At 37.9% G+C, this 57,671-nt stretch carries 52 protein-coding genes and 1 tRNA gene (2 of these 53 cut by a window edge); 30 read left to right on the top strand and 23 right to left on the bottom strand.

Features of this window, described 5'->3' with window-relative positions; all coding sequences use genetic code 11:
* From SOP96_RS05475 to rsmG, 4 genes are all read right to left on the bottom strand, one after another.
* Nucleotides 1-2,562 carry the 5' portion of a PD-(D/E)XK nuclease family protein gene (locus SOP96_RS05475; RefSeq protein WP_326320038.1) on the bottom strand. It extends 132 nt beyond the left edge of the window, so 2,562 of the gene's 2,694 nt are visible here — the first part of the coding sequence; it begins with the start codon at nucleotides 2,560-2,562; its stop codon lies beyond the left edge, outside the window.
* Nucleotides 2,559-3,095 carry a DUF922 domain-containing protein gene (locus tag SOP96_RS05470; RefSeq protein WP_326320037.1) on the bottom strand — a complete coding sequence of 179 codons (537 nt, stop codon included), beginning with the start codon at nucleotides 3,093-3,095 and terminating at the stop codon, nucleotides 2,559-2,561. Before SOP96_RS05470 ends, SOP96_RS05475 begins: the two co-directional genes overlap by 4 nt.
* 4 nt (nucleotides 3,096-3,099) lie before the next feature.
* Nucleotides 3,100-3,498, bottom strand: a complete 399-nt coding sequence (locus SOP96_RS05465; RefSeq protein ID WP_326320036.1) for a hypothetical protein — start codon at nucleotides 3,496-3,498, stop codon at nucleotides 3,100-3,102.
* Nucleotides 3,499-3,563: 65 nt separating this feature from the next.
* Nucleotides 3,564-4,199: a 16S rRNA (guanine(527)-N(7))-methyltransferase RsmG gene (gene rsmG / locus SOP96_RS05460; protein WP_326320035.1), complete on the bottom strand. Its 636-nt coding sequence runs from the start codon at nucleotides 4,197-4,199 to the stop codon at nucleotides 3,564-3,566.
* A gap of 315 nt (nucleotides 4,200-4,514) precedes the next feature.
* On the opposite strand from rsmG, the gene SOP96_RS05455 reads away from it, so the two are divergent.
* The 5 genes from SOP96_RS05455 (at nucleotide 4,515) to SOP96_RS05435 (ending at nucleotide 10,145) form a co-directional block, all read left to right on the top strand.
* Nucleotides 4,515-5,708, top strand: a complete 1,194-nt coding sequence (locus tag SOP96_RS05455; protein WP_326320034.1) for a pyridoxal phosphate-dependent aminotransferase — start codon at nucleotides 4,515-4,517, stop codon at nucleotides 5,706-5,708.
* Between the two features lie 26 nt (nucleotides 5,709-5,734).
* A complete protein-coding gene (locus tag SOP96_RS05450; protein ID WP_326320033.1) occupies nucleotides 5,735-8,674 on the top strand; it encodes a M16 family metallopeptidase in 2,940 nt (979 codons plus the stop codon).
* A 159-nt stretch (nucleotides 8,675-8,833) separates the two neighbouring features.
* Nucleotides 8,834-9,466: a peroxiredoxin gene (locus SOP96_RS05445; RefSeq protein WP_326320032.1), complete on the top strand. Its 633-nt coding sequence runs from the start codon at nucleotides 8,834-8,836 to the stop codon at nucleotides 9,464-9,466.
* Between the two features lie 125 nt (nucleotides 9,467-9,591).
* Nucleotides 9,592-9,897 carry a thioredoxin family protein gene (locus tag SOP96_RS05440; RefSeq protein WP_283423461.1) on the top strand — a complete coding sequence of 102 codons (306 nt, stop codon included), beginning with the start codon at nucleotides 9,592-9,594 and terminating at the stop codon, nucleotides 9,895-9,897.
* Nucleotides 9,897-10,145, top strand: coding sequence for a DUF6952 family protein (locus SOP96_RS05435; RefSeq protein ID WP_326320031.1), 249 nt, complete (start codon nucleotides 9,897-9,899; stop codon nucleotides 10,143-10,145). Before SOP96_RS05440 ends, SOP96_RS05435 begins: the two co-directional genes overlap by 1 nt.
* Before the next feature lie 157 nt (nucleotides 10,146-10,302).
* Here the strand turns inward: SOP96_RS05435 and SOP96_RS05430 are convergent, their stop codons facing one another.
* The 3 genes from SOP96_RS05430 to SOP96_RS05420 are packed head-to-tail and all read right to left on the bottom strand — an operon-like array spanning nucleotide 10,303 to nucleotide 12,570.
* Complete coding sequence (locus tag SOP96_RS05430; RefSeq protein ID WP_326320030.1) at nucleotides 10,303-10,989, bottom strand: Bax inhibitor-1/YccA family protein; 687 nt, start codon at nucleotides 10,987-10,989, stop codon at nucleotides 10,303-10,305.
* 59 nt (nucleotides 10,990-11,048) lie between these two features.
* Nucleotides 11,049-11,498 carry a peptidylprolyl isomerase gene (locus SOP96_RS05425; protein ID WP_326320029.1) on the bottom strand — a complete coding sequence of 150 codons (450 nt, stop codon included), beginning with the start codon at nucleotides 11,496-11,498 and terminating at the stop codon, nucleotides 11,049-11,051.
* A 37-nt stretch (nucleotides 11,499-11,535) separates the two neighbouring features.
* Nucleotides 11,536-12,570 (bottom strand): acyl-CoA reductase, encoded by a 1,035-nt coding sequence (locus SOP96_RS05420; protein ID WP_326320028.1) that lies wholly within the window; start codon nucleotides 12,568-12,570, stop codon nucleotides 11,536-11,538.
* Between the two features lie 59 nt (nucleotides 12,571-12,629).
* On the opposite strand from SOP96_RS05420, the gene SOP96_RS05415 reads away from it, so the two are divergent.
* The 6 genes from SOP96_RS05415 (at nucleotide 12,630) to SOP96_RS05390 (ending at nucleotide 18,836) form a co-directional block, all read left to right on the top strand.
* Nucleotides 12,630-12,980, top strand: a complete 351-nt coding sequence (locus tag SOP96_RS05415; RefSeq protein ID WP_294218593.1) for a 4Fe-4S binding protein — start codon at nucleotides 12,630-12,632, stop codon at nucleotides 12,978-12,980.
* Between the two features lie 119 nt (nucleotides 12,981-13,099).
* On the top strand, nucleotides 13,100-14,164 hold the full coding sequence (serC, locus tag SOP96_RS05410; protein WP_326320027.1) for a 3-phosphoserine/phosphohydroxythreonine transaminase: 1,065 nt from the start codon (nucleotides 13,100-13,102) through the stop codon (nucleotides 14,162-14,164).
* A gap of 123 nt (nucleotides 14,165-14,287) precedes the next feature.
* The gene (locus SOP96_RS05405; RefSeq protein WP_326320026.1) at nucleotides 14,288-15,250 is read left to right on the top strand and encodes a D-2-hydroxyacid dehydrogenase; all 963 of its coding nucleotides are present in this window, start codon (nucleotides 14,288-14,290) and stop codon (nucleotides 15,248-15,250) included.
* Nucleotides 15,251-15,253: 3 nt separating this feature from the next.
* Complete coding sequence (locus SOP96_RS05400) at nucleotides 15,254-16,498, top strand: DUF1015 domain-containing protein (protein WP_326320025.1); 1,245 nt, start codon at nucleotides 15,254-15,256, stop codon at nucleotides 16,496-16,498.
* Between the two features lie 54 nt (nucleotides 16,499-16,552).
* Nucleotides 16,553-17,959 (top strand): M28 family peptidase, encoded by a 1,407-nt coding sequence (locus SOP96_RS05395; protein ID WP_326320024.1) that lies wholly within the window; start codon nucleotides 16,553-16,555, stop codon nucleotides 17,957-17,959.
* Nucleotides 17,960-18,371: 412 nt separating this feature from the next.
* The gene (locus SOP96_RS05390; RefSeq protein ID WP_326320023.1) at nucleotides 18,372-18,836 is read left to right on the top strand and encodes a hypothetical protein; all 465 of its coding nucleotides are present in this window, start codon (nucleotides 18,372-18,374) and stop codon (nucleotides 18,834-18,836) included.
* Between the two features lie 391 nt (nucleotides 18,837-19,227).
* Here the strand turns inward: SOP96_RS05390 and SOP96_RS05385 are convergent, their stop codons facing one another.
* The 4 genes from SOP96_RS05385 to SOP96_RS05370 all read right to left on the bottom strand — a co-directional run bounded on the left by SOP96_RS05385 (nucleotide 19,228) and on the right by SOP96_RS05370 (nucleotide 23,270).
* Nucleotides 19,228-19,803: a hypothetical protein gene (locus tag SOP96_RS05385; RefSeq protein ID WP_326320022.1), complete on the bottom strand. Its 576-nt coding sequence runs from the start codon at nucleotides 19,801-19,803 to the stop codon at nucleotides 19,228-19,230.
* Nucleotides 19,804-20,101: 298 nt separating this feature from the next.
* Nucleotides 20,102-21,139, bottom strand: coding sequence for a peptidylprolyl isomerase (locus SOP96_RS05380; protein WP_326320021.1), 1,038 nt, complete (start codon nucleotides 21,137-21,139; stop codon nucleotides 20,102-20,104).
* 81 nt (nucleotides 21,140-21,220) lie between these two features.
* Nucleotides 21,221-21,730, bottom strand: a complete 510-nt coding sequence (locus tag SOP96_RS05375) for an FKBP-type peptidyl-prolyl cis-trans isomerase (protein ID WP_326320020.1) — start codon at nucleotides 21,728-21,730, stop codon at nucleotides 21,221-21,223.
* 469 nt (nucleotides 21,731-22,199) lie between these two features.
* Nucleotides 22,200-23,270: a branched-chain amino acid aminotransferase gene (locus tag SOP96_RS05370; RefSeq protein WP_283423445.1), complete on the bottom strand. Its 1,071-nt coding sequence runs from the start codon at nucleotides 23,268-23,270 to the stop codon at nucleotides 22,200-22,202.
* An 84-nt stretch (nucleotides 23,271-23,354) separates the two neighbouring features.
* On the opposite strand from SOP96_RS05370, the gene mnmD reads away from it, so the two are divergent.
* Entirely contained in the window at nucleotides 23,355-24,029 is a 675-nt protein-coding gene (gene mnmD / locus SOP96_RS05365; protein ID WP_326320019.1) for a tRNA (5-methylaminomethyl-2-thiouridine)(34)-methyltransferase MnmD, read from the top strand.
* A gap of 66 nt (nucleotides 24,030-24,095) precedes the next feature.
* On the opposite strand, the gene SOP96_RS05360 is transcribed toward mnmD, so the two are convergent.
* From SOP96_RS05360 to egtD, 3 genes are read right to left on the bottom strand one after another with little or no spacing between them, the layout of a single operon-like run.
* Nucleotides 24,096-24,581: a DUF4385 domain-containing protein gene (locus tag SOP96_RS05360; protein ID WP_326320018.1), complete on the bottom strand. Its 486-nt coding sequence runs from the start codon at nucleotides 24,579-24,581 to the stop codon at nucleotides 24,096-24,098.
* A 3-nt stretch (nucleotides 24,582-24,584) separates the two neighbouring features.
* Complete coding sequence (gene egtB, locus SOP96_RS05355; RefSeq protein ID WP_326320017.1) at nucleotides 24,585-25,757, bottom strand: ergothioneine biosynthesis protein EgtB; 1,173 nt, start codon at nucleotides 25,755-25,757, stop codon at nucleotides 24,585-24,587.
* Nucleotides 25,758-25,767: 10 nt separating this feature from the next.
* A complete protein-coding gene (gene egtD / locus SOP96_RS05350; RefSeq protein ID WP_326320016.1) occupies nucleotides 25,768-26,760 on the bottom strand; it encodes an L-histidine N(alpha)-methyltransferase in 993 nt (330 codons plus the stop codon).
* Between the two features lie 218 nt (nucleotides 26,761-26,978).
* Between egtD and SOP96_RS05345 the strand changes: the two genes are divergently transcribed.
* The 3 genes from SOP96_RS05345 (at nucleotide 26,979) to SOP96_RS05335 (ending at nucleotide 29,191) form a co-directional block, all read left to right on the top strand.
* Nucleotides 26,979-27,983 carry an SDR family oxidoreductase gene (locus SOP96_RS05345; protein ID WP_326320015.1) on the top strand — a complete coding sequence of 335 codons (1,005 nt, stop codon included), beginning with the start codon at nucleotides 26,979-26,981 and terminating at the stop codon, nucleotides 27,981-27,983.
* A gap of 39 nt (nucleotides 27,984-28,022) precedes the next feature.
* On the top strand, nucleotides 28,023-28,343 hold the full coding sequence (locus SOP96_RS05340) for a hypothetical protein (RefSeq protein WP_326320014.1): 321 nt from the start codon (nucleotides 28,023-28,025) through the stop codon (nucleotides 28,341-28,343).
* 341 nt (nucleotides 28,344-28,684) lie between these two features.
* On the top strand, nucleotides 28,685-29,191 hold the full coding sequence (locus SOP96_RS05335) for a hypothetical protein (RefSeq protein WP_326320013.1): 507 nt from the start codon (nucleotides 28,685-28,687) through the stop codon (nucleotides 29,189-29,191).
* Nucleotides 29,192-29,228: 37 nt separating this feature from the next.
* On the opposite strand, the gene SOP96_RS05330 is transcribed toward SOP96_RS05335, so the two are convergent.
* The 3 genes from SOP96_RS05330 to SOP96_RS05320 all read right to left on the bottom strand — a co-directional run bounded on the left by SOP96_RS05330 (nucleotide 29,229) and on the right by SOP96_RS05320 (nucleotide 32,487).
* Nucleotides 29,229-31,265, bottom strand: a complete 2,037-nt coding sequence (locus SOP96_RS05330) for a PAS domain-containing sensor histidine kinase (RefSeq protein WP_326320012.1) — start codon at nucleotides 31,263-31,265, stop codon at nucleotides 29,229-29,231.
* Between the two features lie 160 nt (nucleotides 31,266-31,425).
* Nucleotides 31,426-31,587 (bottom strand): hypothetical protein, encoded by a 162-nt coding sequence (locus SOP96_RS05325; protein WP_326320011.1) that lies wholly within the window; start codon nucleotides 31,585-31,587, stop codon nucleotides 31,426-31,428.
* A 117-nt stretch (nucleotides 31,588-31,704) separates the two neighbouring features.
* The gene (locus tag SOP96_RS05320) at nucleotides 31,705-32,487 is read right to left on the bottom strand and encodes a Rossmann-fold NAD(P)-binding domain-containing protein (protein ID WP_326320010.1); all 783 of its coding nucleotides are present in this window, start codon (nucleotides 32,485-32,487) and stop codon (nucleotides 31,705-31,707) included.
* Nucleotides 32,488-32,701: 214 nt separating this feature from the next.
* On the opposite strand from SOP96_RS05320, the gene SOP96_RS05315 reads away from it, so the two are divergent.
* Together SOP96_RS05315 and SOP96_RS05310 are read left to right on the top strand one after the other, a co-directional pair.
* Entirely contained in the window at nucleotides 32,702-34,201 is a 1,500-nt protein-coding gene (locus tag SOP96_RS05315; RefSeq protein WP_326320009.1) for a PAS domain-containing protein, read from the top strand.
* A gap of 2 nt (nucleotides 34,202-34,203) precedes the next feature.
* Complete coding sequence (locus tag SOP96_RS05310; protein WP_326320008.1) at nucleotides 34,204-34,572, top strand: response regulator transcription factor; 369 nt, start codon at nucleotides 34,204-34,206, stop codon at nucleotides 34,570-34,572.
* Between the two features lie 69 nt (nucleotides 34,573-34,641).
* Here SOP96_RS05310 and SOP96_RS05305 read toward each other — a convergent pair whose 3' ends face one another.
* Complete coding sequence (locus SOP96_RS05305) at nucleotides 34,642-35,496, bottom strand: cyanophycinase (protein WP_326320007.1); 855 nt, start codon at nucleotides 35,494-35,496, stop codon at nucleotides 34,642-34,644.
* 239 nt (nucleotides 35,497-35,735) lie between these two features.
* Here SOP96_RS05305 and SOP96_RS05300 point away from each other — a divergent pair, with 239 nt between their 5' ends.
* Nucleotides 35,736-36,332 carry a Crp/Fnr family transcriptional regulator gene (locus tag SOP96_RS05300; protein WP_326320006.1) on the top strand — a complete coding sequence of 199 codons (597 nt, stop codon included), beginning with the start codon at nucleotides 35,736-35,738 and terminating at the stop codon, nucleotides 36,330-36,332.
* A 41-nt stretch (nucleotides 36,333-36,373) separates the two neighbouring features.
* On the top strand, nucleotides 36,374-36,973 hold the full coding sequence (locus SOP96_RS05295) for a DNA-3-methyladenine glycosylase (protein WP_326320005.1): 600 nt from the start codon (nucleotides 36,374-36,376) through the stop codon (nucleotides 36,971-36,973).
* Between the two features lie 154 nt (nucleotides 36,974-37,127).
* Here SOP96_RS05295 and SOP96_RS05290 read toward each other — a convergent pair whose 3' ends face one another.
* Entirely contained in the window at nucleotides 37,128-37,745 is a 618-nt protein-coding gene (locus SOP96_RS05290) for a DUF4142 domain-containing protein (protein WP_326320004.1), read from the bottom strand.
* A gap of 193 nt (nucleotides 37,746-37,938) precedes the next feature.
* On the opposite strand from SOP96_RS05290, the gene xth reads away from it, so the two are divergent.
* From xth to SOP96_RS05240, 10 genes are all read left to right on the top strand, one after another.
* Nucleotides 37,939-38,709 carry an exodeoxyribonuclease III gene (gene xth / locus SOP96_RS05285; RefSeq protein WP_326320003.1) on the top strand — a complete coding sequence of 257 codons (771 nt, stop codon included), beginning with the start codon at nucleotides 37,939-37,941 and terminating at the stop codon, nucleotides 38,707-38,709.
* A 228-nt stretch (nucleotides 38,710-38,937) separates the two neighbouring features.
* Nucleotides 38,938-39,336 carry a Fur family transcriptional regulator gene (locus SOP96_RS05280; protein WP_326320002.1) on the top strand — a complete coding sequence of 133 codons (399 nt, stop codon included), beginning with the start codon at nucleotides 38,938-38,940 and terminating at the stop codon, nucleotides 39,334-39,336.
* Between the two features lie 83 nt (nucleotides 39,337-39,419).
* Nucleotides 39,420-39,785, top strand: coding sequence for a response regulator transcription factor (locus SOP96_RS05275; RefSeq protein ID WP_326320001.1), 366 nt, complete (start codon nucleotides 39,420-39,422; stop codon nucleotides 39,783-39,785).
* Nucleotides 39,786-39,925: 140 nt separating this feature from the next.
* Nucleotides 39,926-40,013 (top strand) — tRNA-Ser (locus tag SOP96_RS05270).
* A 231-nt stretch (nucleotides 40,014-40,244) separates the two neighbouring features.
* Nucleotides 40,245-40,820, top strand: coding sequence for a helix-turn-helix domain-containing protein (locus SOP96_RS05265; RefSeq protein ID WP_326320000.1), 576 nt, complete (start codon nucleotides 40,245-40,247; stop codon nucleotides 40,818-40,820).
* A gap of 330 nt (nucleotides 40,821-41,150) precedes the next feature.
* Complete coding sequence (locus SOP96_RS05260; protein WP_326319999.1) at nucleotides 41,151-43,976, top strand: TonB-dependent receptor; 2,826 nt, start codon at nucleotides 41,151-41,153, stop codon at nucleotides 43,974-43,976.
* 4 nt (nucleotides 43,977-43,980) lie between these two features.
* Entirely contained in the window at nucleotides 43,981-45,291 is a 1,311-nt protein-coding gene (locus SOP96_RS05255) for a DUF5690 family protein (RefSeq protein WP_326319998.1), read from the top strand.
* 9 nt (nucleotides 45,292-45,300) lie between these two features.
* Nucleotides 45,301-46,455, top strand: a complete 1,155-nt coding sequence (locus SOP96_RS05250) for a TIGR03364 family FAD-dependent oxidoreductase (RefSeq protein ID WP_326319997.1) — start codon at nucleotides 45,301-45,303, stop codon at nucleotides 46,453-46,455.
* Between the two features lie 4 nt (nucleotides 46,456-46,459).
* Entirely contained in the window at nucleotides 46,460-47,128 is a 669-nt protein-coding gene (locus SOP96_RS05245) for an HAD-IA family hydrolase (protein WP_326319996.1), read from the top strand.
* An 82-nt stretch (nucleotides 47,129-47,210) separates the two neighbouring features.
* A complete protein-coding gene (locus SOP96_RS05240; RefSeq protein WP_326319995.1) occupies nucleotides 47,211-49,064 on the top strand; it encodes an alkaline phosphatase family protein in 1,854 nt (617 codons plus the stop codon).
* Between the two features lie 131 nt (nucleotides 49,065-49,195).
* Here SOP96_RS05240 and SOP96_RS05235 read toward each other — a convergent pair whose 3' ends face one another.
* Both SOP96_RS05235 and SOP96_RS05230 read right to left on the bottom strand, forming a co-directional pair.
* Entirely contained in the window at nucleotides 49,196-50,056 is an 861-nt protein-coding gene (locus SOP96_RS05235; RefSeq protein WP_326319994.1) for an SDR family oxidoreductase, read from the bottom strand.
* A 77-nt stretch (nucleotides 50,057-50,133) separates the two neighbouring features.
* Complete coding sequence (locus SOP96_RS05230; protein ID WP_326319993.1) at nucleotides 50,134-50,703, bottom strand: Crp/Fnr family transcriptional regulator; 570 nt, start codon at nucleotides 50,701-50,703, stop codon at nucleotides 50,134-50,136.
* A 538-nt stretch (nucleotides 50,704-51,241) separates the two neighbouring features.
* Here SOP96_RS05230 and SOP96_RS05225 point away from each other — a divergent pair.
* The gene (locus tag SOP96_RS05225; RefSeq protein ID WP_326319992.1) at nucleotides 51,242-53,251 is read left to right on the top strand and encodes a PAS domain-containing sensor histidine kinase; all 2,010 of its coding nucleotides are present in this window, start codon (nucleotides 51,242-51,244) and stop codon (nucleotides 53,249-53,251) included.
* 12 nt (nucleotides 53,252-53,263) lie between these two features.
* On the opposite strand, the gene SOP96_RS05220 is transcribed toward SOP96_RS05225, so the two are convergent.
* Nucleotides 53,264-56,617 carry a response regulator gene (locus SOP96_RS05220; protein ID WP_326319991.1) on the bottom strand — a complete coding sequence of 1,118 codons (3,354 nt, stop codon included), beginning with the start codon at nucleotides 56,615-56,617 and terminating at the stop codon, nucleotides 53,264-53,266.
* A 192-nt stretch (nucleotides 56,618-56,809) separates the two neighbouring features.
* A protein-coding gene (locus SOP96_RS05215) for a hypothetical protein (protein WP_326319990.1) crosses the window boundary here: on the bottom strand, nucleotides 56,810-57,671 show its 3' end. Its footprint extends 938 nt past the window's final position; only the last 862 of its 1,800 coding nucleotides appear in the window; the start codon falls outside the window, past its right edge; the stop codon is at nucleotides 56,810-56,812.

Here is a 57,671-nt window from a genome sequence, read left to right as displayed (position 1 = left end):
TTTAGCTTCGGCAAAGCTCCAGATTCCCGTTTCTACGGGCATGCCCCAGAATTCCGGGAGATTTTCCACCACATACTGGTAAATGCAAAGCTGCAGGGCCTGTTTTCGGTCGCTGTTATGAAAATACTCATCAATTTTATCTTCATCAATTTTTACGACAAGATTTTTGATTTTTGCCGTTTTGTAATCTATAATTCTCAGCGTTCCGTTGAGCCTGTCGATTCTGTCAATAAACCCGAAGAATGAAATTTTGTCGGTTTCATTTAAATAAAAATCTACGCCTTCAAAACGCTTTTCGATATCAATAATTTCTAATGCATTTCCACTTTTCACCAATTCAAGATCATGGGTAAGAATTGTTTCAATTACTTTTTTAGCAATCGCCCGGTGGATAAAATTCATTCCTTTTTCATAAAATTCCGGCTGGTGTTTCAGCTTGTCAATAGCTACTTCTATATAATTATCTATTGCTTTAATTGAATTCTTTAAATCATTTTCTTTTAATACCTTACCTTTTAAGGCTTCATAAACTTCTTGAAGTGAATAATGAACAAGATTTCCATAATTTTTTACGGAAAGCTCCTCTTCAATTTCATCGGTTTCTGAAGTGTTCAGAATTTTCGAAAGATAAAAATCAATAGGATTATAAAGATAGCTGGTAAGATGCGATGCAGAAACTTTAGACTTCCATTTTTCCAGTCTTTCCAGAACGATATCCGTTTTCTTAATTTCGATGGGTTGGGTAATAATTGGTTCCGACGAGTTCTCAATGATCAGATGTTCAATATCATGATCACTTTCCATTTCAATCTGCGTAATAAACCTGCTTTTTTCTCCGGTATTGACTCCCGAACTTAATGCATTAAACAGCAGGTGAACATTCTTTGAATCCTGAATAAGGCGGTAAAAATGATAGGCATAAATGCTGTCGTTTTCCAGGAAAGTATGAAGATCGAAAAACTTCCTTACATCAAAAGGAATATAGGTATTCTGTGAATTTCCCAACGGGAGCTTTCCTTCATTCACGGAAAGCAGGATTACATTTTCAAAGTTAAGGAGACGGGTTTCCAAAAGTCCCATGATCTGAAGTCCGCGTAAAGGTTCTCCCTGAAAGTCAATGCTTTCAGAATTAATATGCTGATTAATAAGAATTTCCAGCGTTTCCATTTTTATCTCAAACTGATAGGGAGAAAGCTGGTTTTTAATAATCCGGAATGCATTTTCAAAATGGGAAACATTTTCATACTGAATGTCATCAATATCGAGCCACTTTATTTCTTGGCAGAATGCGATGAGCGCATCAAGGTAATCGTTGGTTGAACTCGCTTTTTGAAGCAGGTTAAAATAAGAAAGACCGTTCAACAGCTCGTTCATTAACTTTTTTGAAATATAGACGATATTTCTTTCCTCGATTTTAGCTTTAAAGTTATCGATAACCGCTTCATCTTCAACAGATTTCGGAAGCTCTTCAAGAATAGGGAAAATATCCCGGTAATAATAGGAAGATTTATTTTTTTCCAATTGTTTTTGAAGATAAAAAAGCTGCTTTACCGCATTGGAAAAAGAAAGGTTCTTCAACGGAAAACCCATTGTAATATTCAGGTTCTGAATTCCGTACATTACATCAAGGCTTGCAGGCAAAAGGTTTTCGTCCAGCAAAACTACAGCTGTATTCGAGTAGGTTTTATCTTCGATTTCATTAAAAATTTCCGGTAAAATTTTGGTTTGGGTAATATTTCCGGAAACCTCGTAGACTTTTATATTTTTTGGCTGGTTAAAATCATCCTCAATCCATTTGAAAATCCGGCTGTCATTGAATTCTTTCCATGTTTTATGATCCCTGAGGAATTTTCCGGCTTCCTGCCTTTCATCATCGAAATAATACCGGTCTGCCTGAAAGAAACACTGTCCCTTATTCCACTGCAAAAGGCTTCTTACGAGTTTTTCTTCTACTGGTGTAAACGCATTGAAGCCACAAAAGACAAATTCTTCTTTTGTATTTTTAGAAAACTCCTCAATGTGTTTTTTTGCCGTCTCATGAATCATTCCTGAAGTTGCCCAGTTTTTTTCCTGTAATCTTTTCTTTAGCACCGGAAGAAAAACATTCATATTTTTCCAGAAATTGAGGAATTTCTTTCTCGGAACATCCTCTTCATCACCGAGATTCTGTGCCCAGTCTTTAATTCTTTCTTCATCAAACATATAATGCAGCACTGCCTGGTCGTTTTCAGAAAATTTCATCATATCGTCCCAGTCTTTCTGCAAAGTAGGAAACCATTTCAAAAATTCTGAAAATTCGTCATTCGGGATAAGATTAAGACTTTTATAGACGTCAAAAGCAAAGAGCCAGAGTGAAATTCCCTGGATTTCCTGCGTATCAGCAATGCGGTGAATGAGTTCTTCAACGGTAAAAAAATTGGGAAGAAACCCTGAGTAATTTCTTTCTTTTAAAATTTGACGGATAAAAACAATAGGCCGTTTCCCGGGCAGAATGACATTGAAGCCGGAGAGATCACTGTTTTGACCAAGAAGTTCATCAATGATTTTATTCAGGAATTTCAAGACGATTTATAGCTTTTGTAATTTTCTAATCCTTCAGCAATAATACGATTATATTCCGATTGTTTGTCTTCCAGAATTCCGTTTTTTGTTTCGCTGTCGTATTTTCTCTGGAAATCTTGATATTCTTTAAGAATTCTATTATAAATAGATTTAAACTTCCTATGGAAATCTGAAGAAGTCTTTATATTTTCCGCTATTTCTTTACGCAGTTTTCTGGAAAATAATTCAGCAACATCAAAGTGCTTTTGCTCGTGAAGAAGAATATAATCGTTGATTCTTTTTACGTCTTTCCAGGATTTGTCTTCATTAAAAACCGTGCTGACCTCTATTTTTACAGGAGCTTTCGGGTTGGAAGATTTTACGTACGAGTAAATCCAGCCGCAGTTGGTATACGCCACAACATTGGTTCCGCTCTGGTTGTTTACTTTGCTCTTAAAGTTGCTCCAGTTTAATTTCACATTTTCGCTCCAATAGATTTTCTGACTGAACAACATATTGGAAATCAGAAAACACGCTAAAAAAATCCATTTCATTTATTTACTCAACTACTATTGTTTTGGTGATCCAGGTATTGCCTCCGTTCCAGAATTTGAAAGTGTATGTGCCTGTTCTGCGCGGACTGAAATTGATCTGATTGGCAGCAGTGTACGTAGCCTGTGTGCAGGGCCCATTGGTGATATATTTATAAGCGGTAACTGTTCTGGTCAAGTTGTCGTTATGAACATAATCGTATCCATAAAATCCTTCGCAGTGAGACGGATAGGTTGAATACGTTTTGATGCTCTGAATGCTGAAAACATCCATCGTGTCGTTCACTATTTTTACGCTGTCTATTTTGATTTTATCGATGGATTCGATGGTCTGATAATCGTCATCATCATCACAGGAAGTAATGGACAATCCTAAAATCAGCACAGAAAATACAAGCTTTTTCATAACAACAAAATTTTGATTATCAGTAATTTTTTACAGCAAATAGTATTCCTAAAATATGTTAAAATTTAAGAATTAAAATTGCCTTTTGACACGTAAACCACTTTTTTCGTATCAAAAAATTCTTCATCAAAATAGTTTTTAAGATTGAAAATTTCACATTTAATTCCGGCAAGCTCTTCAGCGAGTTCCCCGCCTTTTAAATATAAAATTCCGTTATGTTTAGGGTTAAACTGTTCCTTTTCAAACTTGCCTTTCAGCCATCTCAAAAATTCCGGCATTTGCGTTACGGCACGGCTTACCACAAAGTGGAACTTCTCCTTCAGCTTTTCGGCCCTTCCGTGGATGGCATTTACATTCTGCAATCCTACTCCTTCTGCAACTGCTTTTACAACCGTTATTTTTTTCCCAATAGAATCAATTAACGTAAATTCTGTTTCCGGAAATAAAATCGCTAATGGAATTCCAGGGAAACCGCCGCCGGTTCCGATATCTAAAACCCTGGTTCCGGGAGCGAACTCCATTACTTTCGCAATCCCCAAAGAATGCAGGATGTGCTTCTCATAAAGGGATTCCATATCTTTCCTGGAAATTACATTAATTTTTTCATTCCATTCGTGATAAAGATCTTCAAGTTTGCTAAACTGTTCAACCTGTTTTTCTGTAAGATCCGGAAAGTATTTTAGTAGTAACGTTGTAGACATGTGAAATATTATAAAAAAGCAAAAATAAGTTTTTTATACCCTTTATTCAAATATCATCACCTAAAGATTCTCAGATCTTTAGTTTGGACTATTTTTTCAGTCAATTTATACTTTTTGGGACTATAGGACTGAAAAAAATTCATTTACTTTTATATCTGAATTAAATTAAAGGGCGGTTATTTTGAGAACTTCTGTTTTAAAATACTTTGAGAAAGCTACAAAATATAAGTTTTAGGCCGCACAAAAAGTTTACTTCTATTTTAATTTTCCATAAAATACTTTTTATTATATATTTGTTAAAATAGAAATTATTAAATGGAGAAACTTTCAGACAGAGTACAACGACTTGGTTACTCACAGACTTTTGTTATGTCCAATAAGGCACGTGAAATGAAAGCCAATGGAATAGACGTTATCAGCCTTACTTTAGGCGAACCGGATTTTGATGTTCCGGATAATATCAAACAGGCAGCTTTCGATGCCATTAACGAGAACTACAGCCACTACTCTCCTGTTCCCGGATTTTTAGAACTTCGGGAAGCAATTGCTCACAAACTGAAAAGAGACAATGAATTAGAATATAAACCTACACAGATCTGCGTATCAAATGGTGCGAAACAGGCTATTTTAAATGTTTTGGCTGCTTTGCTCAATGATGGCGACGAAGTGATTCTTCCAAACCCTTACTGGGTAAGCTACGACGAAATGGTAAAAATGATGGGCGGAGTTTCCGTAATGCTTCCTACTTCTTATGTAACAGATTTTAAGATTACAGCAGAGCAGCTGGAAGAAGCCATTACAGAGAAAACCAAAGCCGTGCTTTTCAGCTCACCATGTAACCCGTCTGGTGGATATTACACCTATGATGAATTAAAATCAATTGCTAAGGTTATCTCAAAATATCCTCATGTGACCGTAATATCAGATGAGATCTACGAATATATCAACTATGAAACAAAAACCACTTCCATTGCTCAGTTTCCGGAAGTGTATGAGCAGACAGCCGTTATCAACGGGATGTCGAAAGCTTTCGCCATGACAGGATGGCGGATCGGGTATTCCGCATGCCCGGAATGGCTGGCCAAAGCCTGCGAAAAAATCCAGGGACAGATGACGAGCGGAGCCAATACGGTTGCGCAAAGAGCTTCCATCACCGCACTGAAAACAGATCCTTCGAAATATCAATACATGATTGATGCTTTCAGAAAAAGAAGAGATCTGGTGTACGATTTAATTAAAGAAATTCCGGGATTCAAAGTGGTGCTTCCAAAAGCTGCTTTTTATTTCTTTCCTGATGTATCATTTTATATAGGAAAAACGTTAAATGGAACAGAAATCAAAAATTCTGATGATTTTGCCATGTTCCTTCTTGAAAATGCCCATGTCGGTTGTGTAGGCGGAGTTTCTTTCGGAAGCCCGGAATGCATCAGGTTTTCCTATGCCGCTTCGGAAGAAGATCTTATGGAAGCCATGAAGAGAATTAAAAATATATTAGAACAATTCAATTAACATAAAAACTAAAAACTATTCTTACAATGAATTTTTTAAAGAAAATTACCATCGTTACAAGCATTGCAGCGGCAAGCTACTGCGGATATGCTTACGGACAGGATTTCCAGTGGAAAGAAGCCAAATCAAACGGCTACACGTATAAATATGTAACCAATGATCCTACTGCTGCAAGATATTATACGCTGAAAAACGGTCTTACTGTTATTTTAAGTCCTACAAAAAAAGATCCCAGAATACAGACTTATATTGCTACGAAGGCAGGAAGTAAAACAGACCCGGCAGATCACACTGGTTTAGCACACTACCTTGAACATATGCTTTTTAAAGGTACCGATCAGTTCGGTTCCAAAGACTGGGCAAAGGAAAAACCGTTGCTGGATCAGATCGATGCGCTTTATGAAAAGTATAACTCTACCAAAGACGAAGCAAAAAGAAAGGAAATCTATAAAGAGATTGATAAAGTTTCCGGGGAAGCTGCAAAATATGCTATCGCCAACGAGTACGACAAAATGATGTCGGGAATGGGTGCAGACGGAACCAATGCTTTCACATCTTATGAACAGACGGTGTATACAGAAGATATTCCTGCAAACGTAACGGATAAATTCCTTGCTGTTCAGGCAGAAAGATTCAGACAACCGATTCTGAGACTTTTCCATACCGAGCTGGAAGCAGTGTATGAAGAAAAAAACCGCGGTCTTGATAACGACGGAAGAAAAGTTCTGGAAGCGATGTTTGCAGCCATGTTCCCCAACAACAATTATGGAAAACAGACAACCATCGGAACGATTGAGCATTTGAAAAACCCTTCATTAAAAGCGATCAGAGAATACTACAATAATTATTACGTTCCTAATAACATGGGAATTATCATGTCGGGAGATTTTAATCCTGATGAAATGATTGCCAAAATTGATAAGGCATTTTCTTACATGAAAAACAAACCTGTTCCTGTATATAATCCGGGGCAGGAAAGTCCGATCACCGCACCGATCACCAGAGAAGTTTACGGTCCGAATCCTGAAAACATCATGATCGGATTCCGTTTTCCGGGAGCAACTACAAAGGATGCAAGAATGCTGAATTTTATCGGAAGCATGCTGACCAACGGACAGGCAGGATTAATTGACCTTGACCTTGTTAAAAAACAGAAACTTTTGAGTGCATACGCTTTCCCATACGTTCTGAAAGATTATTCGGCATTATTGTTACAGGGAAATCCAACGGAAGGACAATCTTTGGATGATGTTAAAAGTTTATTGCTTCAGGAAATTGACAAATTGAGAAAAGGAGAGTTTTCGGATGATCTGATGCAGTCCATTGTTAATAATGAAAAGAAAAATGTAATTCAGAAATATGAAAAATATACATCCAGAGCAGAGTCCCTGATGGATGAATTCACTTCCGAGGTAGATCATAAAACACAGCTGGAATACGTTGAGGAAATCTCTAAGATTACGAAAAAAGATATTATGGATTTTGCATCAAAATATCTTAAAGACAACAATTACGTAGCGGTTTATAAAAGAAAAGGGGAAGACAAAAACATTCTGAAAGTAGACAAACCGACCATTACCGCCGTTTCCGTAAACAGAGAAGACCAATCGCCGTTCCTGAAAAAAATTGACGAGATGCCGGAATCGCCGATTGCTCCGATGTGGCTGGATTTCAATAAAGATATTGATAAAGGCAAGCTGAAATCAGTGGATATCCTTTCTGTAAAAAATACGGATAACCAGCTTTTCAGATTGTATTATCATTTTGATTCCGGAAGATGGAACAATAAAATGCTTCCTTTGGCAGCAGAATACCTGCAATATTTAGGAACGAAAAATAAATCCTCAGAGCAAATCAGTAAAGAGTTTTACAAACTGGCATCAAGCTTTAACGTAAGTGCAGGAAATGAAGAAACATACGTTTCTTTGGAAGGTTTAAATGAAAACTTTGAAAAAACGGCCGCATTGTTTGAAGATTTGATTAAAAATTGCCAGCCGGATCAAAAAGCACTGGACTCTTATAAAGCAAGACTTAAAAAATCAAGAGCAAACGCTAAACAAAACAAAGGTGCCATTATGAGCGGGCTTAGAAGCTATGCGCAGTATGGCCCTCAGAATCCATTTAATAACGTTTTAACGGATGCTGAACTTGATGCATTAAAAGCAGAAGATCTCGTGAACATGCTTCATGATTTATTTAACTATAAACATAAAATTCTTCACTACGGACCGAAATCTGCAAACGAAGTATCATCTTCTTTAGCATCAGTCCATAACGTTCCGGCTTCGCTTAAAGACATGCCGAAATCTAAAACGTTCACACAGGTTTCGACGGATAAAAACCAGGTTTTATTTGCCCACTACGATATGGTTCAGGCAGAAATTTTCTGGGTGCGAAACAGTGATCCTTACAATGTAAGCATTACGCCAACGGTAAGTTTATTCAACAATTATTTCGGTGGCGGAATGGGTTCCGTAGTATTCCAGACAATCAGAGAATCAAAAGCGTTAGCATATTCTACCTATTCTTATTTTTCTCTTCCCGGAAAAAAGGAGGATAAAGATATGATTATGGCGTACGTAGGAACTCAGGCTGATAAATTCAACGAATCTACCACAGCGATGAATGAGTTGCTTACTACCCTTCCGAAATCTGATCAGCTTTTCGAAACGGCAAAAAGCGGACTTAAAAAATCTATTGCTGCAGAAAGGATAACTCAGGATGGAATCATTTTCACCTATTTGAGAGCACAGAAGCTTGGAAATAATTCAGACATCAGAAAGAACGTTTACGAACAGGCTCCTAAACTTACTTTTGCAGACATCAACAGCTTCCACAACAAAGAAATGAAAGGCAAAAACTACACCTATTGTGTAGTAGCTTCTCAGGACAAAGTGAACGAAGCAGATATGCAGAAACTGGGAGAAGTAAAAAAACTGAATCTTACTGAGATATTTGGTTATTAATTTTTTCCATCTTAAATAATTGTAAGCCCTGAATTCAGGGCTTTTTTTATTGCATTAAAGCTAATATCCTGATAGATTTTATTTATCAAAAACTATTTGTTCGATAGACGAAATGTTTCTATATTTGCACCAGAAAAATTTAAATAAAAACAAGAAATTATGTCTTTAGTAGGAAAAAAATTCCCGAATGTAACCATCGACGCAATGTCTGAAATGGGTGACGATTTAAGAATCAATATCTTTGAAGAAGCAACAAACAATCAGCAAAAAGTCCTTTTATTCTGGTATCCGAAAGATTTTACTTTTGTGTGCCCAACTGAACTCCACGCTTTCCAGGAAGCTTTAGGAGAATTTGAAAAAAGAAACACTAAAGTAATCGGTGCTTCTTGCGATACCAACGAAGTGCATTTTGCATGGTTAAATGTATCAAAAGATAACGGAGGTATCGAAGGTGTTACGTACCCGATTCTTGCTGACACACACAGACAGCTGGCGAACCTTTTAGGAATTGTTGATCAGGATTTTGAATACAATGATGAAGGTGAAGAAGTTTTCACAGGTTCAAACGTTACATACAGAGCAACATATCTTATCGACGAAACAGGAAAAATCTTCCATGAGTCTGTAAACGATATGCCTTTGGGAAGAAATGTAAAAGAATATTTAAGATTAATTGATGCTTATACACACGTTCAGAAGCATGGTGAAGTTTGCCCAGCCAACTGGGAGGAAGGAAAAGATGCCATGAGAGCAGACAGAACTTCTACTGCTGAGTATTTAGCTAAAAACTAATACAATGTGTTAATTTGAAAATGAGATAATTTGAAAATTAATCATATTGATTGTCTAAAATTATCTCATTTTCTGTTTATCATCATTTTCAAATTATTAAATTACCAAATTTTCAAATTAATAAAATGTATACAGAATTAACAGAAGATACGCTTCAGAATATTGTAAGCGAAAATGAAAAAGTAGTCGTACAGTACGGCGCAACATGGTGCGGAAACTGCAGAATTATGAAGCCGAAATTCAAAAAATTAGCTTCTGACAATGACAGTATTCCTTTCTTATATGTAGATGCCGAAAAATTGCCGGAAAGCCGAAAATTGGCTAAAGTAGACAATTTACCAACGTTTGCCATCTTCAGAAACGGTGAGCTGGTAAATCAGGTTCAGACCAATAAAGCAGAGAGTTTAACCGAATTATTTAACGAATTATAATGAAGTTACCTATCATAAGACAGTTCTATCAGAATCAGACGCCTGAAAACCTTGAAAAAACACTGGAAGTGCTGGAAAGTTTCTGTGAATTCAGAGGAACAAGCGAGGAAGACCTTAATGTTGCCGGAGAATTGATTACCAACATTTGCGGAGCATTGGAAGTTCACGCTGCCGTACAATCCGGAATGAGTGAAAAAGATGCTCTAAATTCTTTTGCTCAGAAGGTTTTAGGATCTATTGACAAATAAAAATCTGATTTAAAGTTGAAAGATTTTAAACTTAAATCTTATGAAGTTTATGCCTAAACTTCCAAACAAAAATCCCGATGAAAAAACATCAGGATTTTTTGGATTATAGAATATGTGTCTATTACATCTCACTTTTTACCTTTCACTTCTCACAACCTTAACTTCTTCTGCTCATCAGAATACTCAAGATATACCAGAATAAAAGCATGATCGAAGCAAAAAGCTGTAAAGAAGCTCCTACATATTGGTTAGTGCTGTAAGAATCTTTAAGCTTACTTGTCTGATACAGAATAGTTGCAGAAGCAAGGATCACCATTCCTACCGAGAACCAAAGTCCAAGATTAAATCCGAAAAGCATTCCGCCAACAATAAGTCCTAAAGAAATAAATCCTCCGATCACAATAATGTTTCTAAGGAAAGAAAAATCTCTTTTTGAAGTAAAGGCAACGAATGAAATCCCTGAAAACATCGCAATGGTAAGCATTGCTGCCTGGAAAATCACCTGTGGCCCCGTATAAAGAGTGGCGATTTTAATTAACGGAAGGAAGATAACGGCTTCCAGCAAAATATAAAATCCCAAACCGAAATATTGCGTCGATTTGCTTAGTGAAAGAGACCATTTCGTAGCAAGAACAGAAGCCAGCCAGAACACTCCGATCACTAAAAGCCAGATGTAGCGCTGGGCAAACATGGCAAAGATTACCTGATCCGGAACCATCTGCAATAAAACAGTTTCCACACCAATAAACGCAAGAATTGCCAATGCAACGTGAAGATAAGTTTTTTTGTAAAAGTCGGCTTTCTCAACATCTGAAGAATGCGCAACCAAAACGTCTGTCATCATAGTTTTTTTATTTTAAAGTTAATTATTTTTATTACATAATATTACTTATTGCTCATAAGCTACTCCGCATATTCAGGCTTTACTCCGAGAATTTTTCCGTCATTTTCGAAAATTACATTAATAATATCCCGTGGCGGATTCTGCTTATCATCAGAATATTTGTATTGAATAATGGAATACGTTTCATTCTCGTACAGTTTCTGGTAACCTGATTTGTACACCTCCATTTTACGGTCAAAACTGATCCCTCCGGATAATCTTGAGACCATATCATCAGACATATAATACTTGATCTTATCTGAAACCAGAGTTTTGACTTTTTCTTTATCCGAATCTTTCAGCGCAGCAACAAACTTCATAAAAGCCTGATTGTATAAATCAACCTTATCCTTACTTAATTCCGATGTAAGCTCTATTTTTTTACTCTCAACAATCTTTATACTGCTCTTTTGCTGGGAAAAAGCCCAGTGAAAAGCAAAAAATGTACCTATAAAAAATATTTTTTTCATGTGAATCGATGATTGGTTGCCAGCAAGATACGAAGAATTATATTACCGATAAAAATTTCATCGTATCAACATTGTCGGCATACGTATTAAGACCGGGATTTTGAGCTTCCCCCAATGCAACAGAATCCAATCCAAGCTCTTTTTTAGCCACAACACACTGGATATTTTTTTCGTTTTCAGCGATAAAATTTCTCACTTCATCCAGGGAAGAATACCTGCTGAAATTAATCACAGAAAGCGGACTGAAGAGTTTTTCATCTTCCTTCATCATCACAAAATTATTATCCCAGAATTTTTCCTGGTTCAGAAGATAAATCGCCCTGTTATAATCGTAATTATTGGCATACTTATTATGATTGATAATATCCTGAAAACCTATGAAGCTTTCAAAAAGCCTGTCGATTACAAAATCCTGAGGAATAAAAAGCCTTGTCACATTTCTGCAGCCCAATCCGAAGTACCTGAAAATATCTTCTGCCAAAAATTGAAGTTCCTCTTCAGTTTCATCACCTTTGATCACCGCAATTGAAGTTCTGTTCTTCCGGATGATATGAAGATGGTTCTTAAAGTAATACTCGAGATACCGTGCCGTATTGTTGCTTCCTGTAGCGATAATAGCATCAAAGTATTCCAGCTTTTCTACAAACTCAAACTGTACATTTCCGTCCGAAAATTCACTCCATTTTTTAAGTAAAAAAGGAATCATGTATCGGTCTTTGGAAGACAATTTTATAACCGGAATATGATTGCTCAGCACTACGGAAATTACATCATGCAACCCCACCAGAGGAATGTTGCCGGCCAGAATAAGCCCTACTCTTTTCGTTAATTTTGAAATGGAATATTCCGAAAGCCAGTTATTGATATTTTCTTCTGTCAAAAGATCAGCCCACTGCCTTAGAGCAAATTTCTGATTCTCCACCGTAAACCACGGGTTCTCAATTTCAGACTTCTTGATCAAAAGTTCAAAACCAACATCATTCTCATTATAATCTTCAGTATTTTTTAGTAAAAACGCTTTTATATAATCACTAAGCCTCGTAAGTCCTAAAACTTGATTTTCAATATTCATAAGTACTGCAAAATTGGGGAATATTTTGTAATTTTGTGCAAATTTAAAAAAAATTAGCGATGGCTATTAAAATAACTGATGAATGCATTAATTGCGGCGCATGCGAACCGGAATGCCCGAATAATGCAATCTATGAAGGCGCAGTAGACTGGAAAGCTTCAGAAGGTACCGCACTTAAAGGTACCGTAACACTACCGTCAGGTCTTACAGTAAATGCAGATGCACCACAGGAACCTGTAAGTGATGATGTATATTTCATTGTAACAGACAAATGTACCGAATGCAAAGGCTTTCACGAAGAGCCGCAGTGTGCCGCCGTATGCCCGGTAGACTGCTGTGTTCCGGATGAAGACCATGTAGAATCTGAAGAGGCACTGCTAAACAAAAAAGCATTCTTGCACGGAGAATAAAAACTGCCGTCTCATTCATCATGAGACGGTTTTTTATACATCATAACCTGTATTTTACCAAATAAATTATAAATGTTGCCGTAAAATAATCTGTTGCGGCAGCCAAAAAAATAAATAATATGAGCAAAAAACACAACTTTAGCGCCGGACCTTGCATTTTACCTCAGGAAGTTTTCGAAAAATCGGCACAGGCCATTTTAGATTTTAACGGAATTGGATTGTCCCTTCTCGAAATATCCCACAGAAGCAAAGATTTTGTGGCAATAATGGATGAAGCACGCGCCATTGTAAAAAGATTGATGAATCTGGGTGACGATTATGAAGTATTGTATCTTGGCGGCGGTGCAAGCCTTCAGTTTGCCATGGTTCCGTACAACCTGATGAAAGTTGGCGGAAAAGCTGCCTATCTCGATACCGGGACTTGGGCCGCAGGAGCCATTAAAGAAGCCAAAAAAGTAGGAACGGTTGATGTAGTAGGTTCTTCAAAAGAAGAAAACTACTCTTTTATTCCGAAAGATTATACCGTAGGTTCGGAATATGATTATTTTCACTGTACTTCCAACAATACCATTTACGGGACTCAGATGAAATCCTTCCCCGAAGTAGATACTTTGATGGTTTGTGATATGAGCTCAGATATTTTCTCAAGACAGCTGGATTTCTCAAAATTTGATTTAATCTACGCCGGAGCGCAGAAAAATATGGGACCTGCAGGAGTAACTTTGGTAGTGATCAAAAAAGAAATCTTAGGCAGAACAGGAAGAGAAAATATGTTCTCCATTCTGGATTATTCGCAGCATATTGCCAAAGAATCCATGTATAATACACCACCGGTTTTCCCGGTTTATGCGTCGCTGCTTACTTTACAGCATCTTGAGCAAAACGGTGGAATTGCAGGCGCCGAAGCCAGAAATGAAGCAAAAGCAAAATTATTATACGACGAAATAGACAGCAATCCTTTGTTTGAATCATTCTGTGTAAAAGAAGATCGTTCCCTGATGAATGTCTCTTTCAAAATTACCGATGAAAGCAAAAAAGAAGCATTCGACAATGCCTGGAAAGCAGCAGGAATCAGCGGGCTGAACGGCCACAGAAGCCTTGGAGGATACCGTGCGAGCCTCTACAATGCATTACCGATCGAAAGCGTTCAGATATTAGTTGATGTAATGAAATCGTTCAAATAATTTACAGATTATAAATTCAGAGATTAAAAGATGATTAACATTACTTTAAATTTTCTTAATTTGCGAGCCGATTTAGAATTTTTAAATATTGTAATTTTTTAAATCTTAAATCAAAATAAAAAAATGAAAGTTTTAGCGAACGACGGTATTTCCAAAGCAGGTGAACAGGCATTGAAAAATGCAGGAATTGAAATTCTGGACAACAGGGTTGCTCAGGATCATGTCATTAATTTCATCAACGAAAATAAGGTTGACGTCCTGCTGGTAAGAAGCGCTACCAAAGTAAGGCAGGATCTTATAGACGCCTGTCCCGGACTTAAAATCATTGGAAGAGGCGGCATCGGCATGGATAATATCGACGTTGAATATGCGATCGAAAAAGGGCTGCATGTCATCAATACGCCGACTGCTTCTTCGAAATCTGTTGCAGAATTGGTTTTCGGGCATTTTTTCTCCCTTGCAAGATTTCTTCATGAATCCAACAGGCTGATGCCGCTGGAAGGGGAAACGCATTTTGACGCCATGAAAAAATCGTTCAGCAAAGCCTGCGAACTTTCAGGAAAAACATTAGGAGTAATAGGCTTTGGAAGCATAGGCCAGGAAGTCGTTAAAATGGGAATTTCGCTGGGAATGAAAGTTATCGTTCTCACGAGAAAACCTAAAACCAAAATGCTTAACCTTGAGTTTTTCGATGGTCAGACGGTGAACTTTGAAATTACTTCCACCAATGATATGGATGCATTCCTTAAAGAAGCAGACTTTATCAGCATCAACACTCCAAAAACGAATGAATATATTATAGATACGCCCCAGTTTGAAAAAATGAAAGACGGTGTCTATATCGTAAATACGGCAAGAGGCGGTGTCATGAATGAAGTAGCCCTGATTGATTTTATTGAATCGGGTAAAGTGGCCGGCGCTGCGCTGGATGTTTTTGAAAAAGAACCCAATCCGGAAGTCCTTCTCCTGATGAACCCTGCCCTGTCGCTTTCGCCTCATGTAGGCGGAAATACGGTAGATGCCCAGGAAAAAATAGGGGTAGAGCTTGCAGAACAAATTATCAAGATAAAAGAAACCATACAATAAAATATGCCTGTTTTTAAACCTTTTCGCGGAATAAGACCACATAAAGACTATGAGAGCACCTTCCCTACTCATCCTCTCGACAACTTCACCCAGGAAGAGATAGCGGAAAAAGCTCAGGTGGAAGATACTTACATCAATATGATAAAACCCTATGTTGTAAGTAAATCCAAAGATATTGATAGGAATTTAAGAAAAATCCGTTCTACTTTTGAAGAACTGATGGACGAAAACAAGCTCGTTCAGGACAATTCGGCCTATTATCTTTATGAACAGATCTATCCGGATAAACAGGTTTTCAGAGGCCTTTTAGGATTGGCAAGTATTGAAGATTTCTGGAACGGGAAAATCAAAAGGCACGAAAGTACCATTCCGCAGAAAAAAGAAAAGCTTGCACACTACCTGGAGAAAGTAAATTTACAGGCAGAACCTGTGCTGCTTACTTATCCTGCCAATTCCAAGATTGAGCTTCTCATGAACCATGAGGAGAAGAATGTTCCGATTTTTAATCACGTCGATACCAAAGGCATCAGGCATAAAATATGGAGAATCGACAACCGTCTGAAATTGCAGCAGTTTAAAGAAGTAATCGATCAGATTGATTCTTTTTATATTGCAGACGGACACCACAGGATCGGATCTACAGCGCTGAACGCAAAACATCAAAAAGAAAAAAACAAAAGACATAACGGAACAGAACTTTACAACTTTGTTTACAGCTTTATCGTTTCCAACCAGTCGATTAAAATCCATGATTACAACAGGATTGTAACGGACCTTAACGGACTTTCAAATGAAGAATTTTTAAAGCAGCTGGAAACGTATTTCCTTATCCACGAAAAAGGAGAAACAGCCTATTTCCCTTCGCAGAAGTTCCACATCTCGATGTATATGGATGGTAAATTCTATTCGCTGCACGTAAAGCATGACCTGCGTTCACAGGAAATGTCTTTAGATAATCTCGATCATCATCTTCTGGACAAATATGTTTTTAAAAACATTTTAAAAATAGAAGATCCGGACAGCTCGGAAAAAATAGACTACATCAAAGGAACCTCCAATATTGAAGGAATTAATCATCTTAAAGAAAAAATTGACAGCGGAGCAGGCAAAGCAGGATTCGGGATATACCCGGTGAGCTTTAATGATATGATTAAAATTTCAGACTTAAAGCTGAGCATGCCCCCGAAATGCACATTCATTGAACCTAAATTGGTTACGGCACTCCTGATGTACGATATGAAACAATAAATAATAACCATTTTTTCCTTACTTTTAGCATGGAAAAAGAACGGTAAAAAATAAATGAAAAAAATATTCATTATCATTCCACTCTTTTTGGGTGGATTTTTATTTTCTCAGAAAAAGCCGGTAAAAAAACCGGTACGGAAAACGGCCATCACCCAAAAGCTCAACTATCATGATGAGTTTAAAAAAATTTCGGATGAAATTATGGTGAATGGCACTGCCTATGATAATCTGGGTGAACTTACCAAAGGAATCGGGCCGCGTTTCAGTGCTACAACAGGATACAAGAAAGCCGCAGATTGGGCCGAAAAAAAGCTGAAGGAAATAGGCGTAGAAACAATCTGGAGACAGGAAGCAAAAGTCCCGGTGTGGATAAGAGGAAGAGAGTCCCTTCAGATAAAAGCCGGAAATGGAGACTGGAAGAATATCAGAATGTTATCCTTCGGAAATTCTGAAGGTACCGGAGGAAAAGATCTCACAGGCGAAATTGTATTAATCAATAGTGTCACCGAGCTCAATGCTATATCAATAGGCCAGCTTAAGGATAAAATCGTTTTTGTAAATCTTCCCATGGATCCGAGGATTATTAATACCAGCGATTCCTATCTTCTGGCCGCTAAATCAAAGCTTATCTCCCCTTCCGTGATCGCTTTAACAGGAGCAAAAGCATTAATTATACGATCATTAACCACCGCTAATGACGATATACCGCATGCGAAGATGATTTATTATGAACCGGATGATAAAGTGAAAATCCCGGCCATAACCATTGGAGTGAGATCTGCAGATGAGCTTGAAAAGCTGCTGAAAAAAGAGAAAGTTACCGCTAAAATCAATATGACCGCAGAATCGAAAGGCGAAACCACAAACCCCAATATCATTGCTGAAATACCCGGAAAAAAAGATTCTAATGTAATTCTTCTTGGCGCACAGCTGGATTCTTGGGATTTCGGTGAAGGTGCTATTGACGACGGAACCGGCGTTGTTCAGTGCATAGAAGTCCTGAGAGCGTTCAAAGCACTCGGCATTGAAAACAGGCATACCATTCGGGTTGTTTTATACGCCAACAGTGAGAATGGCGGACAGGGCCGCGACATGTACGCAGCCTACGTGAAAAAGAAAGGGGAAAGACATATTTTTGCTTTAGGAACAGATGCCGGAGGATATTCCCCGAGAGGATTCTCCCTGGATATGTCACCCCAAAGAAGAAGATTGATTTTTGAATGGAAAAACTATTTTCTTCCGTACGGAGTGTATGATTTTGATCAGACCGAAGCCATTCAGGATATTTCTCCGTTAAAAAAGCTGGATATTCCTTTGGCTGAACTGGTGGTAGATACACAGCGATATTTCGATTATCACCATTCTGTGGAAGATACTTTCGATAAGGTGAATAAAAGAGAGCTTCTCCTCGGCACTGTAGCCATGACTCAGATGATCTTTATGATTGATAAAAACTGGTAAAGCTGAAATAAACTTGTATTTCATTGTTAAGTTTACGTCTTTGTTTACCTTAAGAAATATGCACTCTTATTAAAAAAAACTTTGTATAGCTTTGCGTTTTACAAAAATAACCACCATGAATATTGTGAGGAAAGACAAAGTTTAACACAAAAAACTTGTATTTCATTGTTAAGTTTACGCCTTTGTTTACCTTAAGAAGTATGCAATTTTATTTAAAAAAACTTTGTATAGCTTTGCGTTTTACAAAAATAATCACCATGAATATTGTGAGGAAAGACAAAGTTTAGCACAAAAAACTTGTATTTCATTGTTAAGTTTACGCCTTTGTTTACCTTAAGAAGTATGCAATTTTATTTAAGAAAACTTTGTATAGCTTTGCGTTTTACAAAAATAATCACCATAAAAACAGTATATGAAAATCATCAAACCTGATCTGAAACCCGAACTTCTCACCGACAGCAAAACCAAAGCACTCTATGATCAGCTGCAACAGCTGCTAAATGAACTCGAAAAAAAGAAAATCTCAGCAGAAACAGCAAATAGTATCAACAGTGATATAGAATCGATCAATTCCACCACTTTACGGGATAAAAATTTATACAAACTGCTGAAGCAAAAACAAAACGACCTCATTAAACTCCTTGAAAAAGAACATAAGATCGTTCCTAAAAATTACTACCGTAATTTGTGGTTGGCTTTAGGAATGGGCGCTTTCGGGCTTCCAATTGGGGTTGCGTTCGGGCTGCTCATCAATAATATTGCATTACTCAGCATCGGATTACCAATCGGAATGGCGATTGGTGTTGCCGTAGGCAGTTCTCTGGATAAAAAAGCGGAAGCAGAAGGCAGACAGCTGGATGTTGAAATCAAAGCTTAGAATGAAGTTAATTTTTACCCCAAAAGAAACAGAAGCTATCGTATCATTAATGGCTTTATAAAAATCAATCCTTGTAAAAAAGCTTTCCGGCTCAGCTTGCTTTTTATGTTGCAGAAACAACAAAACGTTGCTAAAACAATGTATTATTGTAACAGCATTATTGAAATTAATCTGATGAAACCAATTATCCAATCTGCGGAATCAGTGTACAATCCGCAGGATATTAATGGATGCTTTCGAGAACGGAATAGATTTTTTTCCCGTTGGATTTTACAGATTTTGCAGACTTATATTAGAATAATGTGGAAAACCGTCCTGCCAATAATTATAATTAGATTGCCCAACAAAAAAGCCGTCCCAACGGACAGCTTTCAATAAAACATTTAAAATTCTAAATTTTATCCAGTACCTTTTTCGGAAGTACCTTTGTTAATTGCGGTTTGTATTCCTTTTCGACAATGACAAACTTCCAATTTTTACGGTCTTTGGAAACAGCGCAGGCTTTCATGTTTGTGTTGATGGAATAAATGCCTTCCTTGGAAAGATATTTCACGTTGTTTTTGCCGTATTTCTTTTCCAGCATCGTATTCACCTGCTTTTTCATGTCGTCATTCAGGGAAGACAAATTGCATTTCATGGTAAAATAATATTGGGCAATGGAGAAATATTCGCCGTTGATAAGCTCCGGCTTTTCAATATTCCCGAATTTCATGTTACTGACTTCAATCTTCATGAAAGGATTGTTATACGTCATATTCAGGATCTGGGTCATCTGGTCTTTGGAAACGACGGTAAAGAATTTGGGGTAAATATAGCCGACAGCCTGGTCGATTTTTTTATTCATGACTGAATTCATGAAATAAGTAAGGCTTTTTTTAATAGCTGCATCGTCAGGATTGGCTTTTGTTTGTGCCAGTGACAGAAACGATAACAGGACGAATAGAAACAGAAGTGATTTGGTTTTCATAATTTTACTACTTTTATGTACGTCAGTTCGGAATTTTTCGGATTAAATACAGAAAAACGAATTGGAATTTTACACTAATAAATTTCTCGACACGATTTTTTCAAGTCTAACCAAAGTGACGTTGGATTTTTGTTGATATGTCGCAGAATTTGGCGCGATCGTTACAAAAATATGTTGAGACCTTTGATATTGTTCAACTTCCCGATACGCTTTTTTCAAAATTCTACCCGAAGTGAAGTCTTTAGCGCAATAAAAAAGCCATCCTTGCGGACGGCTTTTCATTATATTTCAGATCTGATTATTTCACTTTTACCAGCTCAACATCGAAGATCAGCCATGCATTTGGCGGGATCACGCCTCCTGCGCCTCTTTCTCCGTAGCCCATTGCCGGCGGAATCAATAACGTAGCGGTTTCCCCTTCTTTTAACAAAAGGATTCCTTCATCCCAACCTTTGATTACTCTTCCCATCCCGATCGGAATTTCAATCGGTTCATTTCTTTTGAATGAAGAATCAAACTCAGAACCGTCCATTAATTTTCCTGCATAGTGTACGGAAACATTGTCACCTGCTTTCGGAGCTTTTCCGTCCGTTGTTTTGGTGATTTTATAATACAATCCGGATTCGGTTTTCTGCATTCCGGCTTTCATATCTTCCACCATTTTTTCCTGGTTCGCTTTGAATTCCTCTTCTTTTTTCTTTTTATCCTCTTCTTCTTTCGCTAAAAATGCTTTGTTGTTTTCTGCAATTTTCGCTTTCCCTTCCGTGAAGGTTTTAGCAGCATCATAGTTTTTATATTCGTCACCTTTGCTGAAAACAGACACTTTTTCCAGTACGATATCTGTTTTAGGCTTATCCTGAGGCCCTTTTTCTACATTGGCAATCGCGTCGATCACCTCTTCTCCTTTTACTACTTTTCCGAAGATCGTGTGTCTTCCGTCCAGCCAGGGTGTCGCCACTTCGGTAATGAAGAACTGGGAACCGTTGGTATTCGGTCCGGAATTAGCCATAGAAAGGATTCCTTTTCCGGTATGCTTAAGGTCGTTTCTTTCGTCCTCAAATTTATATCCCGGATCTCCCATTCCCGTTCCCTGAGGATCTCCTCCCTGGATCATGAAATCTTTGATTACTCTGTGGAAAATGGTTCCGTCATAGTAAGGAACTCCTTTGGCTTTTGCCTTGTTGTCTATTTTCCCTTCTGCAAGGCCGATAAAATTGGCTACCGTTACAGGAGCTTTCTTGTCTTCAAGCTTCACGATCATATTTCCTTTCGTGGTCTGAAGATTTGCGTACAGTCCGTCATTAAGACCTTCGTAAGTTTCTTTGTCTACGTTCATTTTTTTATAAATTGGTGTACAACTCATGAGCGAAATGCTTGCCGCTGCCAGAATTATATTTTTGTTAAACAATTTCATTGATTATAATGCTTTTAATTTTATAATTAACGGGATATCATTATCGATTTTCTTTTCATCTCCATACGTACCGTAGGCAAGAGCCGAAGGAACCAAAAGCGTGACTTCTTCCCCATCATGGATAAAACGCAAAGCATCTTCTACCGCTTTCAGCTCATCAAAGTGTCCGAATCTGGCATCTGTTCTCTGTATCGGCTGGTCGTAGATTTTTGTCTGGTCAAAATCATACAGATCGTAAGAATACGAAATAAAGGTTTCATCCTGCCTTCTCTGTCTCTGGTCAAACCCCTGAACATCCACCCAGTAATTCAGCTGGGTTGGATAATATTTCGCCTGCTGCCCGTTGATCCATTCCTGGATGTGGTATCTTTCCTGAGAATTCAGGTTTTTCATTCTCTGCTTGGAGACATCAAGATCATTCTTGCTGAGCACACCGCCCACAGGTGGATGGGTCTGCGTATTTTTGCTGCAGCTCAATAAACCGAAAACCGATATGAAGAGTATTTTTTTCATAAACTTTTGCGAAAATACACATTTCGGAAATGATTAACAAAACTTGCAAGTAAAGTTTAACTATTTCACCTGAATGTACTGAATCTTTATTTTTCTCAGGAGCTTTATCACGCTTTCCGCACTCGCTATTTTCCTGGGTTTCGGGGCGCGGCGAAGCCGCGCCCCGAAACCCAGGAAAATGAGCTCAGACAATTGCTGCAATCGTGGCTAGGATGAAAGTGGATTGAAAATTTAGAGATACAGTCACTATTGACAATTCAGTAGTATCCTTTTTTTTAACCACCCCGTCAAAAATTCTTCGAATTTTCGCCACCCCTCCGGAGGAGGGGAATTAGAAAGTATTGTAAGGATGCGCGAGATATTAAGATGCAGCAGAACAAACATAGTGGAAACATTCTGGAAATATTTAACATATGTAAACGAAAAAAAGCCGGGAAATCCCGGCTTTTACAATATTTATATCTGAAAATTATACAGTTTCCAATACATGGTCTACCAATACTCTCCATCCGAAAGGATCTTCGGAAAGGTTGTTCTGAAGGCTTACCAAATCATTTTTAAGCAATTCTGCGTAGCTTTCTTCATTGGAAAGTTTTGGCAGTGCAAGCTTTTCTCCCTGATAGCCTAACGCTTCAAAAACGGTTGTTACCACGGCTGTTCCAACGCCCCAAACTTCTTTCAGGGTTCCGTTTTTCTGAGCTTCGATAACATCTTTTACTTTAATCGGTTCTACTTTCACTTCAATTCCTCTCTTCTTAGCCAATTGAATAAAGCTGTCTCTGGTAACCCCGTCCAGGATTTTTTCTGAAGTCGGCGGGGTATAGATCGTATCGTTGATTCTTACAAAAACATTCATTGTCCCGCTTTCCTCGAAGTATTCGTGGGTAGCATCATCTGTCCAGATAATCTGCTCATAACCTTCTTCAATCGCAAGCTGTGTAGGATAGAACGATGCGGCGTAGTTTCCGGCTGCTTTTGCAGAACCTACCCCTCCGCTCGCCGCTCTGGAATAATGGTCTGAAATTTTCACGGAAACAGGAGCTGTGTAGTAGCTTTTCGCCGGTGTTGCCACGATCGCAAACATATATTTATTCGATACTCTTGCTTTTAGTGCTTCTTCCGTAGCGAAAATTAAAGGTCTGAGGTATAAAGACATTCCTTCTCCGTGAGGGATCCAGTCTCTGTCGATGTCAACCAAAGCTTTTAATCCATCCAGGAACATCTCTTCCGTAACTTCCGGCATTGCCAGACGTTTTGCCGATTTGTTGATACGTTCAAAATTCTTTTCGGGCCTGAAAAGGAAAACCTGTCCGTCTTTGTCTTTATAGGCTTTCATGCCTTCAAAACAAGCCTGTCCGTAGTTTACCCCCATCATGGCAGGCGTAAACATCAATGGACCATAAGGAACCAATTTTACATCACCCCATTTTCCATCTTCATACTCACAGATGATCATGTGATCAATAAAAGTATTACCGAAGGAAAAATTGTTTGGGTCGAATGTAGAAATCCGGGAGTTTTCAGTCTTTTGAATTATCATTTCTAAAATTTTTTATGATGTTCTACAAATTTAACATAATTTTCTAAATATAAAAATTTTAGAGTAATTTTGTAAAAAAATAGTTTGAAAAGAGAAATTAAGACCACTAATGATGGCAGTAAAACATTGTATATCAATGACTTGAATGAAAACTACCATTCCCATCACGGCGCACTTCAGGAAGCAGAACATGTGTTTATCAAAAATGGATTAAATTTAATAAATGATTATGAAATTAATATTTTAGAACTCGGTTTTGGAACAGGTTTGAATGTTTTGGTAACAATTAATGAATATTTAAAAACTGACAAAAATCATATCATTAATTATTTTACGCTGGAAAAATATCCCATAAATGAATCTGAAATGAACGATCTGGCCTATTTTGAGCTTTTTGATAACCCGGAATTCAAAAATATTTATCAAAAAATTCATCAGGCGGAGTGGGAGAAACAAGCTGAAATTATTAAAGGCTTCACATTAAAAAAGATACAATGTGACTTTTTCGACCTGAAAAACATAGACTTACCTAAAATCAACCTTGTGTATTTTGATTGCTTCGGAGCACGAGTTCAACCCGATCTTTGGGAAAAGCCTCTGTTTGAAATGGTTTCTGACAAAATGGCGGTTAACGGTTTGTTAACAACCTACTCTTCAAAAGGAAGTGTGAGAAGGATTCTTCAGGAACTTAATTTTAAAGTGGAAAAGAAACTGGGGCCTCCGGGGAAAAGGGAAATGATTAATGCAGTGAAATTATAGTGTAACAATGTAGCAATTGATTATTGGTAAACTGATACGCTGATACATTGGTACATTCTGTTTTATCTAGCCTAAATTCTCTTTCCACTCTTTTTTCATTTGCGCATATTGAGCATCCGCTTCGGCTTCTTTCCATTTGTTGAAAAAAACCGCTGCGGATTTTTCTTTTTCGGGATCTCCGGTTCCGCGCTCTAAAGGTTTGTAATTATTTTCCGGATCGTATTTCCGGCCGCTTTTATAATTGAAATATCTTCGCGCTCTGGTAAAGCCCATCTGTAAATATTTCCTGGCCATGTCTGCTCCGACAAAATCATTTTGATTCAGATATTCTTTAAACAGTTCGAATATTTTCGCTGAACTTTCTTCCGCAATCGCGGCATCTTTAAACCGCCAGTATTTGCCAATTTCAGATTTATAAGGTTCACAGATCAGTACGCCCTGCTCCCCTTTTCCGACTTTATATTTTTCGGGATGTTTTTTGTAATTGATATCCGGCTTCCAGGAATAGGTATCGGAATCAAAATTCAGGTACGATGGTTTTTGGTTCTTCATCTTTTATTTTGCAAGTCTTATCCCCGTAAACTGCCATTTCAGTTCAGGCTGAAAAAAATTCCGATAGGTATACCTGCTATGTCCCGGAGATGTTGCCACAGATGCTCCACGCAACACCATTTGGTTGACCATGAATTTTCCGTTGTACTCCCCTACCGCACCGGATTCTTTTTTAAAACCGGGATACGGAAGATAGGCACTGTTGGTCCATTCCCATCTTTTTCCCCACGGAAAACATGATGATGCAGCTTCCCATTCCTGCTCGGTCGGAAGGCGCATTCCTTTCCAGGCAGCAAAAGCTGAAGCTTCGTAAAAGTTAATATGACAAAGCTCTTCTTCAGGATCAATTGCCTTAAGTCCGTTCAAAGTATAATGCATCCATTTTCCGTCAATTTTATGCCAGTATAAAGGAGATTGCGCATTGTTTTCCTTTACCCAGTTCCATCCGTCGGCATGCCAGAACCTGAAATCCGAATATCCTCTCGCTTCCATGAATTCAAGATATTCTGCGTTCGTAACTAAATGGTTGGAAATGGCAAAGTCATTAAGGTACACTTTGTGTTTACCCATTTCATTGTCGAAGCAGAATCCGGGTCCGTCAAAGCCGATTTCATAAATTCCCTCTGAAAAATGAAGCATCTCTTTTTCAGCAGAATCTTTTGTTTTCTGATGAGCATCGTTTTTATAAGCAGGAAAAAGCGGATTGTGTCCCAGAATATATTTAATATCGGTAATCAGAAGCTCTTGGTGCTGCTGTTCGTGGTTTAAACCTAATTCTAAAAGCGGCAGAATTTCATTTGACATATGATGGCTGTTAAGAAATTCAGTCATTTTTCCGTCTACATATTTTCTGTATTGATAAACATCTGAAACGGAAGGCCTGCTCAGGTTTCCCCTGTCGGTACGGATCACTCTTGCGCCAATGGTTTCGTAATAGCTGTTGAATACGAAATTATACTGCGGATCAAAAACTTCATACGACGGAAAATTCGGAATTAATATAAACGTTTCGAAAAACCATGTTGTATGCCCTAAATGCCATTTCGGAGGACTTACATCTACAATAGGCTGTACTACATAGTCTTCAATCTCAAGTGGCTGGCAAATTTCTTCGGAACGTGCTCTCACATCCAGAAATTTTTTCAAAATAGGTTTTAGTTTTGTAGTGGTTTCCATGTTGTTGTCTTTATTTGTTTACTTTCCAGATGCTGTCTACAAACCAGTTTTTCGAATCGGTAATTTCTCCTTCTATTAAAAACCCAGATTTTTCAGCAAGATATTCAATGTCGGATTTTGAAAATTTTTGGGAAACTTCCATATCAATCACTTCATTTTCTTCAAAATCAATTGTTTCCCCTGCAATGTTTACCTGCTGGTCTTTTAAGCTTACCAAGAAACTTCGGCATGCTCCGGTAATAGGATCATAAGATTCATAATGCTCAAATTGTTCAACATCGAAATTACCATTCAGCTCACGGTTGATCCTTGATAAAAGGTTCAGGTTAAATTCCTGTGTAATCCCAGATTGGTCACTGTATGCGTTCAGTACCGTAAAAGGATTTTTTTTAAGATCAAAACCGATCAGTACAATATCTTTGCTGTTCAGTAGCTGATGTAACGAAGCACAGAATTTCTCTGCTTCTTTTTGCGTCATATTTCCTATATTTCCACCTAAAAAAAGGATTACTTTTCTTCTTGACGAAAGCTTCATGGCTTTTTTCAGCATCTGGAAATACTCTCCTTCCAAAGGGGTAATATTAATATCAGGAAGCTGCTCTTTAAGGTTGTTTTCCAGCACGGACAGGATATTCCCGGAAATATCAATCGGCATGTAGGTAAAATCGGTTCCTTTTTTGTTTAAATATTTGAGGAGATATGTTGATTTCATGGCGTCTCCGGCTCCGAGTTCAATAAGGTCGAAAGGTTCGTCATCAGATCTGATTGCTTTTGAAAGTTCAGCCGTTTTATTTTGAAAAATATCAAGTTCGCATCGGGTAAGATAATATTCCGGCATTGCCATGATCTTCTGGAATAATTCGTCTCCTTTTTTATCGTAAAAATATTTTGAAGATAAGTGTTTAGGACTGCTGTGAAGACCCGTAAGAACATCATTCAGAAAATGATCCGAATTATTTTTTTCATTGTTCTTTTGGGGTTCTTTGGTTAAGTGGATGTTCATATGAATTTTTCATTTGGTGTTAAAATTTAGCAACTATCTTGCCGCCAGATATAAAATTACTAAAATATTTATTCAAAAAGTGCTTAAATTTTTAGATAAACGTTAAACCTAAACGGTAATTTCTGTTAAAAAACGAAAGTTTGGGCAGCTTGGAATATTCATTGCTATATATTCTGCAGCCGGCTTATAAAGCCATACCACACCAAATCTTACTATTTATGGAAAAATCAATCACAAGAAGAAATGCTCTTGGAAAGCTTGCGGCCACTGTTGCAGTTGCTGCTGTTTCTCCGGGCGTGTTTGCACAATCAAAAAACCAAAAACCAGGAAATTCTACCGGACCGGATCTTACGGATCCCACTACAAAATATCCGCGCCCCCCTTTTAAAAGCCAGTCGCAGCCTTTTCCCGGATTGGCAAGCAAAATGAATCCTGTTCCGGATCATGGTGAAAAAAGCTATGTAGGATCAGGAAGACTGATGGGAAGGAAAGCGCTTATTACCGGCGGAGATTCCGGGATCGGGCGTGCTGCGGCGATTGCTTATGCACGTGAAGGAGCCGATGTTGCCATTAATTATTTACCCGAAGAGGAGCCGGATGCAGCAGAGGTTATTGACCTGATCAGAAAAGCAGGACGAAAAGCCATAGCCATTCCAGGAGATATCCGCGATGAATCATTTTGTAAAAAACTTGTTGCACAGGCTGTTGATCAGCTTGGAGGACTTGATATTCTAGTGAATAACGCCGGACATCAGAAAACTCATGAATCGATTCTTGACATTAGTACTGAAGAATTTGAAAGGACAATGAAAACCAATATTTACGCGCCTTTCTGGATTACCAAAGCGGCGCTTCCGCATTTGAAGCCGGGCTCGTCAATTATCGGATTATCTTCGGTTCAGGCATACGATCCTTCTGAAAACCTTTATGATTATGCACAAACGAAAGCAGCTACCACAAGCTATGTTAAATCTTTAGCGAAACAGCTTGGCCCGAAAGGAATCCGTGTAAATGGTGTTGCACCGGGACCGGTTTGGACAGCACTTGAAGTAAGCGGAGGACAAACCCAGGAAAATCTGGTGAAATTCGGAGCTGATACGCCGTTGGGAAGACCCGGACAACCTGCCGAACTGGCTTCGATATTCGTGCAGCTGGCCGCAAATGATGCCAGTTTTTCCACAGGACAGATTTATGGTGCAGCAGGAGGAAGCGGCCAGCCTTAATAGTAAACATTTAAATTAATTTTAAAAAACCATCATATTATGAACAACAAAATAAAACTCGCATTAGCGCTTGTAGGTGCAGGAACAGCAGTTGCTTGGGGAATAACCAGAAAAAGAAAGATGCAAAAGAAAACCTTTACCGCTCCGGATGGGAATACGTACGGAGAAAATCAGATTTACAGAACTTTTGATAATAAGCTGTATAAAAACGGTAAGGAGATTCATTTTGAAACGCCAACAATGGATGAGCATAATTCCGGAAGTCATGCTTTTAATGAACAAGGAGGTAGTATCCCTAAAAATTACGAAAGCGTAAACAAGAATATTAATTACCATCAGAAAGGTGTACGACATCATTAAATTAGAAAAATAATGCACTCAGTCAAACTCAGGAGTGTTTTTATTAAAATCTTCAGGGCCTAAACCTTGAAGATTTTTTTTAGCAGTCGCAAATTCTTAGCCCAGATAGAAACGGCTACCCCGCAACAAGAGAAGGCAAGCTGATGGATTGGGATGGCAGGCTAAGGCGTGAGGAGTAATAGTGGATAGCTGGAAACAGCTCCTAAAAAATATGGAATTGAGGTCTTATAAAAAAAGAATATATCCGGTATCATAAAAATTACTAAACAAGTGTGGTATATTCATAATTTTCATTACTTTTATTATGAAATATAACACGATTATAAAAACTTAATATTATCATGAAAAAACTATTCTATTCTTCTGTTTTCATTGTACTTACCTCTTTTTCTTTTGTCAGCGCACAGAAAATAACAGACGGCGAATCGGTAGATGTAAACGGACTTTCAGTGACTTTTAACATCCTAAACAAAGAAGCGATAACGGTTGGCGGCAAAGAATTCGACCGTTATAAGGTATCTGCCAGACTTATAAACAATACACAGAAAAATTATAACATCAGGCTGAACAGCGCTCCTCAGATTGTTCCTAATACAACATTGGCGGAAGTAAACTGCCTGAATGCAACAGGCGCAAAATTGACATCCAAAAAAATTGAACTACGATTAAAGCCGCACAATGTGAATGTTACGTACTGGGCTTATTCTAAAGACGGTAAATACCAGAGTTTTGTTATTCCTATTGTTGCAGGATATTTTCTTGACAGTGGCGATGCGGTAAATGATAATGCGATTTTCATCGTACCCAAAGGAGAAGCTCCGAATGTTAGCGTAAGAAGCTTACAGTAATAACATCCGGGAATATTCTTTTATGGAAAAAGTAATATTAATTCAGGGCAGCATCGGCAACGATATGCTCTGTTTTTTTCGGAAGGGTAAACCAGAATGTGCTGCCTTCGCCGATTTTGCTGTCTACACCTATTTTCCCTGAATGTTTCCTGATAATTTCAGAACAGATATACAATCCGAGACCCAGCCCGGAATATGATGTCCCCAGATGATCGGCGCGGTAATACCTGTCAAAAAGATACGGGATTACAGATTCTGAAATTCCTTCTCCGAAATCCTGTACGGAAACTTTTATTTGATCTTCTAAAGATTCTGTGAGAATATGGATTTCCATAGACTCTTTGGCATATTTCATGGCATTATTCACAAGGTTTACAATAACCTGTTCTATTCTGTGTTCGTCTGCATGTATTTCAAGCAACTGATTTCCTTTCAGAATGATCTGATATCTGTCTTCAATCCTTATATGATTACAGCTTTTGGCCAACATTTCATGAAGGTTGAACGTCTTATACTGCAACATAAGCTGATCCTGCCCCAGCCTGCTCATATTCAGGAGATCATCAATCAGCATGCACATTTTCTCAATTCCTTTATCAGACTGTTCAATTAATTTGACGTGTGTTTGAGAGTAGGGTTTATCTTTAATACGATTCAGCAGCTGTATGGAAGCTTTTACTGCGGTAAGCGGGGTTTTAAGCTCGTGGCTTGCTACACTGAGGAAATCGTCTTTGCGTTGTTCTGCTAATTTCTTATCGGTAATATCGGTTGTCATTCCCACCATTCTGTCGGCAACTCCGTTTTTATCATATCTTGGGCGCCCGTGTGCCTGTATCCAGTGAGTTGATCCATCCCTCCATTTTATAGGGTATTCGGCTTTGTATACTCCGTTGGTAAGAATTGCTTCCCGGACAAGATCCCTTATGTGATCCCGATATTCTGGGAAAATTGCATTGAAAAGATCCGGATACGTGAATTCTTCATCTGCCGCATATCCGTAATTGTATTTGAACTGTGGGGTACTTTCCATTTTTCCGGTAGCAAGATCTACTTCTGTTGAGCCCAGCCTGCTTGCATCCATGGCAATCTCCAGCCTGTTTTTGAATTCCGTTACCGATTCTCTTGCAACTACCTGCTCTGTAACATCAGTTGCAACAATAAGAATAGAGACACTGTTATTATTCTCATCGAAAATAGGCTGATAGGCAAAATTGAGATAATGCTCCTTCATCTCTTCCCCATTATGGAATAAGGCTTTAATTTCTTTACCGTAATAAGGCTGGCCCGTTTTGTACACGCTGGAAAGGATATCAATAAAAACCTGATCTTTCAGTTCCGGCAAAGCTTCTTCCAATGGTTTACCAATGACCGACCGGTCTTTATTCCAGATTTGTAATACCATATCATTTACGATATCAACTTCAAAACGTTCACCTCTTAAAGATGCCATCGCAACCGGCGATTTTTCCACCAGGGTCTTAAAGCGTTTTTCATTTTCAGACAATGTATGATTTGCCGTGATGAGCTCCTTTCTGGTATTACGCAGTTCGGTATTTATGACGAAAAGCTCTTCATGCTTGAGTACCAGATCTTCATTGGTGGTAAGATATTCGTCATTCAGCGCAGAAAGATCATTAATCAGTCTTTGTTCCGATTTTGATTTTTCTTCAACAAGATTCATGGCCTGATGCCTTTCGGTAACCTCAGATGCCGTGTGAAGAATGTATTCCGTTTTTCCAAATTCATCAAGCAATGCTTTATATTCAAAATCAAAATAGAACTTCTGCGGGCCCTGTTCCGTAGGCAAAACGGCAGGATAATTTTTTGCCGTGAATGTTTCTCCGGATTCCCAAACATTTTTAAGAATATCGAAGAAAGGCTGATCATCCAATTCCGGAAGAACCGTACGAAAGTGTTTTCCTATAATACTCTTATCTTTCCCCCAGAAATTAAGCATGGCCTGGTTGGCACTGATGATTGTAATTTCATCACCTCTATAAACAGCAGTTGCATTGGGAGAATAAAAAAGTACGGAAAGTAGTCTTTCGGCCTCGATTTGTTCCGGAGAATTCATGTTGACTAATGTATTAAAATATTATTTATAAATCATCTTTTATTCTGCATAAAAAGAATGTATTGTAGTTTAGTAAAATCATCTTTTAAACAAATAACCATAACAGAAAAACTGCTATGGTTTATGAGTATTGATTAATTTGGTAAATTTTAAAGCAGTATTAAAAAATATCGTTCAATCTTGCATTTCCCGTAGCTCCTTTGGGAAGGAATATTACTTTTCTTTTGATCATTTTTGCTTTTTCAAGAACTTTAAGGGCTTTCTGGCGTTCAATTTCTCTGTTAAGTGAAGGGGAATTTTCCCATTGTGTAGATTCTTTCATAATTTAATATTTTAAGGTGTTTGTGTAGAGTAAGCTTTTAAGCGGCTCATCATTGTCTTAGCATAAAGCAGACCATTTTTAAGCAAAACCTGAAAATATTTTTTAATATGAATAAATTTACAGTAAATTAATATTACGATCTTCATGAAAGTGTTCCGGATCTGGATAAATAAAAGTATACTCTAATTCTGAAATGAGTTTTTCAGATGAGATAATTCTCTTATCATCGCTTTGCTTTATCCCTTCAATTTCCTGATTATTCTGTGCCGCTAAAACTTGCTGTTTTGATGGATGAAGCGGTGCAACAACATTATACAATTCTTCTTTAATATTTTTTTCAATCATTTTTAAAATCACTTCTGCAATATCTTTGTAATGAATATGATTGACAACACCTGATAAATCTGAAATATTGAAATTCTTCAAAAGCCTTGAATCTCCCATCAATCCGCCAAGTCTCAAGATATTGACCTGTGGAAAAGCCTCTTTAACTTTATTTTCAACAAAAACATTTTCAGCAGGCTGCATTTCTTCGGTAAAAAGTCCGGGCTCATCAGGATAAACGCTTGTGGTACTCATAAAAAATACCTGCTTTTCAAATTTTCCTGTAAATGAAAATAAGTCTGAAAGCTTCTTTTCCAGTATTTTCTTCGATGATCTTCTTTCCGAAAAAGGAACCGTAATAATAAGGATATCCAGCTCAGGAACATTATTCCACAGCTCAGGAAATTCGTTTTTCTCTTCACTAAAACATGCAAGATCTGCGTGAATTCCTTTAGAACGGATATCTTGAAGCTTCTGCGGCGATGTGGTAGTTGTAAATATTTCAAAATTTCCAGAAAATCTTTCACCTATTCTTGATCCCAGCCAGCCATATCCTATAATCCCGATTTTTTTCATATTAATTATAAAAAGTAAAGATACGTTCTTATCCTACTTAATAGAAAAAACGCATACTTTTTAGATATTAAATTGAAAAATTAAATTGAAGGCATATTATTTGCGGATAACCTTGTAGCATTTATGGAAATTTGCAAAACATTCTTCTTTTTCCCATATTTGCACATCAATGAAAGTTTAAAGCTTGGAAACTTGACAAAACAGCTATAATCTGATGAATAACAACATTGACATTTATATACAGGCACTGAACTCTGCCAACTGCGGAATTATCATCACCGATAATACCCAGCCGGATAATCCTATCGTCTATTGTAACAGGGCCTTTGAAACCATCACAGGATATTCGCATGATGAAATCATCGGGCACAATTGCCGGTTTCTTCAGGGACAGGACAGATCACAGCCCGAAAGAGATTTCATTAAAGATTGCATCAGAAAAGGAAAAGACTGCAAACTTGAAATAAGAAATTACAAAAAAGACGGAAAACTTTTCTGGAATGAACTTTATGTTTCCCCTGTAAAGAATGAAGCCGGCGTTATCACGCATTTCATCGGGGTGCAAAATGATATCACACAACGCAAAAAAGCAGAGCATGAACTGAGGGAAGAAAAATCTTCAGTAGAAAGAAAGATTCTTGAAAGAACAAGAGAACTTGTAGACAGTGAAGCTTTTCTTTCAAGTATTGTGCAGACCGTGAGAGAAAGTTTGCTGGTACTTGATGCCGATTACAGAGTATTGAGTGCTAATACGCATTTTTTAAATTCATTTAAAGTAACTTCAGAAGATACCGTAGGGAAAATTCTTTTTGAGCTGGGTAATCATCAATGGGATATTGAACCGTTGAAAGAGCTTCTTACAAAGATATTACCTACCAATAATCCGGTGATTGATTATGAAGTAGAACATGATTTTCCGCACATCGGTAAAAAAGTAATGCTCCTGAATGCTTACCGTATCGAATTTGAAGGACAATATAAAGACAGAATCCTTATTGCGATTGAAGATATTACTGAGAAAAAGGAACTTGACCGAAGAAAAGATGATTTTCTGTCGATTGCAAGCCATGAGCTGAAAACCCCTCTTACCACCATAAAAGGCCTTGTGCAGCTGCTACAGAGAATGGTTCCTGAAAATTCTCCTGAAAAATTCAACACAACCCTTGATAAAGTTTCGGTGTATGTAGACCGTCTGAATATACTTATTTCTGATCTTTTGGATACCTCCAAGATACAGTCGGGAAATATAGAACTGCATCTTGATCCTTTTGACATTGATAAAACCATTCGCGATACGGTTGAAAACCTTTCCGTATCGGCGCCGCATCATAAAATATCGTTAACAGGATCTACCAATGCTACAATCCTGGGTGACGAGCTGCAGATCTCACAGGTTATCAATAATTTGATTTCGAATGCCATCAAATATTCTCCGGGATCGGATAAGGTAGATATTTACATCAACAGGGTCGGAAATTTCGTAAAAGTTTCAGTAACAGACTACGGAATGGGAATAAGCGCTCAGGACAAAGCCAAGATTTTCGACCGCTTTTTCAGAGCGAGAGAAATACAGAAAAAATTTCCGGGACTGGGAATCGGGCTTTATATTTCGCATGAAATCATCGCCAACCACAACGGTACACTTTGGGTAGAAAGTGAAATCGGGCAAGGTTCTACATTTAGTTTTACTTTACCCATCATGAAAAATCACTGAAAATGAATAGCAAAAAGATAATGGTCTGTGATGATGATCAGGGAATCCTGGATGTTTTGCAGATGCTTCTGGAATCGGAAGGTTTTACCGTTTTCACCGAAATCAACAGTACGAATCTCATTAAGCAGATTCAGATTGACAAACCCGATCTTATTCTTCTGGATCTGTGGATGCCCCTTTTATCGGGCGACCAGGTTTTAAAAGCAATCAGAAGTACACAGGAAATTAAAGATCTCCCGGTAATTGTACTTTCTGCAAGTGTAGACGGAGATGATATAGCAGCAGATGCCGGAGCAAATGATTTTGTTGCGAAACCGTTTGATCTCGACAATATCGTTGCGAAAATAAATAACCTGCTGGTTTTACAATAAGCCATTTTAAAGGATATAAATGTAAAGGAATAAGCTGAGACAGGCATATTCCTTTATTTTATTGTTTATCTATTCAGGAGCGTGAAATTCCCCCGATTCAAGGTTGATGCAACAGCCGTCTGTGATGATATGCACTTTAAGATTTTCTCCATATACAGGATGGCCGTCTTCCACTGTTTCTATATTGGTCTTTCCGATTTCTTTCGCGCTGATTGCGATCACCATTCCCGAACCTTTACAGATTGCTTTCTTTCCTTCTTCAATTAAAAGTGCGGTATCTTCCCCCAAACCAATTCCAAAACATTCACGGTGTAGCATTACGGCATGAGCCAGCCTCCCGAATCTCCCCCTGTGAACAAAATGGGTATCAACAATACACTCTGATAAAAACCCAAGTCCTGCTGAAATTCTAATATCATTGTCCAGGATGGCTTCATCTTCTTCATCTTCGAAGATAATAATTTCCGGCATGCACATGGCTCCAGCGCTGGTTCCGGCAATGATAAAATCTTTTTCACTGAGGTATTTTTCCATCAGCACATCACAGATTTCGGTATTTCTAATTTCATCACAAATTTTTTTCTGGTCGCCACCGGTGAAAAAAACAACTCTACTTTTTCTGATCCTTTCCACATAATCATCTTCATTTTTACCCGTGAAGTGAATAAATCCGAAGTTGGAATATCCTATCTCTTTAAATGTTTTGGTATAGGTTTCACGCATGCTTTCAGGCTCTGAACTGGCCGTGGTGATAACTTCAATTCTGTCGGTTTTATTCTTTAAAAGAAGTTTAAGAATTTCGTGTGGAATAAACTCTTTATTTCTGTGCTTCATTTCAACATCTGTTCCGTTCCGGTCTTCTTTACCTCCAATAATCAAAAGCTTCCCTTTTGGGACTACCCTGTCTTTCTCTTTCGTATCCATATGAATATTTTATAATCTGTTGTATCTAATTTAAAGAAGAACTCTGAGAATACGATTGATTCTGATCAATTCAGATATATTTTTATTTATTATGCTCTCCTGTAATGATTTATTTAAATTTCAAATAAACAAAATGAAAGTAGTATGATACAGATCATAATTTTTTGCGGTTTATAATCATACCTTAGAGAGTATTTTAGAATTAATTTTCACGGTTTTTAACTTAAAAAAAACAGATTATGCTAATTGAAGAAGAACTTTTACTATCGTATGGTGCAGCAATTGAAGATCTGAAAACTTCTGAAATAATTTTCGAAGAAGGAGACACTCCGAAACTCTTTTACCAGATCAGAAAAGGCAGGATAAAGCTAAGTCATTTTAATGAAGACGGAAAAGAACTCATTCTTGCTGTCCTCCATGATGGTTTTAGTGTCTGTGAGCTGTTGCTTTTCATTGATAAAAAATATCCCGTAAACGCAGTTGCCATTGAGCCGACAAGCATCATTACGCTTTCTAAAGAAAAATTCATGAAGCTTCTGGATGAAAACCCTGTAATTTCAAGGGATATCAATAGTTTTTTATCCCAAAGATTATATTACAAATACATTATGCTGCAGAACAATACCTCGCTTCATCCCGAGATCAGGATTAAAGGCGCTTTAGAATATCATAAAAGCTTCAGCAACGATTTGTCTAAATTTGCTTTTGAAGTTCCTTTTACAAGAAAAGAACTTGGTGCGATAACCGGTTTGCGTACTGAAACCGTAGTAAGAAGCATCAAAAAACTCGAAAAAAAACATTATCTTAAAATAATAGAAAGAAAAATATACGTTTAAAGGTTAAAATTATTACTTTCAAATCATTATACGTATGTTTTATGACAAAGCTAAAACCGGAATATTATCAAAATCCTGATGTGATTTTTCTTGCCAGGAATCTTTTAGGCAAAATACTTTTCACGAAAAAGAACGGAGAAATCACCGCCGGAATAATTACCGAGACCGAAGCGTATTTCGGAGAAGAGGATAAAGCTTCCCATGCTTACGGCGGAAAGCGGACTTTGAGAACAGAAGCCATGTTTCAGACTGGTGGATTTTCCTATATTTATTTATGTTACGGTATTCATCACCTTTTTAATATTGTTGTTTCAGGAGAGAACGACCCCAAAAGTGTTCTGGTACGAGCCGTTGAGCCTTTTGAAGGGTTATCGTTTATTGAAAGTAGAAGAAACAGGCCTGCATCTGATAAAACCATTTCTTCAGGTCCCGGATCTGTCTGCAAAGCGTTGGGAATTGATATGACATTCAACCAAAAACCTTTGACAGGAGAAGAAATATGGATTGAAGAATCCGGGTTAGAGTACAGTCCTGGTGAAATTGTCTCTACTCCACGCATCGGTGTTGCTTATGCCGGAGAGCACGCTCTTTTGCCGCTTCGGTTTTATATTAAAAATAACAGTTATATAAGTAAAAAATAAAAATTTTTAGGATATCGTTTTTTAAATAATATATTATTCAAATCTTATGTGCCTTTTATATAAAAGTTTAACACCGCTTTAAAAAAATTACGGAAGACCAAAAGATCTCCCGCAATTAAATTGGATTTATAATATTGAATATGTTTCTGTATGATTATTTTACAGCATTTTTTGTCTTTTCAGCTTCCATCAAGTGATGTTCCAATGTAGGAAGTGTTGTGCTTGCGAAGGACTTTAACGATGCTTCAGATCCTTCAGCAGCCTGCTTTTTGAATTCAGCAATATCTTTCTGGTGGTCTTTTACCATAAGATCTGCGTACATACGGTCAAATTCCGCACCTTTTTTAGCTTTAAGATCGTCGTATTGTTTCTGTTGTTCGGCATTCATAGTTGTTGGTAAAGTATATCCTGAAGCAGAAGCCCATTTTTTAAGTTCGTTATTGGCTTTTCCATGGTCTTTTACCATCATTGCTCCCAGTGATTTTACGGATGCATTAGATGCATTGGCTGAAGCCAGCTCTCCAAGCATTACTTCCATCATTCCTCCTGTTGCTGCTGCGTCTGCAAATTTTTTATCCTGATCACTCAATGTACTGTTAGCAGCATTAGAATCAGACATTGCCGTAGTTGCAGAATCTCCCGCGTTCATCGATGTATCCGCAGGAGCAGACATTGCCGCTGAATCTGTAGACTGATCGGTATTGGTGGTTTCATTTTTCTTACAAGCTACCATTGCAGCAACTGCAAGAATTGTTAAAATTGAATTTTTCATAATATTATTGTAAAATGGTTAAAAATAAACAGCAATTATTATTGCTCACGCTGATAGTAACAATTTATTTGCCAAAGTTTAATAAATCAATCATTTATGATACCACATCTAGTTTTAATTTAAATTGTGTGAAAAATATTCCTTTGTGATGGAACGGATATTGTGGAATAAAAGCAACTGATTTCTATAGGATATGAAAATAGCAACTTATAATGTAAACGGAGTCAACGGCAGGCTTCCTGTTCTCCTGCGCTGGCTTGAAGAAGCGCAGCCTGATATTGTATGCCTTCAGGAATTAAAGGCTCCACAAGAACGGTTTCCTATCGGTGAAATCAATGCTGCGGGTTATCAGGCAATCTGGAAAGGGCAAAAAAGCTGGAATGGTGTTGCAATACTTGCAAAAAACATGGAAATTACCGAAGTGCAAAACGCTTTACCCGGAGATCCCGAAGATGGGCAAAGCAGGTATATTGAAGCCATTATCAACCAGACTGTTATTTGTTGCCTGTATCTTCCGAACGGAAATCCGTACCCCGGGCCCAAATTCGATTACAAGCTGGCATGGATCAAACGCTTAAAAAAAAGAATTAATCAGCTTATAGAAATGGATCTTCCTGCCGTTGTTATCGGAGATTTCAATATCATTCCTACAGCATCCGATGTCTATAAACCCGAACGATGGGAAGACAATGCGCTTTACAGAAAGGAGGTTAAAACCGCCTACAAACAAATCCTTGCGAAAGGCTGGACAGATGCGATCCGTACACTGTATCCCGATGAAACGATGTATACATTTTGGGATTATCTTTATAATTCTTACAACCGGAATGCGGGAATGCGGCTTGATCATATCCTGTTGAGCCCCTATCTGGCAGGAAACCTGAAATCGGGAGGTGTTGACAAGCATGTGCGGGGATGGGAAAAAAGCAGCGACCATGCGCCGGTATGGATTACGGTGGAGTAATTATTATAATAACTGCAAATGTTCTTACTTAATGAAATTTAAATCACCAAATATTTGATGCAGGAGTCACATGAGCTATAATTAAAGGTTTGCTGCTATTTTAGAACATAGAAAGTTAAATCTTTGATTTTTAATATTATCATCTGTTTTCTGAATAAATTTTAAAATATTCTATTCTTATTGTAACTTTGTTGCAGATCAGATGAGGTTCCTATAATTAAATTCAACATGAAACAGGTACGAAACACACAGGCAAAAACAGAAATACTACATCTTTTAAACAATGCTACCAGTGCTTTGTCGCATCATGAAATACAGGAAAAACTACACGGACTGTGCAATCGGGTTACAATATACCGCGTTTTGGAGCGGCTTGAAAAAGAAGGTAAAATCCATAAAATTGTGAATATGGACGGGGTTATTAATTATGCCAGATGCCACAATTGCCACAAGGAAAAACATTTACACAATCATTTACATTTTAATTGTGAACAATGTAAAGAAGTCACCTGTATAGACAATATTGTTCCAGATATTACCCTACCTGAAAATTTCACTGCACACAGCTATAATTTTGTCATCAGCGGAATATGCCGGAAATGCAATGATCTTCACCAAACTTCTTAATCAGATTTTACAATTCTTTTAGCAATTGCTGTAAAATTTTACTGTTGCTGAAAATTTGGCTTTGTTTTTGCGATGCAACGGTTATGAAAACAATTTTTATACTTGAAGATGAGACAGGCATCAGAGATGCACTACAGCTCCTCCTGTCATTTGAAGACTATGATGTCCGTTCTTTCTCTACCGTAGAAGCATTCAATAACAGGGATCTTTCTATAGCACCGGATATCTTTATATTGGATGTGATGATGCCCGACGGAAACGGAATTGATGTTTGCAATGAACTGAGAACACGTCCCGAAACAGCAAATATTCCCATCATGATTATGAGCGCCCATGCCAAAGATCATGAAGTAATCAGCAGATGTAACGCCGATGAATTTATCAGCAAACCTTTTGATATTGACGAAGTGCTCCTGAAGATTGACAACCTTTTGGTTGCAAGCAACTAATTTCGGTATTTGCGAAACTCAGAAATAGCATATTTTTTACGCAAAGGAAGTGCAATAAACGCATGATTAAAATATTTTGCAGGTATTAAAAATATTTCTATATTTGCACCACTGAAAACGACGATACAATCGCAGTTGAGGGAGAGTTGGCAGAGTGGTCGATTGCGGCAGTCTTGAAAACTGTTGACTGTAACAGGTCCGGGGGTTCGAATCCCTCACTCTCCGCCAGGTTAGAAACCAAAATAAGCTAAAACGCTGTAAACATCAATGTTTACAGCGTTTTTCGTTTTATGTAATATTCTTCATGGATATCTCGCATCGTGCAGGGCTTTTAATAGCAAATAAGCCAACCATGATGCCTTTAATTATTAATCTCTTTCTGATTTTCAGAAATCATAAAAAAATATTTCAAATACCATTATATTTGCAGAATATTACTATTTGTAAACTACAACAATAATGAGTGACTTTATTATAGGAATTGGGAAAAGAATTAAAGATATCAGAAAAGAGAGCGGTCTCACCATTAATGAGCTGGCCAATCGTGCCAATGTCAGCAACGGACTGATTTCAAGGATTGAAAACGGCAGAACCATACCTTCGCTGCCTGTATTACTGGATCTTATTCAGTCGCTGGATATTGATGCAAGTTATTTTTTTGAAGGAGTGGAAAAAGACAGCACGTCTAAATTTATGTATATTCCGAGGGAAAACCAGCACATTATCGAAAAAGAAATTGAAGCGCAGGGTTTCACCTATATGCACATTTTCAGCAAGAGTCTTAATTCTTTAGGATTTGAAGCAGTTTTACTTACCTTGGAACCCAACTCCAAAAGAGAAAAAGTAATTACGGATGCCTGGGAATTTAAATATATCCTTAAAGGAAAAGTGAAATATCTGATAGATCAGGAAGAAATAATACTTTCAGAAGGTGATGCACTATATTTTAATGGCAGACATCCCCATGTTCCGGTAAGTATCTCTCATGAATCATGCGTCATGCTGGTTCTTTATCTTTATTCAGAAAAAAACTGAATGTAATCACAAAAAAAATTATCATCTTTATTTTAAAAGTTTACTATTAGTAAACTTTTATTTTTTCTATTTAACAATTAAATAACAATTTGTTCATCTTGCTTTATCAAAATTATTGTAATACAGAATAATTTTCAACAATAGTAATCCAAGCTTTAACCCTTATTGTAGGGAATTTGCAATGTATTCAGATCATCACGCAAAACAAAATCTCACATTTTTTTGTTCACATTAAAGACGAAATTTATTTACCATTCTTTAATATTAAAAGTTTATAAATATTAAAAATCAGCTTTATTTTTGCGGTGTAATTTTAATATTTGTAAAAAAATGAATACGATATTCAAAAAAAGCTTTGTTCCGCTGTTTGCATGTTGCACCATTGGAGTATTCGCACAAAAGCAGATTATTACAGGAATTGTTTCCGATGATAATCAGGCACTACCCGGTGCAGCAGTTACTGTTGAAGGTACCTCAAAAGTGATTATTACAGATTCCCAAGGCAGATTCAGCATCAGCGACCTGAAAGCCGGGCAATATAATCTGAAAGTAAGCTATATCGGTTTTGAATCTAAAAGCCTGAAGATAGAAATTCTTGACGCACAAAATCTTGATTTAGGAAGTATCATTTTATACCAGCGTCAAAAAAATATTGATGAAGTAGTTGTTACCGGAACCTTAAAAAATAGTGAGGCCCGCGCATTAAATATGCAGAAAAACGCCATCAACATTTCAAATGTTATCGCCTCCGATGGCATCGGAAAGCTTCCGGACAGAAACGCTGCGGAGACCGTTCAAAGGGTGCAGGGTGTTTCTATTGAAAGAGATCAGGGCGAAGGAAGATTTGTTTCATTGAGAGGTTTACCGCCATTCTGGGCTTCAACAACGATTAACGGAAACAGGCTTCCGACGGCAGAAGAAGAAACAACATCCAGAGCAACTGCGTTTGATTTTTTCCCCACTGAACTAATTTCCTACGTGCATGTCAATAAGTCTTTCACTCCTGATATGGAAGCAGACGGAATCGGCGGCGGTGTGAATTTCATCACCAAAACCCCTCCCATGAAAACTGAATTCAGGGGAACTTTAGGAACAGGATACAATGCAAAATCTGATAAAGGTGTTTATAACATCGGACTTCTGTACGGAGGGAGAACAAAAAATAAAAAATTCGGCTACCTTATTAATTTTTCGCACTTCATCAGAAACTGGTCAACGGATAATTTTGAAGCCAGAAGAAGCGGTGACGAAGGAGTCTTCAGAATGGAACTCAGAGATTACAACGGAGTAAGAAAAACCACCGGAGCCAATGCAGCATTAGAATATACATTGTCACCAAAAAGCACACTGTACCTGAAAGGAATGTACGGTACCCTCTCCGATGATGAAACGCATTACAAGCATAGGGTAAGATTTGATAAATTCAGCAGTGCAAATAATACGGCAAGGGTAGAACTTCAGAATATTCATAATCTTTTGATTACTGAGCTTACATCGGTTTCTCTGGGCGGAGTTCATCAGCTCAATAAAAGTAAAATCGACTGGGATGTATCTTATTACAACAATCTTTTTAAATACGGAAATATTCCGGATAAACAGAACAATTCTTATTACGTTATTAAATATACCCAGAATGGTGTCGGCATTAACCCTAATTATATTTCAGACAAAGGGGTCGGTCCAAGAGCCTACTGGAAAGCAGATGGCGGAAAATTAGACTATAAGGATCCGGATGCATTATTCGGGTTTTACAGTAATCCCGATTTTAAAATGGATGCTTCCCAAATGAGATTTACCGATCTTGAATTCTATAAAGTATATGTTCAGGAAAAGGATAAAATTGTCGCAGGTTTCAACCATGAAATCAATGTTTCAGATAAACTGAACTTAAAATACGGATTCAAATACCGCGATAAAGAAAGGAACGCAAAATTCTCAGATATTTTCTACAACTGGAGCAACGGAACTGCACCGCTCCTCTCAGGTTTTGGACAGCATATCACGACACAGCCGGGCGGAACCGATTATTTAAGTGAAATGAATACCCATATCGGAAATACGTTCGGACCTGTACTAACAACGGGAGGCATGGATCAGTTCTGGTTTCAGAATCAGGGGAATTTAACCATTAATAAAACCGATTCGGAAGCGCTGGAATACAATAAAGCATTGGGAAGAAACTTTGATGTTTTTGAAAAACATGCCGATGCATACGGTATGGGAACATATAAAATTAACGATAAAATTACCATTCTCGGAGGGATAAGATTTTCCAATACCCATACAAAAGTAAAAGGTTATAATGTTGTTAACAATGCCTTAACCGAGGTTGAGAATACAAAAGACTATCTTGCAGTTTTGCCGATGTTGCATTTTAAATATACCATCAACGATAAAACAAATTTGAGATTTGCTGCAACAAGAACCTTCTCCAGGCCCAATTTCGGAGATCTTACGCCGGGAGGAACATATATTGAAGCAGACAACGAGTTTAAAGGAGGAAATCCCAATTTGAACCCCACCTACTCTATTAATTTAGATGTAATGGTCGAACATTATTTCTCCAATGTCGGAATCGTAAGCGGAGGTGTTTTCTATAAATCGATTACAGACCCTATTTTTCAGGATTCCTTTATCGGATCTTACAACGGAATTACCGGCGTTCAGTTCAGCGCACCGAATAACGGGAAAGCTGCATGGTTGGGCGGAATTGAACTGGGAATCAACAGAAGGTTCGATTTTTTACCGGGATTCCTTCAGTATTTCGGCACACAGCTCAATGCCACTTTCATGACTTCAGAAATGGAAAAGCCAAGCGGCAGAAAAGTAAAGCTCCCGTATCAGGCCAAAGAATTGTATAATCTCCAGTTATTTTTCGAGAAAAATGGCTTTAATGCAAGACTGGCGTACAACCATAAAGGAAAATTTGCCGTAGAATATGCAGAAGAAGACCTTTACGATTCTTATTATGGTAAATACAGCAATTTAGACTTCGGAACTTCTTATCAGATTAATAAGCACTTTACGGTTTTTGCAGATGTAAACAACATCCTGAACAAACCTTTGGTTTATCATTTCGGGGAAAGCCAGGACAGGCCGGAGCAGGTGGAATATTACGGAGTACGCGGAAACATCGGTGTAAAAGTTAATTTCTAACAGGATGAAAACAATCGCCGGTACAAACAATACTGTAAACGTAACATTAAAAGCGGCCATAGCAGCTTTCGGAGTCTACTTCTGCATGTATGCTTTCAGAAAACCCTTTACGGTAGCTTCATTCAGCAATCTTCATTTCTTCGGATTTGATTACAAGATTTTAATAATCATCGCACAGGCTGTGGGATATTTTATCTCGAAATTTATCGGAATTAAATTTATTTCGGAATTAAAACCACAAAAAAGAATTGTTTTTCTATTAAGTTTCATCGCAGCTGCAGAGCTTGCCTTACTGGGATTTGCTTCTGTCCCTGCTCCGTACAATATTATCTTCATGTTTATCAACGGGATTCCGCTCGGGATGATCTGGGGAATTGTATTCTCTTACATTGAGGGCAGAAAAACCACGGAAATTATCGGATTATTTCTCTGTTCAAGCTTTGTGGTTTCGTCTGGTGTGGTAAAATCTGCAGGAAAGTTTTTAATGGATACTTTCGGAATTACAGAATTCTGGATGCCTTTTGCAACAGGCCTGATTTTTATTATTCCGCTGATCATCTTTGCCGTTTTACTAAATAAAATCCCGGCTCCGAATGACGAAGATATTGCCCTGAAAAAAGAAAGAAAAACGCTCAGTGAAGCAGAAAGAAAATCGCTGGTTAAAAAATTCTTCATTCCATTGGTAAGCATCACAATTTTATACATCAGCTTAACTGTTTTAAGAGATTTCAGGGACAATTTCAGCAGGGAAATCTGGGATGAAATGAACGGAAAAACAGACAGCGCCACGTTTACCTTAACCGAAATTCCGATTTCCATTATGGTTTTGCTGATCCTTGTCTGGATGGTGAAAGTGAAAAACAACCGTAAAGCTTTTAGCTGTTATCATTACATTTTGTTTGGCGGAATAAGCTTCGTAGGATTATCTACTTTTTTATTTCAAAACGGTACAATATCCCCATTTCTATGGATGACGGTATCAGGTTTCGGAATGTACCTTTGCTATATCCCATTCAACGGAATTTATTTTGACAGGATGATTGCTGCTTTTAATATTAAAGGAAACGTAGGATTCTTTATTTATTTTGTGGATGCATTTGGCTATCTCGGAAGTGTTTCGGTGCTATTCCTGAAGAACCTGAGCTCGGCAGATCATTCATGGCTGGAATTTTATATCCATCTGAATTATATTATTGCTGCATTAGTTCTTCTTTTTTCGGTAACGGCATTCTTAGCCTTTCAAAAAAAATCAAAATCAAAACTAAAGGAAGAAAACAGCTCACCGCTCATCAGTTTTGATCCATTTAAAGCTTAAAAAAATAATATGAATACTCAATATGACCTCATCGTTGTAGGTGGTGGAATTTTAGGAACATTCCACGCGTACCACGCTTTACAGAAAAACCTGAAAGTTGCTGTTGTAGAAAGAAATTCTGTTCCGCAGGGGGCTACCGTAAGAAATTTCGGGCAGGTAGTACCGTCTGGAATGGATATCAAATGGCAGAATTTCGGAAAAGAAAGTTTAAGGATTTATAAAGAACTTCAGCTTAAGGCCGATCTTACCGTGAGACAAAACGGCTCGGTGTATATTGCTTCAAATGATGAAGAGCTTCAGCTGATCAGTGAGCTGGCAGAGATTAACAAAAACAACGATTACGATTCGGTGCTTCTTTCAAAAAGTGAATGTATCCGGAAGTTTGACGGTTTAAGATCCGACTACTGCAAAGGAGGATTGTTTTTCCCGCAGGAAATTTCGGTGGATTCAGGGGAGATGATTGTAAAGCTGCATCAATATCTGAAGTATCACGAAGGTCTGGATATTTTTTACAATACAACGGTTGTAGAAACAGCTGAAAACAATTCAAATTGTACTGTTACAACAGCAGATGGAAAGAAAATGCATTCCTCAAAAATTATTATTTGTGGCGGGAATGAGTTTAAAACTTTATATCCTGAAGTTTTTAATACAAGCGACCTGGAAGTAAGCAAGCTTCAGATGCTGCAGACTAAACCACAGGGAATTTATTCTCTTCCGGGAAATATCCTTACCGGATTATCTATAAGACGATACGAATCTTTCAGTGAATGCGCCTCATTTAAATCCATTAAAGAAAAAGAAGATAAAAACTCTTTTGAAAAGAAATTCGGAATTCATATTTTGTTTAAACAGGCTTTGGACGGCTCTGTGATCATAGGAGATTCCCATGAGTATGCCGATGCCGCCCATGCGGATGATCTTGGCTACGATCTCAATATGGAAATTGATGAATTTATGATCAAGGAAGCCAGGAAAATAATCGACCTCCCAACGTATGAAATTCAGAGAAGATGGTTCGGAATTTACTCTCAGTGCAAAACCAGAGATATTTTCGAATATAATGTTTCGCCTAACATACATATCGTGACGGGTATCGGCGGAAAAGGGATGACCGGAAGCGGGGGCTATTCAAAATTTAATATCAATACAATTTTTTCTTAAAAAAATGAATATACAATTATTGGTTCTGGATATGGCCGGAACAACAATCGATGAAGATAACGTAGTGTATAAAACACTTACAAAAGCTGTAACCGATTATGGCTACAATGTAACTTTAAGTATGGTGCTTGAAGTCTGTGCAGGAATGGAAAAAGCAGAAGCCATAAAAAATCTCCTGGAAAAAATCGGCGGCAATACACATGATACCGAAGCAATATTCGAAAACTTCTCAGACGACCTGGCTCTTGCCTATAATGATCTCAACGTAAAACCCATCGCTGGTGTTGAAGAGTTTTTATTAAAAGTAAAATCAAACGGCAAAAAAGTGGTTTTAAATACCGGGTACACGGAAAATATTGCAAAACAGCTGCTCTCAAAATTAAACTGGGAAAAACATATTCATTTTGATGATCTGATTACGGCAGATGATGTTTCTGAAAGCCGCCCGAGCCCCGAAATGATCAGGCTGGCTATGTCAAAATTCGGTATTTCCGATGCCAGGCAGGTTTTAAAAGCAGGAGATTCTGCCATTGATATTGAAGAAGGAAAAAATGCAGGATGCGGTCTTACCATCGGAGTCCTGAGCGGTGCGCAAAGCAGAGAACAGCTTGAAGCCGTTCAACCCGATTATATCTTCAACACGCTTTCAGAGTCTGAAAAAGTTCTTTACTGATTCTTTATAAAAGCTGTTTTGCAGAATCACATTCTATAAGCAGTTTTCGAAATATTCAACAATAATCTTTAATAAAAATAATATGAAAACAAAACTTTTTTCTGTTTTGGTGATGTCTGCTGCCCTTTTGAGCGCACAAGCCAAAAAAGTACTTTTCATCGGGATAGACGGCTGCAGGCCCGATGTGATGATGTCTTCCAACACGCCAAACATCCAAGGACTTTTGACAACTGCCGTCTATTCCTTAGATGCGCTGACCTTGGCACCGACCTGGAGCGGAAACGGCTGGAGCACAATGCTTACCGGGGTATACCACAACAAACACAATGTACAGGACAATAATTTTACAAGCCCAAATTTTACAGCTTACCCCGACTTCCTGTCAAGAATCGAATCTTATAATTCTAATCTGAAAACCATATCTTTGGCACATTGGTCGCCCATTAACAATACGATCATAAAGAATGCCGATGTAAAAACCAATTTCAGTACCGATCTTGCGGTAAAGAATGCAGCTGTTAACGCATTGCAGAATGACAATCCGGATGTTTTGTTTGTAGATTTTGATGATGTGGACCACGCAGGACATTCGTATGGCTTTTCTTCCGCGGTGCCGCAATATGTCAATTCTATTCAGACTACAGATGCCTATATCGGTGAAATTCTTACGGCCATGAAAAACAGGAGCACCTACAGCAATGAAAGCTGGTTGGTTGTAGTTACCACAGACCACGGCGCAACAGATACCGGTCACGGTGGAGGAAATCTTTCCGAAAGGGATATTTTCTCGATTTATTCCAATCCAACTTTTACTTCTCAGCCCATTGCCAAGAGCCAGATTCAGAGTACACCTACGTACAACCGTTTGAATTTACCCGCAGGAACCTATGCTAAACCTTCTTCACAAAGCAGTTTTAATTTCGGGGCCAATCAGGATTTCACCATTGAATTTTGGGTAAAGCCTAATGCCAGCTTTAGCAGTGATCCTGTATTTATCGGTAATAAAAACTGGAATAATGGATATAACAAAGGTTTTGTGATCTCAGGATATTCCGGACAGACATTTAAAATGAATATCGGTGACGGAAGCAACAGACTGGATCTTGTTGGAGGAAAGATCATCACCAATCAGTGGAAACATATTGCCGTGACCTTTGACAGAGATGGACTGGCAACTATGTACGAAGACGGTGTGCCCGTAACTACAGGAAAAATGAATAGCATCGGTGATATTACTTCTAATTTACCTTTAACCATTAATCAGGATGGAACCAATACGTACGGTGTTAATCTCGCCGCTTCCTATAAAGATGTAAGAGTGTGGAAAACGGTATTATCCAATGCAACCATAGTGCAGTGGGCCAACCAGGAAATAACGAGCTCGCATCCGAATTATAATCAGCTCCTGGTACGTTACAAAATGAATGAAACCTCTGGAAATACTTTGACAGATTCAGGACCATTATCGAATAATGCAATTATTACCGGAACTCCAACGAGAAATCTTCAGACTTCGGAAACATTTACCATTCAAAATTACCTGAATACGCCAAGGCAAACCGACCACTTTCCTACTGTACTCAACTGGCTTTGCATTCCTGTAATGACCACATGGGGAATTGACGGAACCAACAGAATTCCGGCTTGTAGTCTCGGAAGCTTAGCGGTTGCTGAAACAGACAAAAACAGTTCTGATCTGAAAATTTATCCCAATCCTGCTAATAATGAACTTACGGTAAACTTAAAATCGAATGAAAATATAATCAAGCTGCAGATCTTCAATTTTACAGGTAAAACAGTTTTCAGTAAAGAAGTACGGTCTTCAACAGGTTATTATCAGGAAAAACTAAATATATCAGGTCTTCCGAGTGCTACCTATTTGCTTATCGTGAAAGAAGGAAATAAAACAACAGAGAAAACCTTTATTAAACATTAATAGTAAGATCATTGATTTTTTTGAGTACAGGCTGTGAATTCAGCTTGTACTATTTTCGATTATCAAAATAATTCTTCAAATAAAAACTGCAGAAACGTATGCTCCTGCAATTTTTATTAAACCTGTTTTGTTTACAGCAACTCACCCATCCCGAAAACCGTAAGCCCTTTCGCAAATTGCTCGGCCACGGCTTGGTTGGCTGCCTGAATGTACTGGCCCGTTATCGGGTCAACTACAGTTCGCAACGGCCGATTGCCTTTTGGAGTTTCAATAAGTTTCACAATGGCATCGGCAACATCCTGCGGGTCAGGTTTCTTATCCTGCATCTCTCCGCCCACCGCATTCATCATTTTGTTGGGGATTTCGGCGACAGCGCTATACCCTTCAAACACATCCTGATCAGATGCGGGGTTATTCTTTTGCTGCATTTCAGTGGGAAAAGCACCAGGCTCTACTATGGCCACATCAATACCTAAACGCTTGACTTCGTAATGCAGACCTTCGCTTATTCCTTCAAGGGCAAATTTAGAGGCTGCATACATGGTAGCAAAGGGAAATGATACTCTTCCAAATCCGCTGGTAACATTAATAATTAATCCTTCAGCCTGCTTTCGCATGGCAGGAAGCACCTGTTTCATCAGCCGCCAAGGTGCATAAACATTGATGTCAAAAGTAGTGTGCACATCGGCTACGGTAAAACTTTCAGCCACACCGGTCATACCATAACCAGCGTTGTTTACTAGCACGTCAATAGCGCCTTCTTTTTCCAGGATGGTTTCAACAGCGTGTTTAACACTGCCATCATCTGTAAGTGTAACGTCTAGTACCGTTACATTCTCTACAGCAGAAAGAGCTGCGGCTTTATCTGCATTACGCCCTTTTGTGTCTCGCATCGTGGCATATACCTTGTGTCCTGCAGCAGCTGCGCTGTGGGTGGTAAGCCATCCAAAACCGCTGTTTGTTCCTGTTATTAATACAATTTTATTGCTCATCTTTTTATTATTTTAAATGACTATACAAATATTGAAAAAGGAAATCACAAAACATTTACCAAATGGTAAAAACAACTTTACCGAATGTTGCGGCGTATACGGCTTAGTGACTGTTGGGTAACCCCTAAGTATGAAGCAACGTATGACAAAGGAATACGGTTGATGAGGTTGGGAAAAGCTTCGATGAACGAAAGGTAACGTGTTGTGGCATCTTCTGAAACCAAAGGACTGCGTCGCTCCATTGCAAGTGTAAGGCATTTTTTCACCATTTTTGCCTTCATCATTTCCCACCCCACAATAGTGTTTGAAATTTCATCCCAATCTTTTTTATTAAACACAAGCACTTTGCAGTCGGTAACAGCCTGCACATATTCCGAAGCAGCAATCTGCGATTCGAACTTTTCATTGTCGACTACGAAATTGCCTTCGTCTACAAAATAATTAGTAACTTCTTCACTCTTGTTGTTATAATAACAAAAGCGAAACACACCTTCTAAAACGAAAGCAACATAGCGCGGCACCTTTCCAGCTTCGGACAGGTAATCATTTTTTTTGAATTCAAGCATTTCAACCTTGCTCAGCAAAAAATCAATCTGCTGCTTGTTCAGGTCACCAAATTGCAGGATAAGATTTATCAGCGATTCCATGACTTAAAAATAATATATAGTACAGTGATCACAATTATCATATGGTAAAAAGCATAATAAAATATATTATAAATTATCGGGACTTTAAATATTGGATATTTCCGGTTAATGCCTTGTATTCATTTACTTAATGATTGTCCGTAATTTGTCATAATTGAAAGATATCCAAGTTCATTGCTGAACCCGCCGAAGTGCTTTAACTAAATTAAAACTCCCTGTTCTTTCTTTATGAATTTTTTTTAAAATTTCAATCAAAAAATCTAATTTTTTATTAAATACAAAATAGTCTGCTAATCAGTAAAATCAATTTCTTGCGATTGGGATAAGTGATAATAAGAGGGCAAACAATAATAATACTCTGTTTTAGATCATAATAATTTTGTAATGTGGTCTAATAATAAAAGCATGTCTTAAGCAATTTGAATATCCGTTTCACATTAAAAAATCACAAAATGAAATTGAATCTCTATAAAACAATATATTTCACATCCCACTTTTCAATCATAATAAACCTATATTACCTATCTTTGTTATATTTATGACTCCTGAAAAACATCCTACACATAATATTTTTAGTCCTGATCTAATCATCAGGGCACTGGCCTCCTCTCCCGCACCGACATCCATCTATTCAGGAGAAGAAATGATTATTCGTTTTGCCAATGAAGGTATGCTGGCTCTTTGGGGAAAAGATGCTTCGGTAATTGGCAAACCTCTAATGGAAGCCATTCCTGAACTGGAAGGACAGCCGTTTTTGGGATTATTGCAGCAGGTTTGGCGTTCAGGCAATACATATTCCGTATCGGAAGCTCCTGCAACACTAATCAAAAATGGAAAAGAAGTGCTCGATTATTTCGACTATGAATATAAAGCACTTACCGATCAGAATAATAAAACATGGTGTATACTCAATACGGCTCTTAACGTAACTTCACGTCGCGAGTTTTTGCAGCAAATACGCGAGAAAGAAAAAATAGAACATGCCCTCAATGAGGAAATGGCTGCTACGCTTGAAGAACTGACCTCCACCAACGAAGAGCTCAGCATCTCCATAAAACAGCTTGCCCATAGCAAAGAATATATCCGAACGATTATTGAACAGGCTCCCGTAGGAATTGCCATGCTGAAAGGGCCGGAACACATCATTGAAATTGCCAATCCGGCTATCCTTAATATTTGGGGCAGAAAAGAAGAAGAAGTTGTAGGCTTTCCGCACGAAAAAGCCCGTCCAGAAATGCAGGGACAGCCTGTTAACAAATGGATTAGTGAAGTGTACGATAGTGGAAAACCAAGAATAAACAATGAGTTTACTGTACAATTACGCCATAATGGCGGTTTAAGGGAAGCCATTGTAAATTCCATTTATCAGCCCATATTTTCGGAAGGAGGTTCTATTTCGGGGGTGCTTATCATTCTTGAAGAAATTACCCAGCAGGTTTTAGAGCGTCGGAAAAGCCAAAACGATCAGCAAATGCTGGCTCTTGCGATTGATGCCGGAGAACTCGCCACATTCTATTACCAGCCCGCAACCAATCTTTTTTCCGGAAATTCCCTGCTTAGGAAATGGTTCGGATTATCATTCAAAGAAAATTTAGACTTATCTATTGCATTGGAAGTTATCCTTCCCGAAGATAGAGACCGGGTTATCAATGCGATTACCCATTCTCTTAGTAAAGAATCCGACGGTTATTACTTTATTGAATACAGCATACAAAACACTATTGATAAAAAAGTAAGGCTTCTGCAGGCCAACGGACGAGTTTTTTATGATCGGCAGGGCAATGCTTTAAGCCTTAACGGGACACTTCGGGATATTACGGAGCAAAAGAAAGAAGAACAGCGAAAAGATGATTTCATGGGAATGGTGAGCCATGAGCTTAAAACACCACTTACCTCTCTAAAAGCCTATCTCCAGCTTCTGCAGCGCACAGACACAAATCAGGAAAATCCAAGACACTCCAACATGCTTGAAAAATCCGTAAGCCAGGTGGATTACATGAATAATTTAATCAATGGCTTCCTGAATGTATCAAGGCTTGATTCTGGGCAAATGCATATTGAAAAAACATCCTTCGATTTTCAGTCGTTATTCACAGAAATTGAACATGAAGTTCTTTCTACCAACCATAGCCGAAGTTTCACTTTCAAATCATCCGGACAGGTATTGCTGATTGCTGACCGTGACAAAATATCTCAGGTGCTCCATAACCTTATCGGAAATGCCATAAAATATTCCCCCGTTAACACATCGGTTATTGTTGAATATAAAATAACGAATCCCAATAGCTTGCAGGTAACTGTTACCGACCACGGAATCGGAATCTCCAAAGACGATCAGGAGCGGATTTTTGAACGGTACTACCGCGTAAAAGACATTAACAGCAGTACAACATCCGGATTCGGTATAGGACTTTATCTTTGTAAGGAAATTATAGATCTCCATAACGGAACAATTGAGGTTAATAGTTCCCAGACGGAAGGTACATCTTTTTCATTTGCTTTACCGATTGACGGACAAAAGCTTCCGGCAGCTTCTGAAACACATTAAACGTTGCAAATATTATTTCATCAAATCATTAACAATATTCAATCCTATATTTATCTGGTCTTTTAATTCAGCATTCATCAAAGAAAAATCCATTTCTTCTTCGGCTATTTTTTCCCATTTCAATGCAGATTCAGATAGCCTGAAAAGCCCGGCACTACCTGCAGTGCCTTTCAGTTTGTGAAGAATCATCCTGGTTTCTGCAATATTCTTTTCCTGAGCAGATGTATCTAAATTTTTTTCTGCCCGGGTAAGCTCCTGAATTAGAAGATTGAGAAATACTTCCTTGAAATCTTCATCATCGCCAATCTGTTCGTTAAGCATATTCATGTTAATGTGCTTTTCCGGATTCATTTCTGATTCCTCTTCGGCATACTCAACATCCGGTTTTTTATTATTGTCGCTTTTTACGCCAATATATTTTTTGAGTTTTTCCAAAAGATCATCCTGCCTGATAGGTTTAGGAAGAAAATCAGTCATACCAGCTTCCAGGCATTTTTCTTTTTCGCCCAGCACATTTCCTGCGGTTACCCCAATAATCGGCACATCAGCGTAATCCGGAAGCAGGCGGATCTCCTTTGTTGCTTCTATACCATTCATTACCGGCATCTGTACATCCATAAGAATGATAGAAAAATGCTTTTTACGGCATTCTTCCAACGCTTCCAGTCCGTTTACGGTTTCCACCAAATGTGCATCTGGTGCAAGGAATTTCATGATCCTGTTATTCAGTACCATATTTACCGGATTATCGTCTACCAGAAGAACTTCAAGTTCGGGAACTAATGAATAAGATTCTTTTTTATCCCTATTCTCAATAATTTCTACTGTACTTTTATGAACTACTTTCCTTAATGTTTTATACAGATCATCAGATTTAATGGGTTTCACCAGTAAAAATGAATTTTCTTTTTCCCGGATGGAAGTAATGACTTCTAATTCCTCCGAAGAAGAAGACAATATGATAATGGGAAGATTGTCTTTTCTACGGTCAAAAAGTTCCCTGATTTTATCAATGGTTTCCAGCCCGGACATAAGCGGCATGTGATAATCCATCAGAATTACATCGAAATGTTCGCCTTTCAACAAGATTTCTAAGGCTTCCATTCCGTTAGAAGCCAAAGTTGATTCAATATTTTTATAACCAAGCATGTGCTGGAGAATGATTCGGTTGCTTTCATTATCATCCACTACCAATGCTCTTTTTATCGTGACTTCTTCTTCTTCCTGAAGTTCAGACATTTCATAAGGAATCTCAATATCGAAGAAAAATACAGAACCCTGATCCATTGTGCTGGTAAGCGACAGATGGCTTCCCATGTATTTTAAAATATTGTTGGAAATGGTTAGTCCGAGGCCTGTTCCGCCATATCTTTTACTGATGGAACTGTTTTCCTGAGTGAAGGCATCAAAAATATGCTTCTGTTTTTCAACGGGAATCCCGATTCCCGTATCCCTCACAGAGAAGCGTAATGAAATATTTTTATCATCCATCCGGAGTTTTTCCACCTTCAGCTCGATTTCGCCTTTTTCCGTGAACTTAACGGCATTTCCTAAAAGATTGATCAGGATTTGTTTTAATCTTGATTCATCAATTAAAACTGTTTTCGGAAGTCCGGGCTCTATGTTGAGGAGAAGCTCAATGTTCTTTTTTTGCGACTGGTACAGGATCACATTAATTACCTGGCTTACCATGTCATAGACATCACTTTTTTCAATGAGAAGCTCCATTTTCCCGGATTCTATTTTAGAGAAATCAAGAATATCATTGATGATGTTGAGCAGGTTTTCCCCGGATTCGTTGATGTAATTCAGGTACTGCGTCTGAGTTTCATTAAGCGGTGTTCTGAGAAGCAGATCAGAAAACCCGATTACCCCGTTGAGCGGAGTCCGGATTTCGTGGCTCATATTGGCCAGGAATTCAGATTTTGCCTTGCTCGCTATGTCTGCCATTTCTTTGGCACTTTTCAGCTCTTCGTTCACAAGTATCGCATTGGTAATGTTTTGTACAGAAACAATTATGCCGCCCACTTCATCTTCCGTGAGGTACCACGGCCCCACTTTAAGATCGTAATGCTGAATTTCTTTTTTACCATCTATTTTGATCGTAAAATCTTCATTAATATAAGTTTTTCCCAAAAGGGCATTTCTATAAATATCTTTTCTGACTTCGGGAACGTCCGGCGAAACGTCGAAAAAATTCTTACCGATAAGATCCACATCATTCATGTTGAATTCTTCTCTCCATTGGGTGCTTACGGAAACATAGTTCAGATCTTTATCAAACATTGCGAGCGGAACCGGGACATCGGTGACAAATGACTGCATCATGGCTTCTTTTCTGGTAATTTCCAGCAACATTTTTTTGAAAGCATCAATATCCTGAATAATTCCGAAAACCCTGCTGCACACTTCTCCTTCAAATTCCGGAAGCCCTTTTACCCTTACCCAAATAGTAACTCCATCATTGCGTACAAGCTGAAGTTCTTCATCAAAGGGTGTTCCTTCTGTCATTGCCCTGTTAAACAGAAATTTCATTTTTTCCAGATTTTCATCTTTGAAGAAGCTGACCGCATTTTCAAAATCCGGCTGGAAATCGCTATTAACCTTATGAATTTCTTTGGTACTCTGGGACCAGAACACAGTGCCTGTTTTCATATTGACTTCCCAGCCTCCTACCTGGGCCACAGAGCTGGTCTGCTCAAGAATTTCCTTTGTGTAAGACAGGTCATTTTCTAATTTATCTCTTCGAATAAGATCGGCTCTCAGCTGTATGTAAAAAAATATAGTCACGGCAATGGCTGCGATTGCTGAAAAAACAATAAACAAAACGGTGGATTGGGATGATGTGTTCAGGTCTTTATTTTTTGCAGCGAGTTGCGTTTCTTCATATTTTACAAATTCCTGAACCAGCATACGGCATTTATCCATAGCTGCCTTATTTTGGGTGAGTTCTTTTGAGGAAATGGCGATTCCGTTTTTGCGCTTCTTAATTAACAAAACGTTTCCTTTCATCATTGTATCTGAAGTACGCACTAAATCATTGAGAAGATTAATCTGATGCTCATCTCTAATATTCAATCTTTTTATATCAGAAATAAGCTCTTTATAATTTTTTATGCCTTTGTTTAAAGGTTCTAGAAAATTTTGCTGCCCTGTAAGCTGATATCCCCGAATACCCGTTTCAGTATTTAATAGAGAATTCAAAACATCTTTAACTAAGCTTATTGTTTCCTTACTTTTCAAAAGACGTTCTCTATTATCCACTTGTTTTTGTATGCTGACAAAGGATGCTATAGAACCCGCAATCAGCAGTAGTAGGCAGATTGCCACTCCGATACGGAGATTTTTTATAATTTTTTTCGGCATTGAAAAAGGCTTTAATGTAAAAAAATAAATTTTTGTAAAGCTAATTTAATTTAAGAATTTATCATAGTATAAAATGAAAAGAAATTGTGAAATAAAAAGAGTTGATTTTTTCAATTAAGACGGCACATGATGTACAATAAATTTGATTTATTACAAAGAAAAACCTTCAAAAAATATTGAAGGTTTATGCTATTAACTTTCCGGAATTACAATTTTTGACAGTGTTGATTTATTATACTTCAAAAGACATCTTATATTGAGATCGGATTTGAAAAATTCGGTTTTTTCCAGAAGATCCTGATAATAATCAATACCTTTTAAAAGATTTTCCTTAAAATTTTTCCATTTTTTAATTTGAGCTGCCGTAATCTTTCCGGAAAATTCTTCAATGTCATTTTTCAGGTAATCAATATACATTTTCATTTCGTTGATGAAAATATTCGGCCTGTTTTCATGGGAAATAATATTTGTTCTGCCATAAATATGCTTTACCATTTCCGAAAGTGAAACTTCCTTGTCAAAATATGCCAGATTCGGGCCGGGGCAAATTACAACGCCCTGCTTTTCACCTTTTATTTCAATTCCGTTTTCAAGGTACGCAGCATTTACCAAACCTACACATAGACAGGCTTTTTCAGTGATATTCTGTTTTTTCCGCTGATAAATTTCAGAGCTAACATCCTGTTTTTCAGATTCCAGTTCCTGTAGTTTTATTTCCTGATATTTTTTTGAAGCCGTGCAAATTCCTTCCGGTGAATATTCTTTGCTTAAGGCCAAGAGCTTTTTGGGACAGGAGCTTCCGTATCGGTTTCCCGACTGTTTCTGATGCCTGATCATTTCATTGGATGAACCTTTCACCGTGTTAAAAGGAACGCCAAGCGGCGAAAGGTTGCTGATGTAAAAGTCTTTTTCTTTCGATTCCAAAAGAAGCTTTCTTGTTTCATGATCCACCGAGGTCGCTTCAGGAACCAAGAGGAATGGCGATCCCCAACCGATGCTGTCAACCTTATAAGTATTTAACAGAAACTCATGTTCTTCAGCAGTTCCTACTCCA

It is taken from the genome of Chryseobacterium salviniae (assembly GCF_035819015.1).
Taxonomy (GTDB): Bacteria; Bacteroidota; Bacteroidia; order Flavobacteriales; family Weeksellaceae; genus Chryseobacterium; species Chryseobacterium salviniae.
This window is presented reverse-complemented; position numbering and strand designations above follow the sequence as displayed.

Coding starts and splice junctions, on each gene's coding strand:
- SOP96_RS05440 (WP_283423461.1), top strand. CDS start 9,592: ATGTATACAGAATTAACAGAAGATACGCTTCAGAATATTGTAAGCGAA.
- SOP96_RS05370 (WP_283423445.1), bottom strand. CDS start 23,270: ATGATAATTCAAAAGACTGAAAACTCCCGGATTTCTACATTCGACCCA.
- SOP96_RS05330 (WP_326320012.1), bottom strand. CDS start 31,265: ATGAATTCTCCGGAACAAATCGAGGCCGAAAGACTACTTTCCGTACTT.
- SOP96_RS05340 (WP_326320014.1), top strand. CDS start 28,023: ATGAACAACAAAATAAAACTCGCATTAGCGCTTGTAGGTGCAGGAACA.
- SOP96_RS05315 (WP_326320009.1), top strand. CDS start 32,702: ATGAATAACAACATTGACATTTATATACAGGCACTGAACTCTGCCAAC.
- egtD (WP_326320016.1), bottom strand. CDS start 26,760: ATGAACATCCACTTAACCAAAGAACCCCAAAAGAACAATGAAAAAAAT.
- SOP96_RS05260 (WP_326319999.1), top strand. CDS start 41,151: ATGAATACGATATTCAAAAAAAGCTTTGTTCCGCTGTTTGCATGTTGC.
- SOP96_RS05385 (WP_326320022.1), bottom strand. CDS start 19,803: ATGAAAACCAAATCACTTCTGTTTCTATTCGTCCTGTTATCGTTTCTG.
- SOP96_RS05465 (WP_326320036.1), bottom strand. CDS start 3,498: ATGAAAAAGCTTGTATTTTCTGTGCTGATTTTAGGATTGTCCATTACT.
- SOP96_RS05430 (WP_326320030.1), bottom strand. CDS start 10,989: ATGATGACAGACGTTTTGGTTGCGCATTCTTCAGATGTTGAGAAAGCC.
- SOP96_RS05380 (WP_326320021.1), bottom strand. CDS start 21,139: ATGAACGTAGACAAAGAAACTTACGAAGGTCTTAATGACGGACTGTAC.
- SOP96_RS05240 (WP_326319995.1), top strand. CDS start 47,211: ATGAAAACAAAACTTTTTTCTGTTTTGGTGATGTCTGCTGCCCTTTTG.
- egtB (WP_326320017.1), bottom strand. CDS start 25,757: ATGGAAACCACTACAAAACTAAAACCTATTTTGAAAAAATTTCTGGAT.
- serC (WP_326320027.1), top strand. CDS start 13,100: ATGAGCAAAAAACACAACTTTAGCGCCGGACCTTGCATTTTACCTCAG.
- SOP96_RS05415 (WP_294218593.1), top strand. CDS start 12,630: ATGGCTATTAAAATAACTGATGAATGCATTAATTGCGGCGCATGCGAA.
- rsmG (WP_326320035.1), bottom strand. CDS start 4,199: ATGTCTACAACGTTACTACTAAAATACTTTCCGGATCTTACAGAAAAA.
- SOP96_RS05230 (WP_326319993.1), bottom strand. CDS start 50,703: ATGGAATCGCTGATAAATCTTATCCTGCAATTTGGTGACCTGAACAAG.
- SOP96_RS05420 (WP_326320028.1), bottom strand. CDS start 12,570: ATGAATATTGAAAATCAAGTTTTAGGACTTACGAGGCTTAGTGATTAT.
- SOP96_RS05450 (WP_326320033.1), top strand. CDS start 5,735: ATGAATTTTTTAAAGAAAATTACCATCGTTACAAGCATTGCAGCGGCA.
- SOP96_RS05280 (WP_326320002.1), top strand. CDS start 38,938: ATGAAACAGGTACGAAACACACAGGCAAAAACAGAAATACTACATCTT.
- SOP96_RS05250 (WP_326319997.1), top strand. CDS start 45,301: ATGAATACTCAATATGACCTCATCGTTGTAGGTGGTGGAATTTTAGGA.
- SOP96_RS05435 (WP_326320031.1), top strand. CDS start 9,897: ATGAAGTTACCTATCATAAGACAGTTCTATCAGAATCAGACGCCTGAA.
- SOP96_RS05220 (WP_326319991.1), bottom strand. CDS start 56,617: ATGCCGAAAAAAATTATAAAAAATCTCCGTATCGGAGTGGCAATCTGC.
- SOP96_RS05255 (WP_326319998.1), top strand. CDS start 43,981: ATGAAAACAATCGCCGGTACAAACAATACTGTAAACGTAACATTAAAA.
- SOP96_RS05445 (WP_326320032.1), top strand. CDS start 8,834: ATGTCTTTAGTAGGAAAAAAATTCCCGAATGTAACCATCGACGCAATG.
- SOP96_RS05345 (WP_326320015.1), top strand. CDS start 26,979: ATGGAAAAATCAATCACAAGAAGAAATGCTCTTGGAAAGCTTGCGGCC.
- SOP96_RS05335 (WP_326320013.1), top strand. CDS start 28,685: ATGAAAAAACTATTCTATTCTTCTGTTTTCATTGTACTTACCTCTTTT.
- SOP96_RS05275 (WP_326320001.1), top strand. CDS start 39,420: ATGAAAACAATTTTTATACTTGAAGATGAGACAGGCATCAGAGATGCA.
- SOP96_RS05290 (WP_326320004.1), bottom strand. CDS start 37,745: ATGAAAAATTCAATTTTAACAATTCTTGCAGTTGCTGCAATGGTAGCT.
- SOP96_RS05320 (WP_326320010.1), bottom strand. CDS start 32,487: ATGAAAAAAATCGGGATTATAGGATATGGCTGGCTGGGATCAAGAATA.
- SOP96_RS05400 (WP_326320025.1), top strand. CDS start 15,254: ATGCCTGTTTTTAAACCTTTTCGCGGAATAAGACCACATAAAGACTAT.
- SOP96_RS05235 (WP_326319994.1), bottom strand. CDS start 50,056: ATGAGCAATAAAATTGTATTAATAACAGGAACAAACAGCGGTTTTGGA.
- xth (WP_326320003.1), top strand. CDS start 37,939: ATGAAAATAGCAACTTATAATGTAAACGGAGTCAACGGCAGGCTTCCT.
- SOP96_RS05265 (WP_326320000.1), top strand. CDS start 40,245: ATGAGTGACTTTATTATAGGAATTGGGAAAAGAATTAAAGATATCAGA.
- SOP96_RS05295 (WP_326320005.1), top strand. CDS start 36,374: ATGACAAAGCTAAAACCGGAATATTATCAAAATCCTGATGTGATTTTT.
- SOP96_RS05425 (WP_326320029.1), bottom strand. CDS start 11,498: ATGAAAAAAATATTTTTTATAGGTACATTTTTTGCTTTTCACTGGGCT.
- SOP96_RS05305 (WP_326320007.1), bottom strand. CDS start 35,496: ATGGATACGAAAGAGAAAGACAGGGTAGTCCCAAAAGGGAAGCTTTTG.
- SOP96_RS05325 (WP_326320011.1), bottom strand. CDS start 31,587: ATGAAAGAATCTACACAATGGGAAAATTCCCCTTCACTTAACAGAGAA.
- SOP96_RS05395 (WP_326320024.1), top strand. CDS start 16,553: ATGAAAAAAATATTCATTATCATTCCACTCTTTTTGGGTGGATTTTTA.
- SOP96_RS05375 (WP_326320020.1), bottom strand. CDS start 21,730: ATGAAAAAAATACTCTTCATATCGGTTTTCGGTTTATTGAGCTGCAGC.
- SOP96_RS05300 (WP_326320006.1), top strand. CDS start 35,736: ATGCTAATTGAAGAAGAACTTTTACTATCGTATGGTGCAGCAATTGAA.
- SOP96_RS05360 (WP_326320018.1), bottom strand. CDS start 24,581: ATGAAGAACCAAAAACCATCGTACCTGAATTTTGATTCCGATACCTAT.
- SOP96_RS05470 (WP_326320037.1), bottom strand. CDS start 3,095: ATGAAATGGATTTTTTTAGCGTGTTTTCTGATTTCCAATATGTTGTTC.
- SOP96_RS05225 (WP_326319992.1), top strand. CDS start 51,242: ATGACTCCTGAAAAACATCCTACACATAATATTTTTAGTCCTGATCTA.
- SOP96_RS05390 (WP_326320023.1), top strand. CDS start 18,372: ATGAAAATCATCAAACCTGATCTGAAACCCGAACTTCTCACCGACAGC.
- SOP96_RS05455 (WP_326320034.1), top strand. CDS start 4,515: ATGGAGAAACTTTCAGACAGAGTACAACGACTTGGTTACTCACAGACT.
- SOP96_RS05245 (WP_326319996.1), top strand. CDS start 46,460: ATGAATATACAATTATTGGTTCTGGATATGGCCGGAACAACAATCGAT.
- SOP96_RS05405 (WP_326320026.1), top strand. CDS start 14,288: ATGAAAGTTTTAGCGAACGACGGTATTTCCAAAGCAGGTGAACAGGCA.
- SOP96_RS05310 (WP_326320008.1), top strand. CDS start 34,204: ATGAATAGCAAAAAGATAATGGTCTGTGATGATGATCAGGGAATCCTG.